This is a genomic window from Rhodoferax sp., assembly GCF_028714215.1.
GTDB lineage: Bacteria > Pseudomonadota > Gammaproteobacteria > Burkholderiales > Burkholderiaceae_C > Rhodoferax.
In genome coordinates, this window is the sequence record NZ_JAQTMS010000015.1 from 1 (window position 1) to 54,605 (window position 54,605).

Genomic DNA, 54,605 nt, shown 5'->3' on the forward strand with positions numbered 1-54,605 from the left:
ATTGCCACGTTTGCAAGGCTAAAGTTGCTGCTACTGAATCGGGGCGCGCGGAACTTTTTACCAGCGATGAAGAGTCTGAGCAGCCTTATGGAACACGAGTATTTGTTGGTAACTGCCCAAGCTGCGGCACCATTCTTGTTGGCGAATCAGATCAAGTCGATTTCGAGGGCATCGACGCATACGAGGATCGCTGGAGTGACATCGTCCGCGTATACCCAAAGCCTTCAAAGTCATTTTCGAGCTGGCGTATTCCTCGCGTTGTTACCGACTCCCTAAATGAAGCAGATCGTTCTCTTCAGGCTGGTGCCAATATTGCCGCATGCGTCATGCTTGGCCGTGCCTTGGAAGCGCTATGCCGCGACATTCTTGACCCCACACCTACCAAGCCGGATGCGGCGCCCGCGAAGCCAAAGAAGAAGCTAATGCTTGGCGAAGGCATAAAGAAGTTGCGCGATGCGAAAATCATCGACGACCGCCTTTATGATTGGAGCCAACAACTCCAAGCGTTTCGGAATCTCGCCGCACATCCCGAGGACATCAGCATTTCACGAGAAGATGCGGGAGACCTGCAAACTTTCGTAAATGCAATTGTTGAGTACGTCTACGACCTTGCAGACCGCTATGAAGAATTCAAGACTCGCGCAGAAATTCGGGCTAGACGAAAAAAGTCCTAACACTACGTATATGGACTCCCCCACAAGTGCAAGAAACTGACCGATAGTTTGGCTGTTGGGGAAGCGCCTGCAGTCGTATATCCGGCATCTATTGTGGACTCTGGTGTGGTCCGTGCCGACATGGAATCTGCGTCACCGATAGCTGTCCGGTCAGAACTGGCTGATCAGTTCGCGCAAGATCTCCGACCCATCCCGGTCGCGCACCGCCGGCGCCGCCTGTTCGGCAAAGCTCAGTGCGACGACAAGGGGCATCCAGCCCGTCATAACCTCCGAATTGAGCAGGGTCAGCGAGGGGTGGCTTTCCAGCACCAGCCGTTCGATGGACTCACACGAGGGGTTCGCGCAGTGCAGCGGCGGCGAACTCACGAGGTATTCGCGACAGGATAGAGGTCGATCCGGGTGGATCGAACAGGCATCGTCTTCAAGAAACGGGCAGTCAACCCCGGCCCGGAAATAGTCCATGCCGAGCGCAGTGACGCTGCCGTCGCCCGGTTGGGTATGACGCTCGATCAGGCCGTCGGTCCCCAGCGCGGCCAGCGCGTCCGCGAAACGCTGGCGCACCTGGGTCTGGCGCGGTTCGGGCATGGCCGAAACCAGATCGCTCAAGGCGCGAGCCTCTGGCGCCGAAATCGGCACCAACTGACGGCAACAGGCCCCGCAGCCGGCGCGGCACGACACGCTCTTGCCGTGGGCCTCCAGCCGTCGGCTCGCCCGCTCCGCCATCAGGCTGCTAAGCCCCTGGACGATGGGCAGCAGCGCTTGGACGCTGATCTGGCCTGATGGGATCGTCAGTTCCAGGTGCACCGGTTCTCCGCTGAGCACGAGGACGACCTTGCCTGTGACCAGGTCCTCCCGTTCCGGATCGCCGGCGGCAAGCCGGATGACATCTTCCATCTCTGGACTCTACTTGAGGCGACGTGCGCGCCTTGTGATAGGCGGCGTTCGCTGGGGCGATTACTTGGCGCCGGGCTTGGCTGGCAGGACGCAGACTTTTTGCGAGGCACCCCAGGAAAAGGACTGGACCTCAATCTTGCCACCGGCAGTCTTGCAGCCATCTGCGTTTGCCACAGTTCCGACCTTTTGGCCGTTCTTGACCAGTTCATACTTGAAAACGTAGTCTGTCTTGGCCTGAGGAGAGTTGTCTTGCATCTTGATCTTGGCCCGCGCGGCGGTGTCTTCAACCTTAATATCATTGGTTGGAGCCGCGTGTGCGGCAACTACCATCACGCCCAGGTCGAAGGCAATTGCGCCGGCAGCAATCAGTACGGATTTCTTCATGTTGTCTCGCTCCTTGTAACGGATGGACTTTTCAACCGCATGGAGTCACTATTGCCGCTTGGTCAGTCATCGACAAGAGTACAAACCCTTGCCTTGGTACGACACGCAGATTGACCGGCGCACCACCACAACGCGCTGTTCAGGAGAATGCTTTGCGGTGCGCCGCACGCAGAGCTACCCCGCGACGCACTGAATCGCTGTTTCGCCCTGTCACCAGTTGACGCACTGAATCGGTATCCAAGGCCGGCGCCGGTGCAGGCCTGGGGGCGGTCAGTTCGGAAATCTCTGTAGCCGCTTTTGTCTCTTGCCGTCATTGATGGGAATTGCCGCGTTACCCGTGGCTGACCTGAATCGGAATCACTGGTGGATCAGGCCAGCAGCGGCAGGCACAGCGAGGTTTCGCTGGCGTAGCTGCAGTGCGCGCATTGGAAGCGTGCCGTGAAGCGCTCGCACTTGACGCTCTGCTCGCGCCGGTGCGTCAGCGCCAGCGGACCTTCGCAATCCGGGCAGGCGCGCAGCATCGCGATGCTCACTTCCATGCCCCGCATGATCGCGCTGTCACGGGTGGACATATTTGTCGTTGGCCAGCGCTTCTTCACGTAGCAAATGTAATTTGATGTACACTTATTTATACATTCATGACGAGGCCTATCAATTGGCGAGGAAGCTCCCTCAAGGACCTCCAAGCGTTCCCCGATGACGCAAAGCACAGAGCTGGGTATCAACTGCGCAAGGTCCAGCAGGGGGAGCAGCCTGACGAGTTCAAGCCGATGCCGGAAATCGGGGGCGGCGTGAACGAAGTCATCGTGGATACGGCTGATGGATGGTTTCGAGTGATGTATGTCGCGAAGTTCGAGGAGGCCCTGTACGTGTTGCATTCTTTTCAGAAGAAGACCAACAAGACATCGCAGGGCGACAAGGACATTGCCAAGCGCCGGTATGGCGCGGTGTTGATTGAAAGGAAGACCAAATGAAAACCGTGCACCTAGACGATGACCAGAAGAGTGGTCATATCACACCTGCCGACGGTAACGTGTTTGCCGATTTGGGTTTTTCACCGAAGCAAGCAAAGGTAATGTTGAAGCAAGCCGATGCGCGCATTGCCAAGTCGCAGAAATTGAAGAAGGATGCGGCAATTGCCATTGCCCAATGGATGCAATCCGAAAAACTCACCCAGGTCGCCGCGTCCGAGATTCTCGATGTCTCACGCCCGCGTGTCTCGGACCTGGTCAACGCAAAGCTCAACCGCTTTTCGTTGGATACGCTCGTCACGATGCTCTTACGTACGGGAAAAACGGTGGAGTTAGTCGTTCGCTGAAGTCGTCGACTGCTGCCCGTTTTGGAACGAGCCAATTCATGGAACTGTCGGACTCGACGCGCCGGATCAGGCCAGCAGCGGCAGGCACAGCGAGGTTTCACTGGCGTAGCTGTAGCGCCATCGACCTTAACCGGTCATGCGCCGCCCTCTATGTTCTGGACCGGGCGTGGCTTTGTGGCGCGTATTTTTGGCGCGTATTTTGACAAATCGCGCCAATAAAGCTAATCTATTGGCGTGAATAAGCCAGTTACGCGCCAATAAGAGGTAAAGCATGCCAAAAAAACTTCCTGACGACCTGAGCGTAAGAATAGAGGCCGAGATTGCCCGGCACCCGGATGGAGCCGGCACCGACGAGCTTCACGTCGCGCTGGCCGACATCGTCAGTCGCCGCACCTTGCAGCGCCGCGTGGCCTCGCTTGTCGAGCAGCGGCGAATTTGCGCCGAAGGCGATGGACGCGCGATCAAGTACCGGCTTGCACCGATCATTGGCACTGCAAATATCGTCCTTGAGCCTTTGACCATGCAGGCTAGCGCCGAGGTCTACGTCCCCACCTCGCCGCAAGGCGATGACATCAAGACCTACGTCCGTCAACCCATCCAGGGCCGCAAGCCAGTGGGCTATGACCGTGCACTGCTGGAGACGTATCGCCCCAACGAAACCTACTACCTGCCGCCGGAAATTCGCCAACACCTGCACAACATTGGCCGCTCCCCCGCTGGCGAGCGGCCGGCGGGTACCTATGCCCGGGATATTCTGGGGCGGCTGCTGATCGACCTGTCCTGGGCATCGAGCCGGCTCGAAGGCAACACCTACACCCGACTCGACACGCAGAACCTGATCGAATTGGGTCAGGCGGCCGCAGGCAAGGATCGCCGCGATGCGCAAATGATCCTAAACCACAAAGCTGCCATCGAGTTGTTGGTCGACCAGGCCGAGGACATCGGTTTCAACACCTTCACCTTCTTCAACCTGCACGCGCTGTTGTCGGAAAACCTGCTGGTCGATCCGGGCGAGAGCGGGCGGCTGCGCCGCCGCATCGTCGAGGTCAGCGGCACGGTGTTTCACCCGCTGGGCATTCCGCAGCAAATCGATGCTTATTTCCACATGACTATGGACAAGGCTACCGCAATCGGTGATCCGTTCGAGCAGGCCTTTTTCATCATGGTCCACATCCCTTATCTGCAACCGTTCGTGGACGTGAACAAGCGCGTATCGCGGCTGGGCGCCAACATCCCGCTGATCCAACACAATCTGTGCCCGCTATCCTTCATCGACGTTCCCGAGCAGGCCTATGTGGAAGGAACCCTTGGCGTCTATGAGCTCAAGCAGGTCGATCTGCTGCGCGACGTGTTCGTGTGGGCCTACGAGCGATCCTGCCAGCGCTACATGGCCATCCGCGAAACCGTGGCCGAGCCCGATCCCGTGCGTCTGCGTTACCGCGAGGCGCTGATCACTGTGATCAGCGAGATCGTGCGTGGCCTGAAATCTCCTGGTGCAGATGCAGTGCGCACCGTGGCGGCACCACTGGTGCCGCGAGAGGATCTGGAGCCAATCACCGAACTGGCTCTCATCGATCTGCGCAATCTGCATGAAGGCAACGTCAGCCGTTACCGCCTGCGCTTGTCCGAGTACCGTGCGTGGCAGCCCATGCAACAGGGTGGAACCTGACTCGACGCGCTGGATCAGGCCAGCAGCGGCAGGCACAGCGAGGTTTCGCTGGCGTAGCTGCAGTGAGCGCATTGGAAGCGGGCGGTGAACCGCTCGCACTTGATGCCTTGTTGGCGCCGGTGCGTCAGCGCCAGCGGACCTTCGCAATCCGGGCAGGCGCGCAACATCGCAATGCTCACTTCCATGCCCCGCGCGATGGCACCGTCGCGGGTGCGGAAGTCTTCATCCAGCACGATCGTGTGGCACTCGAAAGAGGCGATGCCCCAGCTTTCAAGCTGCTCCAGAAGATTGTCGAAAAACGCAATGGTCCGGGGCGCCTGCGCCAGGGCGAGTTTCTTTCCTGATGCGGTCAACATCGAGCGCGGGGCCACCCGGGCGTAGGTCAGTTCCCGGCTCAGCGTCTGGACCAGCGCATCGACCAGGCCGCGTCCGCGCAGGGCGGCCTTGGTAAAGAAGGCGCTCACGCCCAGAGCCCCCAGCTTTTCGAGCCGGTCCGCGTCCTGCACGATGCGGCTCGGGCCTATGCACGGGCGGTGCTCGTCGTAAAGCGCGCGCAGCGACTCAAGCACGGACTCGATCGCTGTGCGTTCCAGGCCCACCTCGGTGAGCATCTTCTGGGCCAGCAGCGCCGCATGCTCTTCTTCCGGTATGCGGTCCTGATGGTAGGCGCCCTCATGAAACTTGCCTGCATCGTGGTACAGCGCCACCAGCGTGGGCAGGAACGAATCGACCCCTTCCATTGCGGCGATCTTGTGGGCGATGGCGGCCGTGCGCAGTGTGTGTTCCAGCAGGAATTGCGACGCCGCCTGACCGGCCTGCTGGTTGTAGCGCGCCTCGGCCTCAACCAGCATCTTTTCGATGCTGGCGTGCAGCCCGGGAAAGCGTGCTTCCAGCCCCTTTCGGACGTCGTTCATGATCGGTTCCCGGTCCGGATCTTTCGAAAGCAGTCTCGCAGTTCCGTCACGAAAAGTTGGGGCTGCTCGAGGGCCGCAAAATGCCCGCCTTTGTCGGTCTCGTTCCAGTGCACGATATCGGCCAAGTGGCGCTGCGCCCAACGCCGCGACGGACGGGAAAATTCTTTCGGATAAATGGTCACACCGACCGGAAGGGCCAATGGTTGCGTCCTGAAGAAAGCCAGGCTCTCCCAATAGAGTCGCGCCGATGAGGCGGCGGTGGCCGGCAGCCAATAGAGCATGATGTTGTCCAGCATGGCATCGCGGCTCAGGGCGCTCTCGGGCTCGCCGCGGTTGTCGGTCCAGGCATAAAACTTCTCGTAGATCCAGGCGGCCTGTCCGGCCGGTGAGTCGGTCAGGCCATAGCCCAGCGTCTGCGGCCGCGTGCGCTGCTGCTTGGCGTAGCCCGAGTCGCTGCTTCGATAGAACTTCATCGCCGCAACCGATGCCTGCTCGGCCTCGCTGAGTTCTGCCAGATCGGTCTTGTCCGGATAGATCAGCGGCATGTTGAGATGCACGCCGGCGCATTCAGGCGGCGCCAGCATGCCGATGGCGGTGGTCACCGCGGCGCCCCAATCGCCGCCCTGGGCAAAGTAGCGCTGGTAGCCCAGGCGCTTCATCAAGCTGATCCAGGCGGCGGCGATTCGTTCGACGCCCCAGCCGGTGCCGGTGGGCTTGTCCGAAAAACCGAAACCGGGCAGCGACGGAATCACCAGGTGGAAGGCATCGGCGCCGTCGCCGCCATGGGCGGCCGGGTCCGTCAGCGGACCGATCACGTCGAGAAACTCGACCACCGACCCGGGCCAGCCGTGCGTGAGGAGAAGCGGCAGGGCATTGGGCTCACGCGAGCGGATGTGCAGAAAATGGATGCGCAAGCCGTCGATGTTGGTGCGGTACTGGCCCAGCGCGTTGAGGCGTGCCTCGCAGCGTCGCCAGTCGTAGTCGCGCGCCCAATACTCGCACAGCGCCTTGATCCGCTCCAGCGGCACGCCCTGGCTCCAGTCGGCTACGGTTTCGCGCTCCGGCCAGCGCGTGTTGAGCAGCCGTGACCTAAGGTCGGACAGCGCCTCGTCGGAAACGGCCAGTTTGAATAGGTCGACCGATACGCTCGCCGGCGCGCTGATGGGTGTTTGCAAATTGTTCTCCGCGACTGATTTGTGAGTTGTACCCGAATCCCGACCCGGTCTTTGGCCTTATTGAAAAAAAGGTTTTTGAGCAATACTGGTAATCGGGTACTATTATGCAATAATGGCTCGCAGGCGCAAATCGATCCAGTAGCAAGACACCAACCGGGGAGCACCCATGATGTTATCCACTTCACCTGTCCAGCAAATCCTGGAGCGTTGCCAAACGCTGTTTGACGACCTTCATTTCAGCGCCGTCAAGGACTGGAAAGCGGCCCAGCCCGGGCGCAAAGCCATTGGCTACATGCCGGTCTACGTGCCGCGCGAACTGATTCACGCCGCCGGCATGCTGCCGGTGGGCATTCTGGGCGGCGGCGACCAGTTGGAAGTGATCCAGGGCGACGCTTATTACCAAAGCTATATCTGCCGCATCCCGCGCTCCACCATCGAGATGGGGCTGACCGGTCGGCTCGACTGTCTGGACGGCATGCTGTTCCCAAGCATCTGCGACGTCATCCGCAACCTCTCGGGCATGTGGCAAATCCTGTTCAAGGACAAGTACGTGCGCTACATCGACGTGCCGCAAAACTACGAAGATGAAATCGGCGGCAAGTTCTACATCGAAGAGATGCAGATACTGCGCGAAGACCTGGCCCGGCTGGCCGGCAAGCCCATCACGGACGAAGCGCTGAACGCCTCGATCGCCGTCTACAACCAGAACCGCGCCGCCCTGCGCGAGCTGTATGCCTACCGCGCCGCCAAACCCTGGCAGGCACCGACCTCCGAGGTCTACCTGGTGCAACGCGCCGGCATGATCCTGCCGCCCGAGGAGCATACGCAACTGGTGCGCGACTACATCGCCGCCACCGACACCGTGGCACGCCCGAAGCGCGACAACGCCCGCGTGGTCATCAACGGCACCTTCTGCGAGCAGCCGCCGCTGGCCCTGATCAAGTCGATCGAGATGGCCGGCTGCTACGTGGTGGACGACGACTTCATGCTGGTGGGCCGCTGGCTGCTGGACCATGTGCCCACCGATGGCAATCCCCTGCAGGAGCTGTCCAAAGCCTTTTTGCACCGCTCGGCCACCACCGCGGCCAAGTACGACACCACGCGCGAACAAAAAGGCGTGTACCTGATGAAGCAGGTCAAGACCATGGGCGCCGAGGGTGTGATTTTTGCGGCACCCTCGTTCTGCGACCCGGCCCTGCTGGAGCGCCCCATGCTGCAGGACGTGCTGACGCAACACAAGATTCCGCACACCGCTTTCAAGTACGCCGAGAACACCGGCCAGATGGCGCCGATCCGGGAACAGGCCGGCACTTTTGCCGATTCAATCAAGCTTTGGAATGCATCATGAACACCCCCATTGCCATGCCCACCTCCGTCAAGAAGCCGCAAAACGTCCAGAAAGAGGACGCCATGTGGCTGCAAAAAGAGCTGATCAACAAGAACTACATGGAGCTGGCGACAGCCCGCGCCAACAACCGCAAGGTGTCGGCCACTTTTGTGCCGGGCAACCTCAACGAGTTGCTGATGTGCTTCGACTTTGCCCGCAGCCTGCCGGAAACCAATGCGCTGCAAAACGGCATGCGCAAGAAGTCCGGCAAGATGATCATGGACGCCGAGCGCGACGGCCAGTCGGAAGACGTCTGCACTTACGTCAAGGCCGATCTCGGTTCGATGATGGGCGGCGAGATCGGCCCCACCGGCGACCCGCTGCCCCGGCCCGACGTGCTCTTGTTGTCCTACACCGGCTGCTTCACCTTCATGAAGTGGTTCGAGCTGATACGCCACAAGTACGGCTGCGAAACGGTGATGCTGCACGTGCCCTACCAGGGCGAGGGCAAGATCGCCCCCAACATGCGCGACTACGTGGTCAAGCAGCTCAAGGAAACGGTGATTCCGACGCTGGAGCGCATCTCCGGCGTCAAGTTCGACATCGACCGCCTGCGCCAGTACATGCGCGAATCGGCCAAGGCCGAGGAAGACCTGGTGGCGGTGCTGCAGTCGGCCAAGAACCGCCCGTCGCCGATCGACGGCTACTTCGGCGCGGTCTATTACATAGGCCCGATCTTCACCGCTTTTCGCGGCACGCCCGAAGCCACCCAGTACTACCAGGTGCTGCGCAGCGAGATCGAGGAGCGCGTGCGCTTGGGGCTTGGACCGGTGACGCCCGAGGGCGCCATGGGCGAGGAGAAATACCGCCTGATCGTCGAGGGGCCGCCCAACTGGACCAGCTTTCGCGACTTCTGGAAGATGTTCTACGACGAGGGTGCGGTGGTGGTCTCCAGCACCTATGCCAAGGTCGGCGGCCTCTACGACTTCGGCTTCCGGCACGACCCGGACCATCCGCTGGAGTCGCTGGCCGAGTACTGCCTGGGTTGCTACACCAACCTGAACCTGCCCAGCCGCATCGACATGATCTGCAAGTACATCGACGAGTACCAGGCCGACGGCTTGCTGATCAACTCGATCAAGAGCTGCAACAGTTTCTCGGCCGGCCAGTTGCTGATTCTGCGGGAAGTCGAGCGGCGCACCGGCAAGCCAGCCGCCTTCATCGAGACCGACCTGGTGGACCCGCGCTACTTCTCCGCCGCCAACGTGAAGAACCGGCTGGAGAGCTATTTCCAGATGGTCAAGGCCAAGCGCGTCGGAGCCGCGGCCGCCGCCGTCGCCGCTGCCGGCATGGCCGGTGCGTCGGCCGGCAAGATCATCCCCATCACGGCCTACTGAAGCGGAGGACAGCCATGCGTTGCTTTATCGGTATCGACCTCGGATCCACCACCACCAAGGCGGTGGTGATCGACGAGCACCAGAACATCCTGGGGCGCGGCATCACCAACTCGCGCTCCAACTACGACACTGCCGCCACCATCGCCAAGCAGGAGGCGATGGTCAACGGCCGCTTCTTCCTGTTCCGCCAGGCGCTGGGCACCACCCATGCGCTGAACGGCGCGCTGGACGGGTTTCTGGGCCAGCTGGAGCGCGATTTCAGGCTTGAACAGTACCTGGAACAACTGGGGGACTTGGAGCAAACCTGCCATCGCAGCCTGGCCAGCGCCAGGTTTGGTGACAATTCCAAGGCCGTCGGCGAGGCCTTGACCGAGGTCTTCCGGCGCCTGCAGAGCGAAGCCGCCGAGCTGTTCAAGCCCGGTGCCAAGCGCAAGTCCGATTTCTTCCGCGACATCGCCGGCAGCCAGTACCTGGCGATCGGCGAGGCGGTGGCCAAGGAAGCCGGCACACGCTACGACTTTCTGCTCAATGTGTTCGACCGCTCCATCATCGAGGTCGAGAACCGGGTCTATGCCGACTCGATCCGGCGCCACCTGCTGGCGGCGTTGGAGCGCACCTTTGTCGCCATGCCTGAAACAGCCGCCCGGCGCACGCAAGTGGAGGCGCCGATCAAGGGCATTCTGGACACCGAGATGGAGGAGACCTACATCGTGGGCACCGGCTACGGCCGGGCCCGGCTGCCGTTTTCCAAGGAGCACATCCGCTCCGAAATTCTGTGCCACGGCCTCGGTGCGCATGTCATGTACCCGGGCACGGCGACGGTGCTGGACATCGGCGGCCAGGACACGAAAGCGATCCAGGTCGATCCGGCCGGCATCGTCGAGAGCTTCCAGATGAACGACCGCTGCGCCGCCGGCTGCGGGCGCTACCTCGGCTACATCGCCGACGAGATGAACATGGGCCTGCACGAGCTTGGCCCCCTGGCCATGAAGTCGACCAAGACGATACGCATCAACTCCACCTGCACCGTGTTTGCCGGCGCCGAGCTGCGCGACCGCCTCTCGCTGGGCGACAAGCGCGAGGACATCATGGCCGGGCTGCACCGCGCCATCATCCTGCGCGCCATGTCGATCCTGGCGCGCTCCGGCGGCATTCGCGACCAGTTCACCTTTACCGGCGGCGTGGCCAAGAACGAGGCGGCGGTGAAATCGCTGCGCGACCTGATTTATGAGAACTACGGCAAGCTGACCATCAACATCGACCCGGACTCGATCTACACCGGCGCGCTGGGCGGTGCCACCTTTGCCTGGCGCGCCGTGGTGGACGATGGGAAAGTAGTCGAGAACCGCCCAAATTGACTATTCATGCGCTTCTGAACATGACCAACACAGGGCTCTCGCTGTCATCCCGGGCTCGACCCGGGATCCATGGATTGCGGGTGCTGAAACCCCGGACCTGATCCGGGGCCGCAATTACAACGCTACATCTATCCACTAGCAACTGATCAAATGGAGAGTAAGTATGAGCATCACCACCATTGGCATAGACATCGGTTCCGGCGCCGTCAAGTCGGTGCTGTTTCGCTCTGACGAGGACGGCACGCAGCACTGGCTGTCCAAACGCTGCGAACGCATCCGCAGCCGCGATCCGATGCTGCTGGCGCAGCAAGGTTTTGAGGGCGTGATGGAGGAAGCCGGGCTGACGCGCGACGACATTGACTACATCGCCACCACCGGCGAAGGCGAGAACGTCAAGTTCGCCACCGGCCACTTCTACTCCATGACCACGCACGCCCGCGGCGGCGTCTTTCTGGACCCGACGGCGCGCGCCGTGGTCGACATCGGGGCCTTGAACGGCCGCGCCATCTACATCGACGAGCGCGGCAAGGTGCTGTCCTACAAGATGACCAGCCAGTGTGCTTCCGGCTCCGGGCAGTTTCTGGAAAACATCGCGCGCTACCTGGGTGTGGCGGTGGAAGAAATCGGCGCCCTCTCGCAAAGCTCCAAGGAGCCGGAGAAAGTCAGCTCCATCTGCGCCGTGCTGGCCGAGACCGACGTCATCAACATGGTGTCGCGCGGCATCGCCACGGCCGACATCCTGAAGGGCATTCACATGTCGATGGCCTCGCGCGTCGTCAAACTGCTCAAGATCACCGGCATCAAGACCGGCACCGCGCTGATCACCGGCGGTCTGGCGCTCGACAGCGGCCTGCTGGCCGCCATCCAGGAAGAAATGGTCACCGAGAAAGTGGCGGTGACGGCCCGGGCGCACGCCGATTCGATTTACGCTGGCGCTATCGGCGCGGCGCTGTGGGGCGCCTTCAGGCACAGTAAACTCGCTGAACTGGAGGCGCAGGTCGCGGCCTGATTCTCCCTACCCCCTACTGAACCCAAAGGAAACCAATATGGCCTTGATCATCACCGAAGACTGCACCGCCTGCGACGCTTGCCGCCCGGCCTGCCCCAACGAAGCCATCAGCGTTGGCGACCCGCTCTACGTCATCGATCCGCTGCGCTGCACCGAATGCGTGGGCGCCGAGGACGAACCGCAGTGCAAGCTGGTCTGCCCGGCCGACTGCATTTCCGTCAATCCGGATTTCGTCGAGACGCCCGAACAGTTGATGAAGAAGTACGAAGACCTGCACGCCTGACAGCCCCATCGAGTACCCAGCATGGCCGGCCCAAGCACCGAGTTCTGGCAACAACGCTTCGAGCAGAACGAGATCGGCTGGGACCGCGGCAGTCCCAGTCCTCAGCTATTGGCCTGGCTCGACAGCGGTGAACTGCAACCCTGTCGCATTGCGGTCCCGGGTTGCGGCAGCGGCTGGGAAGTCGCCGAGTTGGCCAGGCGCGGCTTTGCAGTCACCGGCATCGATTACACCGCCGCCGCGGTGGAGAAAACGCGGGCACTCCTGCAAGCACAGGCTCTCAAAGCGGAAGTCGTCCAGGCGGACGTCCTGAGCTACCGCCCGGCGCAGCCCTTTGATGGCATCTACGAGCAGACCTGCCTGTGTGCGATTCATCCTGACCACTGGTTTGAATATGCCGGACAGTTGCGTGACTGGCTCAAACCAGCGGGCACACTGTGGCTGCTGCTCATGCAGATGCTTCGACCGGCGGCCAGCGAGCAGGGCTTGATCGTGGGGCCGCCTTATCACTGCGACATCAACGCCATGCGGGCGCTGTTCCCTGAGCGTGTTTGGCTGTGGCCCAAACCACCTTACGCGAAAGTGCCCCATCCGAGCCTGGCCCACGAGTTGGCGCTGCGATTGAATCGCCGCTAAACGCGCCTTGTCAATTCAAGCTCTGAAGCACTGGCGCTGCGTTGGCCTGCTGTTTCTGGGAAGTGTCTGCCTGACTGTCCAGGCACTCGATGGCGTGCTGCGCGACGCCTCGACCGGTCGGCCGATCGCCCTCGCCACACTGGTTGCCGGCGACGTGCTGGCGCGCAGCGACGCGCAGGGCCGGTTCGACTTCGGCGCTGGCGTACACGCCACCCGCGTCTCGGCGCGTGCGCCGGGCTACGCGCGGCTGGAACGCGCGGTCCAGGGGGTTGAGCCACTGGCCCTCACGCTGACGCCGCTGCGGCCCAAGGCGATCTATCTGACGCCTTACGGCCTCGGCAGCGCCACGCTGCGTGGCGATGCCTTGAAACTGATAGACGACACCGAATTGAACGCACTGGTCATCGACATCAAGGGTGACCGGGGACTGGTGCCGTTTCGCAGTGCCTCCCTGGCCGCGGCCGGTTTGCCGCAGACCGCCGTCACGGTCAGCGACATGCCGGCGCTGATGAAGACCCTGCGCGCGCGCGACCTGTACCTGATCGCGCGCATCGTGGTATTCAAGGACGAGCCGCTGGCGGCGGCCCATCCGCAGTGGACCGTGCGTGACGCGCATGGCGCCCAGTGGAAGGATCGCGAGGGGTTGCCGTGGATAGACCCGTTCCGCCGCGAAGCCTGGGAGCGCAACCTGGCCCTGGCCGAGGAGGCCGCGCAGCTCGGCTTCGACGAGGTGCAGTTCGACTATCTGCGCTTTCCCGATGCCACCGGCCTGCAGTTCTGCGAGCCCGACACCGAGGAGCGGCGCATCGCCGCTATCAATGGTTTCCTCGACGCCGCGCAGCGCCGCCTGCTGCGCTACAACGTGTTCGTTGCCGCCGACGTCTTCGGCTACATCGCCTGGAACAGCAACGACACGCACATCGGGCAACAGCTCGAAGCGGTGGCACGGCACGTGGACTACCTGTCGCCGATGCTGTACCCGTCGGGCTTCACGTTCGGTATTCCGGGCCACCGCAACCCGGTCGCCGCGCCCTATGACATCGTCTACGACAGCCTGCAACGCGCGCAGCAGCGCACCGGTCTGCCGGGTGTGCGTTTCAGGCCCTGGCTGCAAGCCTTTCGCGACTATGCCTTCGACCGCAGGGCTTTCGGCGAGCGTGAAATCCGCCAGCAGATCGAAGCCGCCGAGGCCGCCGGCACCGACGGCTGGATGTTGTGGAATGCGCGCAACCGTTACGACGACGAGGGACTGCAGGCCGCGCCGCCGTCCAATGCAGCGCCCTGAAGACCGCCTACAGTGCCAGTCCGCGGCATTTCTTCGCCCGATTGCGGCAGCTGATGGCGCTTACTTCCTGGCGCGGATCCTGGCCAGTTCGCCCTGCGTTTCATTCCACAGATCCATGCCCACATCGGTACCGATGCCGGCGTACACCTTGGTCAGCTTGTCGCGCATGCGGGCCGATTCGGCCGGCGACAACTCGTTGATCTGCATGCCCTTGGCCTTCAGATCGCCCATCGCCTTGCCGGCTTCTTCCCGCGTGTCCTTGCGCTCGTAGTCGCGGCTCGCCTTGGCCGCATCCATCAGTATCTTCTGCTCGTCCTTGGACAACTGACTCCACCACTTTTTGCTGGCCAGCACGATCCACGGGCTGTAGACGTGGTTGGTGACGGTCATGTACTTTTGCACTTCGTAGAACTTGCTCGACAGGATGGTGTTGAACGGGTTTTCCTGGCCGTCCACGGTCTTGGTTTCCAGCGCGCTGAAGAGCTCGGAAAAGGCCATCGGAATGGCGTTGGCACCCAAGGTCTGGAAGCTGCTCAGGAACACATTGTTCTGCATCACCCGCAGCTTGATGCCCTGCAGGTCTTCCATCTTGGTGATGGCGCGCTTGCTGTTGGTCAGATTGCGAAAACCGTTTTCCCAGTACACCAGCCCGACCAGGCCCTTGTCCTGCAGCTTGTCCTTGATCTTGTCACCGATCGGACCGTCCAGCATGGCGTCCGCTTCTTTCGTGTTGGCAATCAGGAACGGCGTGTCCCAGATCGCCATTTCCTTGGTGATGCCCACCAGCGTCGCGGTGGAGCCGACCATCATTTCCTGGGCACCGCCGATCAGGGCTTGTTGCATCTGGACGTCCGGGCCCAGGGCTGCGGCGCCAATGGCGCGCACCTTCATCTTGCCGCCCGAGGCTTTTTCCACCTGCTCGGCAAACACCTTGGCGGCGCGGCCCTGGTTGCTTTGCTCGTTGAGGCCGTAGCCGAAGCGGATCAGGCGTGGTTTGATGTCCTGGGCCAAGGCCGAGAACGAAGCGCCCAGCAGCGCGGCAGTGGCGGCGGCAATGAGCGTACGACGAAGAATAGTCATGAAAATCTCCTGGGTTGGAAAGAAATGAACGGAAGAAAAAACGCGGGCTATCGCATCCACGCCACCGGCGCGGTGACGATCTGCGGGAACAACACAAAAAGAAACAGGATCAGCGTGTAGGTGAGGAGAAACGGGTTGACGCCCTTGATCACCTGGTGCATGGAGATTCGGCCCACCCCCGCCACCACATTGAGCACGGTGCCGACCGGTGGCGTGATCAGGCCGATGGCGCCGTTCAGGACGAACATCAGGCCGAAATAGACCGGGTCGATGCCGGCCTTGACGGCAATCGGCAGCATCACCGGGGCGAAGATCAGGATGGTGGGCGTCAGATCCAGCGCGGTGCCGATAACGATCAGCACGATCATCATCACCAACATCAGCAGGCGCGGGCTTTGCACCAGCGGCCCGAGCCAGGCGGTCAGCACGCTGGGCAGATCGGCCAGCGTGATCATGTAGCTCGCCACCTGGGCGCCGGCGCACAGAAACATCACGATGGCGGTGGTCTTGGCGGCACGCACCAGCACACCGTAAATTTCGACCATCTTCATTTCACGGTGCACGAACAGCGCCACCACCAGCGCGTAAAACGCCGCCACCACCGCCGCCTCGGTGGGCGTGAAGAGGCCGGTCTTCATGCCGCCAATGATGATCAAGGGCATCAGCATGGCCCAGAACGCCTTGAGCGTGGCGCGCAGCCGCTCCTTCATGGGCAGGGGTTCGCCTTGCGGCAATTGCATGTCGCGCAGCACCCATTTCCAGGCCACGATCAGCCCCACGCCCATGATCAGGCCCGGCACGATGCCGGAGATGAACAGCGCCGAGATCGAGGTATTGGTGGTCACGCCGTAAATCACGAACGGCATGCTGGGCGGAATGATGGGTGCAATGATGCCGCCCGACGCGATCAACCCGGCCGAGGTGTGCATGGGATAGCCCTGTCTGCGCATCATGGGCAGCAGGATGGTGGCCAGGGCCGCGGTATCCGCCAGCGCCGAGCCGCTCATGCTGGCCATCAGCACGGCGGCGCCAATGGCCACGTAGCCGAGTCCGCCCCGGATATGCCCGACCCAGGCCTGCGCCATGGCGATGATGCGGCTGCTGATGCCACCCGAGTTCATCAACTCGCCGGCCAGAATGAAGAACGGTACCGCCAGCAGGGGAAAGCTGTCGACGCCGGCCACCAGGTTTTGCGCCAGCAACTGGGTATCCCAAAACCCCAGCACCAGCGCCATGCCGGCGCCGGTAAGCACCAGTGCCAGACCCATGTTCATGCCGATGCCCATCAAGAGCAGCATGCCCACCGAAAAAACGATAAAGGCCAGACCTTCGTTACTCATCGCGCTTACTCCACTTCGGCGCCGTGACCGAGGTCCAGCGGTGTTTGTTTGATGAGTTCAAAAAATGCCATGACGCCGATCGCCACGGCGCACAGCAGGGCCGGCAGGGGCAGCAGCGCAACCGGGTAGTGCAGCACCACGGAGTTGCTGTCCAGGCCCACCAGCACCTGCTGCCAGGCACCCCAGCCGACCAGGGCGCAACCCAGCAGCACCAGCAGGCGGATCAGCGCAGCGGCCAGGGCCATGGCGCGCGGACGCTGCGCCAGCAAGCCGACCAGGCTGGTGAACGCCATGTGCTCTCCCAACGGGTAGGCGGCGGTGGCGCCGACGAACACCATCCAGACAAACAGCAGGCGCGACAATTCCTCGCTGGCCGCCACGCCGCTGCCGAAGCCGTAACGCAGCACCACATTGATGAAAACCGATACCGCCATGACGCCCAGACAGAGGGCCAGAATCAGGTTCGCGCTGCGTTGAAAGAGGGAACTGGCGGCGTTGCCAATGTGTGGGGTACTCATGGGGTCTCCTTGGCGCGTAGCCACGCGCTTACCTGGTGTTGAAGTTGCTCCGGCGGCGCCAAGGCGTCCAGTCGCAGCACGCCGGTCTCGCCGCTGGGGTTTTCCAGCGTTGCAAACTGGCTGTCGACCAAGCTGGATGAAAAGAAATGGCTGGGCGCGCGCGCCGACACCCGCGCTTGCGCCTCGGCGCGACTGATGTCCAGAAAGACGAAACGCAGGCCAGGTGCCGCCTGCCGAAGACGCTCCCGGTAGGTGCGCTTGAGCGCCGAGCAGGTCAGTACCACGCCCTCGGGCTGGGCTCGCAGCAGCTCGCTCAGAGTGGCCAGCCAGCCTTCGCGATCGGCGTCGGTCAGTGCAATGCCCTGGCGCATCTTGTCTCGGCTGGCGGGACTGTGGTGGTCGTCACCCTCAACCAGTTTCAGTCCGCTGGACCGGGCCACCAGGGTCGCAAGACTGGATTTGCCGCAACCGGCGACGCCCATGATGACGATGGAATGCATTGGTCTCAATTCAATTGGATAGCGCTATCCCAAGTATTTTAAAAAAATTAGTCATCAACAAGCTTGATCTTCATCAGCAATTTCGAACAACCGCCGATAAGGGAAATCCCGCTTTCCAATGACAACCGGATAGCGCTATCCTATGCTGAAATAGAAACCTGCAAATCGGTAGTTACCCTGATCCATGAAAACCCCTGCTCTCCGCCCCCGAGCCACCGGCCGCATCACGCTGGCCGATGTGGCGCGCTCCGCCGAGGTCAGTCCCATCACTGTTTCCCGCGCCCTGCGCGGGGAGCGTGGGGTGGACCGCGCCCTGGTCGATCGGGTGCAGGCGGCGGCGCACAAGCTGGGCTATGTCCCCAACCCGGCGGCCCGCGCGCTGGCTTCGGGGCACAGCACCCATGTGGCGGTGCTGATACCGATGCTCTCCAATGCGCTGTTCGTGGACTTGCTGGAAGCCATTCAGCGCACGCTGCGCAAAGCCGGCTACCAGACGCTGATCGGCGTCACCCATTACGACTTCAGCGAGGAGGAAACCCTGTTGCGCGAGCAGTTGCTGCATCGCCCGGCCGGCCTGCTGGTCACCGGCCTGGAGCGCAGCGACGCCACGCGCCAGCTGATAGCGCAAAGCGGCGTGCCCTGCGTGCACATGATGGACGCCTCGGGTATCCCGGGCCTCTACTGCGTGGGCTTTTCCCAGGCCGATGCGGGTGCCGAAATGACGCGGCACCTGCTGTCCCGGGGCCGCCGCAGGATCGCTTTTGCCGGCGCCCAGCTGGACCCCCGCACGCTGCAGCGGCTGGAAGGCTGGCGGCGTGCCCTGAGCGAAGCGGGACGCCATGACGCCACGCTGGAGTGGCTCAACCCGGCCCCCTCCTCGATCGCGCTGGGTGGGCGCATGTTCGAGCAGATCATGGGGCAGCAGCCGGCCATCGATGCCATATTTTTCTGCAACGACGACCTGGCGCAAGGCGCCTTGCTGGCGGCGCTGCGACTGGGCGTGCCGGTGCCTGAACGGATTGCGATTGCCGGCTTCAACGATTTGACCGGCAGCGACCAGATGCTGCCGCCACTGACCACCGTGCGCACGCCGCGCGCTGAAATTGGCGAAGCGGCGTCGCGCATGCTGCTGTCGCTGATGACCAGAAAAAGTGTGGCCACGCCCTGCGTCGACCTGGGCTACCAGATCGTGGTACGGGGCAGCACCTGAAGCCTTACGCGGAATAGACCGTTGATGCGGTGGCGCCGCCGCGCCCGGTCCAGTTGGTATGGAAATACATTCCACGCGGCTGGTCAACCCGCTCGTATTGGTGCGCGCCAAAATAGTCGCGCTGCGCCTGCAGCAGATTGGCCGGCAGCTTGGCGCTGCGGTAGCCATCGTAATAGGCCAGGGCCGAGGACATGGCCGGCGTCGGGATGCCATTCTTCAGCGCTTCGGCCAGCACATTGCGCAAGGACTGTTGCGCCAGGCCGATGGTCTCTCTGAAGAACGGATCGAGCAAGAGATTCACCAACTCCGGATTGGCATCGAAAGCTTCCCCTATCTTGCCGAGAAACACCGAACGGATGATGCAGCCGCCACGCCACATCAGCGCGATGCCACCGTAGTTGAGTTTCCAGCCGAACTCCTGCGCCGCCGCGCGCAGCAATTGATAGCCCTGCGTATAGGAAATGATCTTGGCCGCATACAAGGCCTTGCCGAGGTCATCGATGAAGGTTCTCCGGTCGCCGCCAAAGCGGGCCTGGGGGCCGGTCAAAACCGTGGCCGCCAGCACCCGCTCGTCCTTCATGGAGGACAGCACGCGGGCAAACACCGACTCGGTGATGAGGGTGAGCGGCGCCGCAACATCCAGCGCAGTGACCACCGTCCACTTGCCGGTTCCCTTCTGGCCCGCCTTATCCAGGATCTTGTCCAGCAAGGGCAGGCCGTCCTCGTCCTTGACGGCCAGAATGTCCCGGGTGATTTCAATCAGATAGCTTTTCAGTTCGCCCTCGCTCCAGACCTTGAACACCTGGTGCATCTCGGCAGCGCTCATGCCCAGCAGGTTTCGCATCACGTCATAGACTTCGCAAATCAGCTGCATGTCGCCGTACTCGATGCCGTTATGGACCATTTTGACGAAATGGCCGGAGCCCTCCGCCCCTATCCAGTCGCAGCAGGGGACGCCGCCATCGACCTTGGCGGCGATGGCTTGAAAGATCGGCCCGACGCTTTTCCAGGCGGCGACGGAACCACCGGGCATGATCGAAGGCCCCAGCAAGGCGCCCTCCTCGCCACCCGATACGCCGGCTCCCACATACAACAAGCCCTTGCCTTCCAGCATTCTGGTTCTTCGCGTGGTATCCGAGAAATGAGAATTCCCCCCGTCGATGATGATGTCGCCCCGCTCAAGAAGCGGCATCAACGTTTCAATGATCTCATCCACCGGCTTTCCGGCCGGGACCATCAGCATGATTTTTCTGGGGAGTGCCAGGGACGCTATCAATTCCGGCACCGACTGGCAGCCCAGAATTTTCTTGCCCTGCCCGCGGCCGGAAACAAAGCGCTCGACTTTTCCCGGTGACAGGTCGAACACTGAAACGCTGAAGCCCTTGTCTGCCATGTTGAGGGCCAGGTTTTCGCCCATCAGTCCGATACCGATGAGCCCTATTTGAGATGGCATTGTGATTTTTCCGATCGATCAAGTGATTCGTTTTGAACTGTCCACTTATTGTCTGTCAATCGGGTCTTCGCCACTCTGGCCCCGACTGCCGGCTATGAAGTGGATTGACCACAGACTCTGATGTTGGCATAGTTGCCAACATGCGAGCTCGGCAAGGGCGACCACTGCCACTTGGAGGGACATGAGTTGCCCTACACCTTTGTCAGCGTGGAGCAGTTGGTTGAAGACTTTATTGCCGCGGTCAGCGCCAGGAGATAGAAATGAAAAATCGTTACCTCACCATCACGATGCAGCCCGACTGGCGGGGTGCGTTACGCGCCGCGGGAAAAGCAGCCAAGGCCGATACCTACCAGGGCGAGGTGCTGAATTTTGAGAGTCCCGGCCACTTCTTCGGCCAACTTACCGAGAAGCGTTGGGAGATTGTCCGTGCCTGCCAGGGCAAGGGGGAACTCCCCGTACGGGAGCTGGCCCGCGTAGTGGGGCGTGATGTCAAGCGCGTGCATGATGACGTGGTGATGCTGGCTGAACTCGGCTTGCTGGAGCGCACCGAAAGTGGCGGCGTACTTTGCCCTTTCAGCTCCATGCACATCGACATGTACCTTAAGGCGGCTTGAGCGGGTATCCTAAATCTGTCACTGTCAAGCCAAGAACCACGGGACACAAAGTGGACTACATGACTGTCCAGCTTTGACCAGTCACCGAGCGTCTTTTACATACTTGTCGAACCAGCGCACCATCTCGTAAATCAGCTGCTCATTGGACTCCATGGCCGTGTACCAGTGCGGCTCGTGCGGCAGCATGACCAGGCGCGCGGTGCCGCCGTTGCCGCGGACCGCCTCATAGAGTTTGCTGGCTTGCAGCGGCGTGGTACCGGGATTGGCGTCATCGGCACCGTGGACGATCAGCAGTGGCGTCTTCAATTTGTCGGCGAAGAAGAAAGGCGAGACTTTCTGGTAGACCTCCGGCGCCTCCCACACCGACCGGCGTTCGCTCTGGAAGCCGAACGGTGTCAGGGTCTTGTTGTACGAGCCGCTGGTGGCCACGCCGGCCCGGAACAGATCCGAATGCGCCAGCAGATTGGCCGCCATCAACGCGCCATGGCTGTGGCCGGTCACCCCGATGCGCTTGGGATCCGCCACACCCAGACGCACCGCTTCGTCGACCGCCGCCTTGGCATCGGCGACCAGTTGCTCAAGGTACGTGTCGTAGGCCTTCTTCGGGTCGCCGACGATCGGGAAGGAGGCGCTGTCAATCAGGGCATAGCCGGCCAGCAACAACAGACGGTGCAGCCGCAAGCGCGTGAACGTGGCCTGCGATCCCGAGACCTGGCCCGCCTTGGACGCATCGGCATAGTCCAGCGGATAGGCGTACAGGATGGTGGGTACGCGCGTGCCCTGCTGGTAGCCGGGCGGGGTGTACAACGTGAACGACAAGTCCAGCCCGTCGGCGCGCTTGTATTTGACCAACTGCTTCTTGATGGCCCGCACCGCGGGCGTCGGATCTGGAATGCGGGTGATGGCGACGCGGGTCGAAGCGAAGGCCGCTTCCCCGGCCGCGGCCGCCACGGCGGGACCTAGCGTTCGCAGGAAAGCGTTGGGCGGATCGATCACCGACTGGTGCCAGGTGATGAAGCTGCGGGCGTCGGTTCCGGCGAAGGCAAGAAAGCGTTCATAGGCATCCTTGTCGCTGCGAAACAGGCGCTCGGATTTTTGCGTCTTCAGATCGAGGCGGTCCAGGAACGGCCGGTCTCCCTGCGCCGACGCGCCGGCTCCTGACAGGTAGATCGAATCGCCGTCCATGCGAACCACCCAGGAGCCGTTGGCGAGTTGCCGGTGCAGCGACCGGCCGGGGTTCAGATATTTCTCGTCGGTGGAAATATCCCACAGCAGGCGCGGCTGCTGCTGACTGTCGTCGACGTTGACAACGAAGGTCCGCTTCCAGTGCCGGTTATGGTCGTACTCCTGCAGCAGCGCAATGGCCGGCTGCTCGCTCCAGTCGAAACCGTCAAAGCGCTGCTCGGTCCGGGCAATCTCGACGGCAGGCGAACTGAAGGGCGCTTTCAGCATCAGCACCTTATCGCGCGCGGGCACCTTGACGTTCCAGTCACCGCCGTCCAGCGCCTCCGCCCACAGCAGCGTTGCCGGATCGGTGGCACGCCAGGCAAAATCGCGCGGGCCTAGCGGTACGCCATGAATCGGCACCCGATCGGCCAACGGAATTGACGCAATGGGGTGCGTGACGATTTTCGAGCGGTTGGCTGTGTCCCAGACTTCGATAGTGCGCGGGAAGCGTTCATAAGTGGTGACGTAGGAGTAAGGCTTGTGAATGGCCGTCACCAACAGATGGCGGCCGTCCGGCGCCGGGTCCAGTGACTCGTAATTGCCGGGTTTGCCCAATCGCGTGATGACCGAAGTGACGGCATCGACCAAGGCCGGTTGCGCGGCAGCGTAGTAGTCGAACAGATCCTCGTCATGCTGGTTGCCCAGCGTGTCCCGGTTCTCGTAGGTGCTGCTTTGCCCTTGTTGGCCGCCGGTCTCCTGGATGCTGGGGCCACCCGGCACCAGGGGCTCGGGCGGTGGCGCGCCCAGGCCATCGGGAACCAGTTTGACCAGCAGCGTGGCCTGGTCCGGCATCCATTGCAACTCGCCGTTGAACATGGGATTCAAGCGAACGCCTGGCACCTGGTGCACCGTGCCGGTCCTGGCCTCGCCAACCCACAATTCGACCGCTTGCGCGGCCACGTTGGCAAAAGCGAAGCGCTTGCCGTCGGCCGACCAGACCGGGGAATCCGGGCAGGCGCCGGCCGGCAGAGCGACCGGCGTTCGCGCCGCATCGGCAACCCGAACCAGCTCGAAGCCGGTGACGCAATGCTTGATTCCGTAGCCGCCCGGGGTATCGCGCTTGCCGTGATTGGCCGGCTCCACGCGCACCCCGGCGAGCCGCAGGAATGGCGCGGCCACGCGCGACATGGGCGGATAGTCCTGCCAGGAAACCAGAAGAATCGTGTCCAGGGTCGGACTGACATAGGGCGTTGGCGGCGACGGTGCGTGCATCACATCCAGAATGACCTTGGGCGGCTGGTCATAGCCTGCTGCGGATTTGATCGGCGGCGTGGCGGTGCTCGCAACTGGCGCAGACACGTTGGGCTGCGCCGCCAGATTGACGGGCGCAAACAGCGCGACCACTGCCGCGATGAGGGAACAAGTAAGGGTGGACTGGCGTATCACAGGCTTTGTCTCCGAAATAACCGTCGGGTCTTGCGGTCTGGGCGACAGCAAAGCAGTGATCCTACTGCATGCGCCGGCACCCGGCGTGCTGGCCGGTGGGCGGCCGCTCATGAAGACCGACAAGCCCAGTTGCACCGGGCACAGAAGCAGCACCGCAGCGAACTTTGGGGCAAATGGCTACCATGTACCAGCAGCAGGGTTGGCTGAGGCGGGACTTCTGCTTTTGCGTCCTATTTTGGGGAAACCGTGATGCCTGATTTGTTTGAAAACCCTATGGGTCTGATGGGTTTTGAGTTCGTTGAATTCGCCTCGCCCACGGCCGGTCTGCTGGAAGCTGTTTTTGAGCGCATGGGCTTCACTTTGGTGGCCAGGCACCGGTCCAAGGACGTGGTTCTATTTCGCCAGGGCGACATCAATTTCATCGTCAACCGTGAACCCAAAAGCGTGGCGGCTTACTTTGCCGCCGAGCACGGTCCGTGCGCCTGCGGCATGGCGTTTCGCGTCAAGGACGCGCACCTGGCCTACCAGCGCGCCATCGAGTTGGGCGCACAGCCGATCGAGATCAAGACCGGGCCGATGGAACTGCACCTGCCCGCCATCAAGGGCATTGGCGGTGCGCCGCTGTACTTGATCGATCGCTTTGAAGACGGTAAATCGATCTACGACATTGACTTCGACTTCCTCGACGGTGTGGATCGTCACCCGGCGGGCCACGGTCTGAAGTCGATCGATCATCTGACGCACAACGTGTACCGCGGTCGCATGGCGTTTTGGGGCGGCTTCTACGAGAAGCTGTTCAACTTCCGCGAAATTCGCTACTTCGACATTCAAGGTGAATACACCGGCCTGACCTCGCGCGCCATGACCGCGCCCGACGGCAAAATCCGCATCCCGTTGAACGAGGAATCGAAACAGGGCGGCGGACAGATTGAAGAATTCCTGCTGAAGTTCAACGGCGAGGGCATTCAACACATTGCCCTGATCTGCGATGACCTGATCGGCACGGTGGACCGGCTGGCGCGTGCCGGCGTGCCGCTGATGGCGGCGCCCAGCGCCAGTTATTACGAGATGCTGGACGGCCGCCTGCCTGGCCATGGTCAACCGGTGCCGGAGCTGCAAACGCGGGGCATCCTGCTGGATGGCAGTACCGAAGGCGGCAGGCCCCGTTTGTTGCTGCAGATCTTTTCGGAAGCGCAGTTGGGGCCGGTGTTCTTTGAGTTCATCCAACGCCAGGGCGACGAGGGCTTTGGCGAAGGCAATTTCAAGGCGCTGTTCGAATCGCTGGAACGCGATCAATTGCGCCGCGGCGTGATCGAACCCAAGGGCTTGCCGGACCCCTCTTCAGCGCTGTCCCCCACCCGAAACGGGATGCCGGAAGTCCAGAGTGACGGCCTGAAAATCGAGCGCATTCACCATGTCGCCTACCGCTGCAAAGACGCCAGGGAGACCGTGCTGTGGTACCAGCAGATGCTGAAGATGGACTTTGTCCTCGCCATTGCCGAGGACTTCGTGCCTTCCACCAAGGCGCCAGACCCCTACATGCACGTCTTTCTGGATGCAGGACAGGGCAACGTGCTGGCGTTCTTTGAACTGCCGACCCAGCCGCCCATGGGGCGCGACCCGAATACGCCAAGCTGGGTGCAGCACATCGCCTTCAAGGTCAGGGACCGCGCCACCTTGCTTGCGTTCCGGGCCCACTTGGAGGCTCAGGGCGTAGCGGTGCTGGGGGTGACCGACCATGGCGTGTTTCACTCGATTTACTTTTTCGATCCGAACGGTCACCGCCTGGAATTGGCCTGTCCGGACCCCGAAGAAGAGGCCATACTGAAAAAACTGGATGCGGTGAAATGGGACATGCTGGAAGAATGGTCCAGCAGCAAGCGCGCACCCAAGCACGCAGCATTTCTGCACCAACGCGAGTTCGGGCCATGAGCATCGAGCCGGACTCGACACATCCGACCACCCTGCGCAGCGCTTTGGGTGAGTGCCGTGGCAGCGCGCTGCCGGCGAGGATTTGATATGAAGAAACTGGATGCCCAAACGCTGGCGGAGCAACTCGCGCAACACCCCGACTGGCGTTTCGACGCCGCTCGCGGCGGCCTGATAACGCGCGAGTTTGTTTTTGCCGACTTCACCGAGGCCTTCGGCTTCATGAGCCAGGTCGCCTTGCTGGCGGAGAAACATGATCATCACCCCGAATGGTCCAACGTCTATAACCGTGTCGTCATCACGCTGACGACGCACGACGTCAAGGGTCTGTCCAGCAAGGACATGGCGCTGGCGCGCCTGATCGATCAGGTCTTTTCGCGCTGCCGGCCGGCCACGCCTGTTGCAACTTGCGAAGGTCGCGACGATGCCGCCGCCGGCTGAAACCGCCAGGCACGGGCTTGCGGCCGACCACTCGGCGCGGCCGGAGCGCGCCGACTGGACCATGGACCAGGGCTGGCAGCACTACACCGCCCAGCAACACGGCGTCTGGAAAACCCTTTTTGAGCGGCAAAGCCGCTTGCTGTTGGGACGCGCCTGCGATGCGTTCGTGCAAGGCATGGCCCAGTTACCGATAGACGCCAGTCAGATTCCCGATTTCCGGCGGCTGTCGGACCTTCTGCTGCCGCGCACCGGCTGGCAAATCGTGGCGGTGCCGGGGCTGCTGCCCGACGAGGTCTTTTTCGAACACCTGGCCCATCGCCGCTTCCCGGCCGGCAACTTCATCCGCCAGCCGCATCAACTCGATTACCTGGAAGAGCCCGATGTCTTTCACGACGTCTTCGGTCATGTGCCCCTGCTGATGAATCCCACCATGGCCGATTACATCCAGGCCTACGGTGTGGGGGGCTTGCGGGCGCAGAAACTGGGCGTGCTGGACAAACTGGCGCGCGTCTACTGGTACACGGTCGAGTTCGGCCTGATGCGGCAGAAGGACGGCCTGAAGATCTACGGTGCGGGTATTGCCTCGTCCGCCACGGAGAGCGTTTTTTCGCTCGACGACGCATCGCCGAACCGCCTGCGCTTCGACCTGGAACGGGTGATGCGCACCAGCTACCGCATTGATGATTTTCAGGAAACCTATTTTGTCATCGATGATCTGGCGCAACTGCTTGAGCTGGCCAGCATCGATTTCGCAACCCTCTACCAACGGGTACTGGGTCAACCGGACCTTGCGCCGGGCGCGGTGTTACCGTCCGACTGGGTGCTGTCGCGGGGATCGGGCGCTTACCACCGCGCCAAGCGAAACAGCTGCGTGGCACCGACATGATCAAGCTCTACGGCATTAGTAACCTACGGTGAAGCGGCTGCGGCTGTGGGCCGGGTGCTCCAGTTCGTCGAGCAGCGCCACGGCATAGTCCTGCACGGAGATGCGGCTGTCGCCCGCGGCAGTGGTGATCAACTGCTCGGTGCCGAGGCGGAACTGTCCAGTTCGCTGGCCTGGCTCGATGAAGAGGCTGGGGCTCAGCATGCTCCAATCCAGCGCCGTCTCGGCGCGCAGCAGGTGCAGTGCCTTGCGTGCGCCTTCCGCCGTTCCCTTGTAGGCCGCCGGGAATTCAGCTGTGTCTAGCAGTTGTACGCCTGGCGCCACTTCCAGAGAGCCGGCACCGCCGACCGCCAGCAGACGTGATACGCCCGCCTCTCGCGTCGCCTGGAGGATGGAGCGGAAGCCCTTCAGGTAGTAGTCCTCGACGTCTTTCTGGGCGTGGCCGCTGAACGCGGTGAGCACGACATCGTGGCTCCTGAGCTGTGCCGCCAGGGCAGCGGTGTCGAGCACGTCGGATTGCAGGGCCGTCAGCAAAGGATGGGCCGCCAGGCGTTCCGGGCGACCAACCAGGCCAGTCACGCGATGACCGCGGTTCAGTGCTTCGGCCAGCAAGGCTGAGCCGATGAAGCCGCTGGCGCCAATGAGTGCGATGTTCATGATGTGTTTTCTTTCAAGTAGATAAGGAGGGATGCCGGTCGTTGCCGACGACCTGAGGGGGCAACTTTCGCAGCTTTCTTTGTTCAGATAAAGAGCGAAAGTTAGAATTCATTGTTATGAATTTTTTGACAATTAGCGAGGTCGTGAAAGCATCCAGCCATGCGACATGAGACGGCGGTTGACCTGAATGCCGTGCTGGTGTTCGCCGCGGTGGCGCAGGCCGGCGGCTTCACCGCCGCAGCCGAGCGGCTGGGGCTATCCAAGGCCCGCGTCAGCCTGGAGGTCGGCCGGCTGGAGGCGCGTCTGGGCGTCGGTCTGTTGACACGCACCACGCGTCGCGTACTGGTGACCGAGGCCGGGCAGAAGCTGCTTGACGAGTGCGTGCCGCTGTTGCGCAACGCGCAGGAAACGCTGGCCGGCCTGGGCCAGCGGGACCTACTCCAAGGCACTCTGCGGATCGCCTGCACGGTCGAGCATGCGGTGCAATCGCTGGCCGGTACCGTGGCCAGGTTCGCTCGGCTGCACCCGCAACTGCAAATTGAACTTCGCTCAAGTGACATGGTTGTCAACCTGGTGGCCGAAGGGATAGACGTGGCCATCCGCATGGGCTGGCTGCGCGACTCGACCCTGCGTGCCACCCGCCTCGGTACGTTCGGCCAGTGGGTGGTGGCGTCGCCCGATTACCTGCGCCGCTCGGGGTTGCCGCAAGCACCCGAAGACTTGGCGCAGATGGACTGGGTCACGCTCACCTTGCTACCCACGCCGCTGACCTGGCATTTCACCGGAGCTCAGGGCGAACTGCGGACCGTGCGGACGGCCAGTCGCTTGCGCTGCGACTCGGCTGCCACGCTGCGCGCCTTGCTGCTCGAAGGCGCCGGCGTGTCGGTGATGGACCAACTCAGCACCGACGAACTGGTACGCCGCGGCGACCTGATCAGACTGCTGCCCGAATGGCGGCTGCCGGAAGGCGGCATCTACGCCGTATACGCACCCGGCCGGCACATACAGCCCAAGGTGCGGGCCTTCATCGACTTTTACGTGGCGCACTTGAATGCCAGCACAACACCTGAAGCGCGGTAGATGACTCGGTCAGGGCGCGCAGGGGCGCGCTCCAGGCTGCCAAGCGCTCGATAACTGAGGTCTGATTGACCAGCGATGCCTAGCGATTGACCTCGCTCTTGACCGCGTCGACCTCAGGGGCTGGCGCGGCGCCGACCCGGTAGAAAATCAGTTGCGCCACGCCCAGCGCGATCGGCAATAGAGCCCAGGTTGCCGCCTCGGGACCCTCGTTGACGAACAAGGCAACGCCCAACGCCAGTCCCAGCAACAGCAACGCCAGGCCCCGGTGCAGGCTGTTGACCTTGGCGCCACATTCGCGCCCGCGCCCATTCGTGAAGAACTCGGGTGGCAAAGGCGGCACTTCCATGCCGCGCTCGATGGCCAGCAAGCGCTCCTTGTGGTGCAGCTCGAACATGCGGGTCTTCTTTTCATGGTCGAGCCACAGCGCGAGCATGCCGATGCCGATGCCCATCACAATGGCGATGATGGGAATCATCAGGGGCATGATATGTTTTAGATCGTCCATGGGAAACTCCTGTTAGTGGATTGACGTGTGTTGATACCCGCCACGCCGTGTCAGGGTTTCATCGTTTTGAAAAAAAATAATCCACCCTTGTTGAAACCGATTCAAAACCAGCAGGTATCAACGCTAATGCCCAACGATCAAGCACTTTCCCGATTGCCTGCTTCCATGGGAGAGACGGACGCAGCCCAACGGGATGCGGACATCGTCGGCTTGCTGCACGATGGTCAAAACCACCTGGCTTTTGAATATCTGGTGCAACGCTACGACGCCAAGGTGTTCCATCTGTGCCTGGCGCTGCTGCGCGACACCCATACCGCCCAGGACCTCGCGCAGGACAGCCTGCTGCGCGTCTGGCGCTCGCTGTCGAGCTACAACGCCGGCACCGCAGCCCTGTCGACCTGGATCTACGCCATTGCCCGCAATCGCTGTCTCACCGAGCTGGCACGCCGCAAGCAGGCCGGCGCGCAGCGGGACGATGCCGTGACCTGGGACGCTATTGAGCAGTTGCCCGCGGCGGCGCCAGATCACGACGCGGCCGCGCTGGCGCTGCTGCGACACATGGTGGATTCCCTGCCCAAGGCCTATCAGACCTGCCTGAAGCTGTACTACTTCGAGGAGCATTCGGTCGACGAGGTCGCCAGCATGCTGGACTTGCCGCAGGGCACTGTCAAAACCCATTTGCACCGGGCTCGCCAGGCCCTGTACCAAGCGCTGCAGGCCAAGGGGCTTGCCAGCCCATCCCTATGGCTGTGAGGAGTAACACCATGCCCATGAATTCAATTCCAGTCGACGAGCCGGCACTGTCAGCGGAGCAAGAGCGCGTGCTGGATCGGGCGCTGCTACAGGCGCTGCGTGCACCGCCACTGCCCGACGGCTTTCGCTCCGGCTTGCTGAGCGCCGTGCGGCGGGACGCCGCATCCGGCCTGGAATCGCGCAAGCGCGCACTGGAGCTGGAATACACGCAAGCGCTGCAACGGCTGCAACGCGGCCACATTCGCCTGCAACGCGACACGCTGGCCTTGATCCTGGTGATTGCGTTTAGCGCCGGGGCTTGCGCCAACCTGGCCCTGCCCTGGCTACAACGTGTTCTGGGTATCGATCCGGCAGTGACCCTGTCGATGCTGGCCCTGGTGATTGGCCTGGCAGCAGGCGCCAGCGTCTGGCTCGATCGGTTCGCCCGACCGGGGTGGCTGTTCGGCGCGGATCAGTAGGTCTCCAGGTGCAGCCGCTCTTGCCTCTTGAACGCCAGCGCCACTGGGTCATGGCGCGCATCCTCGCCGGAAAAGGTGGTCGTTCATTGGATCGGGTCGCGCTCATTGCGGGCGAAGGAAAACGCTCTCTATCATTTTGACTCTCACCCACTCACCTGCAAAAGGAAGACTTGGACCGCAAGGCTTCTTGCTCGCATATATTCGTTAGCTATCCGCTAGCGCGAGTTCGCTCGCCGGCAGCTTGACCCACTTATCCTTAGCTCCAAGGAGGCACTGTTGTTCCAGACCATCAAATCACTGTCCCTGCAACGTTGGCCCTGGCTGCTGCTGGCAGCCGTTGCCCTGGCGCTCGACGGGACTGCACTGACACTGCAGCATGTCTTCAATGTGCCGCCCTGCAACGAATGCATCTACATCCGACTCGGCGTCCTGGGCGTGGGGGTCGCGGGCCTGCTCGGGGCGCTGGCGCCCAGGGTGCCCGCCTTTCGCCTGGCGGGGCTGGCGGTCTGGATGGGCGCTCTGGGCTGGAGTCTGTACCGGGCCAACCTCCTGCTCAACCTGGAGCGCGTGGTACGGGAAGGCGGCGCCACCGGCTGTGCCCGATTCAAGGGATTTCCGTCGTGGCTCGCCCTCGATGCATGGCTACCCGCAATGTTCGAGCCGCGGGCCATGTGCGGCGATGTGAGTTGGACGTTTCTCGGGCAATCGGTGACGTTCTGGATTTGGGTGGCTCTCTGGTGCCTGGCCTTGACGGCCGCGTTGGTGCTGGTCGCTCAGAAGATGACCGTCTTCCCTGCGCCAGCAGTTGACGACTCCCCGGGCTTTCGTCCGGAGCGTTAGCTTCGATCGGAGTGAGCGCGGACGTTGAGCGTCAACCGTCTGGAATTTTGAACGTCGGGTATCTGCGTTCAGCCGGTACTCGGAACCAAATGTGGGACCGTCCGCTGCTGGTCGATGGCCTCCAATCATCACTACGCCATTACCGAGCCAACAATACGTGCATAGGTGCAAAAGTTCACTTGCAAACGTTATCAATATTGGCCCTTCTGCGCACACAGTCGGCGCGATATAGTTGACCGATGCACATTGCAATACTCACATTTGACGGGTTCAATGAACTCGACTCGCTGGTCGCCCTTGGCATTCTGAATCGCATCAAGAAGCCTGGTTGGCGCGTTACCTTGTCCTGCCCCACCCCTACGGTCACATCAATGAATGGTGTTACCTTGCACGCGCAGTCCACGCTGGCTGATGCCTGCGAAGCGGATGCGGTGCTTTTCGGCAGCGGAATGAAAACCCGCGACATTGCCAGCGACCAGAGCGTCATGGGGCAGTTGAAACTCGACCCGTCACGACAGCTTATTGGTGCGCAATGCTCTGGCACTCTGATGCTGGCCAAGCTCGGTTACTTGAAGAGGATTCCCGCTTGCACTGACTTGCTGACGAAGCCGTGGGTAGAAGAAGCTGGAGTCGATGTGCTTAACCAGCCGTTCTACGCGGATGGCAATCTGGCTACCGCAGGTGGTTGCCTGTCGTCTCAGTATTTGGCGGCTTGGGTGATTGCGCGATTTGAAGGCCTGGAAGCCGCCAAATCAGCGATGCACTACGTTGCCCCGGTTGGCGAAAAGGAACTCTACGTCGAACGTGCGCTGGCGAATATCACCCCCTATCTGCTTGTGAAGCCTTGATATTTGAAGCGGGGTAAGTGGCCGCTGCAGGTTGACTCGATCCCATCAGGACATGGTCGCAATTTGACCGTCGCTTGCGCAGCGCGTGGTGCCTGTCGGGACGGTGCTCTAAGCAGCTAGACCCTGCAACACCGGACATTCCGATGTTACGTGCCGGAACCAGGTTTCGGGTTTGGCGCAGACCCCTGCATGAATGTTGCAACACCCTCCGGAATGGAGACCCAGGGCAGCTTCGACCGGACCCAGATATGTCTGTCGATTACGAACCAATCCGTTTCATCAAAGGTTCCTGCTGCAATGCTTCTCATCCCCGGTCGGACCTCCGCGGTATGGGCCACAGTCGTTCCGCAATTCGGGCAGAAGTTCATTCTCAACCAGCGCCCGCTTTCATCAGAACGATGCTCGCACTCTGCCAATTGCCCTTGAAGGAACTCCACAGAGTGTTCGTCGAAGGAAGCAATGGCAGCGAACGCGCTTGCCAGTCTTCGCTGACAGAACTTGCAATGGCACACAGTGCTGAAGGCGGGCTTTCCATAAACGCGGTAACGAACTGCGCCGCAAGCACAGCCTCCTGCGTGACTTTCAATCATTTTTGGCTCCAGTACTTGGAAGGGTGGGTGTCAGACGGATTATCGTGGCGGCTAATGCATGGCGAGTACCTTCCGACGGCGAGCCATGCGCTAAGCTCTAGACCAGCCGGAGTAGACAATTATCCCCATGCAGTCAACCATTGCGCTCACACTAGGTGCCCCCATTTCTACCCCGCGACTTGCGCTTGAACCCATGGGTGAGCGCCATGCCGACGCCTTCTTTGCACCGCTGCAGGAAGAGCCTCTGTACCAGTGGATTTCCATGAAGAAACCGCCAAGTCTGGAATGGCTGCGTGCGCGCTGGCGGGGCATTGAGAACAGGATGGCGCCCGATGGCCAGTTTGCGTGGCCCACCGGGCGGTACGGTGCAAGTCGGACGGCGTGTACATCGGCAGAGTCGATGCCGAAGTCAGCAGCACGCTGGAGGCTGTCAACTTTGGCTACTACTTCTTTCACCAGCATTGGGGGCAGGGCTATGCAACAGAGGCGGTTGCGGGGGCTACACAACACTTGATGGCCCAGGGAGTGCACCGCTTGGTAGCCACCGTAACGAAGGGCAACACCGCGTCGGCGCGGGTGCTGCAAAAGGCCGGCTATGAGTTCAACCGGCTATTGGTGGGCAATGACATGATTCGAGGCATTGCCGTTGACGACGAAGAGTACGTAAAGTTGGCCTCATGACGAGTTGACAGGCGCTTGCCGCTTGGAGCAGGCCTATTTGGCAACGCCACTTCCGCCCTCAATCAATCGGATATTCGCCCATCTCGCCCCGACTGCCAGCTGTGGCGCGGATCAGTAGGTCTCCAGATGCAGGCGCCCTTCCCTCTTGAGCGCCAGCGCCACTTGGTCATGGCGCGCATGGGCGCGCTCTAGGCTGCCAGCCGCTCGATTCGCGGACGCTTCATCTTGCCCGCCTGGTACAAGTCGTACTGCAACTGCAAGCCTGCCCACAACTCAGGGCTGGTCCCAAAGGCTTCAGCCAGGCGATAAGCCATGTCGGCGGAAACACCTGAAGAGCCAGTGACCACGCGCGACAGAGTGACGCGGTTGACGCCCAGCTTCACCGCGGCTTCTGTCACGGTGATGTCGCCCAAATACTCCCGGAGGACTTCGCCAGGGTGCGGCGGGTTGTGCATACGAGTCATATTGAACCTCAGTGGTAGTCCCGGTAATCAACAAGCACGGCATCCTCACCCTCAAAGGCGAACACCATGCGCCAGTTTCCATTGACAGTAAGCGCCCAATGGCCTTTCAGCTCACCCTTCAAGGGGTGCAGCGCCCAAGACGGCGCCGAAAGGTCTTCGGGCTTTACCGCTTGATCCAGAGCAGCCAACTGTAGGCGCAGCTTGGAAGCGTGCGCAGCCTGTATTCCTGACTTGCTGCCCGTTTCAAAAAAGCGTTGCAAACCTTTGTGACGGAAACTCTTGATCATTTGGGCAGATTGTAGTCCGTAGCGCATCAGGCTACAAGGAGTTTGATCAGGAGTGTGATCAGGGGCGCTTTTGGGGCTATCGCGGGAACAGGCATATGTAAGATATAGTCGAAAATCCGCAGGTACAAAACAGAACAGCCAGGAGGGACAGTCAGTGACAAAGCCCCAAAGTTCGCGAGCAAGAAGGAAGAAGCGAAATACAGATGCTTCGGGGCAAGCCCTGGGATATGCACTGCAGTACACCCGCCTCACCCACATGCTGCTCGAGGCTGCACCAGAGGCGTTCTGTAGCCTCGAGTGCCTTGATGACATTGCCGAGGAATCGCCTCGTGATGGGCTGCGCTTGGTGCAGAGTAAGAGCGCCCTCACGGCGAATCCTGTTGCAGACCGGGCCAAGTCCCTCTGGAAGACCTTCTCCAATTGGTTGGACTTGCTCTCGAGCGCAGATTATCAAACTGAACACACCATCTTCGAAATTTACGTGTCGCGGCCGGTCGACGGGCCAATAGTTCGAGCGTTCCACGACGCCACGACCATCGACGCGGCTTCTGCGGCAATTGCGGCCGCGCGTCTGGCGCTTTGGGGGCCAGCCCCGGATTTCGCTTTGCGTGAGAGCTTGTCGCCGGAAATTGCCACGTACGTCAACCGCGTGCTTGCTTTAGACGAGTCCAGAGTGAGTCTGATCATTCGCAATTTCAGACTGGTATGCGGAAGCGGGAGCCCAAGTGCCGACCTGGAAGATTTGATACGTACTCATCCGGTACGACCGTCCAAGGTGCGCGACATTGCTGACTACATTTGCGGGGTCGTAAAGCGACGAGTCGACGAACTGCTTGAAAAGGCATTGCCGGCGGTTATCAGTCGAGACGAAATTCACACCATTTACAGTTCTTTTTGTCGCAAGGTGGACAGCGATACGGTTCTCACCAGCTTTGCCAAGCATCCTACACGGGATGAGGCCATGCGCAACTTGCCAGAAATGTTTGTGCGCCAGCTGGATCTGATTGGCCTCGACTTCGAAGACAAGCTTGAAGCGATAAATGATTTCCTGATGGCTTGCGCCGATCGAACTGAGTGGGCAATTAGGGGGGACGTTGACGAGTCATCGTTTGACGACCTCAACGACAAGCTGAGGCGAACATGGAAGAACAGAAGAAGCACGTTGTCGATTCTGCATCAAGCGCTGCCTCTAGATCGGCAAGGAGAATTGCTTTATAGGAACTGTTTAGAAGAGAAGGCACCTCTACAGGCAAAAGACACTCCGGCCCATTTCATACCCGGATGCCTGCATCGATTGGCTGACGACTTGTTCATAGGCTGGCATCCGAGCTACGAATCCCTGCTAAAAGTCAAGAGGGCGGCATGACGTCACTAGCCAGAGAGGTTCAAAACGTTCAGAATCCGGCGCTTGGGGCAACCCTACTCTGGCGCTTTTGCTGCGGATTTGTCGACGCCAGTCCGACCTGCGAGTCACCTCAGTTGCCCATCGTTTTTCTCGTCCTCCCAGTTGTCCTTCATCGGGACACTGCGGAATTTGTAACTAGCACACAGAAGCGATCAGGCTTGCGCGCGTTCGCAACCAAGTTCGGTGACTCAAGGGTCTCCAAGCAAGACCTTCTTCTCCAGTTGCATGATCGAACGGCGCGATGGAAGGTACTTAGCCTGCACTCACTTGAACTCGCTGTGGCCGGCCAATTGCTGAGCGTCACAGATAGTGGAACAGTACTCCCGTTGTCAAGAACGAATGCTCGTGGAATGGCAGACGACGTCAGGCAGTTGATGGTTGATGCAGAGAAGCTTGGCCATTGGTGCGGGCAGTTGACCACGCATGAAATTGCGAATACGTTGAAGGTGAGGTTCTGATGTTCTTTCAGATAAAGGAAATCGTGCTGTGGCCCCGCGGAGCGGATAAACCGCCCCGGCGGGTGAAGTTCCAACTGGGTAAGGTCAACGTCATTAGTGGAGCTTCACGGACAGGAAAGTCTGCAGTAATCCCCATCATCGACTACTGCCTTGGTTCGGGTAGCTGCTCTATCCCTGTAAACACGATCCGAAAAAACTGTGAGTGGTTCGGCGTGGTGATTGCAACATCCCAGGGTGAGAAACTTCTTGCAAGGCGAGAGCCAGGCGCGCAGCGGAGCACCGAGGACATGTTCATCATGGAAGCGACTAGCATTGCCGAGCTCCCGCTCTCGGTAACAAAGAACACATCGGCAGATGCCATTCGCCGACTCCTTGATGAGCTTGCTGGTCTCACTAACCTCGACTTCTCTGGTGGTGATGAGTCGGCGACAGGTTTCGGTGGACGACCGTCCTTTCGAGACTTGGCCGCATTTACGTTCCAGCCTCAAAACGTCGTAGCAAACCCAGATGTCCTGTTCTTCAAGACCAACACGTACGAGCATCGAGAAAAGCTCAGGAAGATTTTCCCGTATGTTTTGGGTGCGGTTACGCCCTCGCTCATGGCGATGCAATTTGAACTACGGCGAACGCAACAGGAACTTCGTCGGAAGGAGCGAGAACTAAAGCAGGCTCGCGAGGTATCGGCTCAGTGGCTTGCAGATCTCAAAGCCAAGTTTAGCGAGGCACAGGAACTTGGCCTGACAACACGTACTGACGTCGAGCCTTCTCGCGACCAGATGATTGAGCTTCTGTCGGAGATCGTATCGCGCACCGACCTCACCTTGGCCGTCACTACCAACACGATAACCGACGCCATGCAAGAGCTCGGCTCCCTTGAGGGGGAAGAACGAACCGTGTCGCGTGAGCTAACGGTCCTTCGGCACCGTCTTGAGGAAATGAACCGTATGCGACGTGGCGCTGATGCCTACCAAGGGGCACTCATCGTTCAGCGCGATCGCCTCCAGCTTTCGAAATGGATCTCGTCACATGCTGGGCATGGCTCAGACTGCCCCGTGTGTGGAAGTCATACGGAGTCCTCCCAGAGAAAGCTGACTCACCTTGCGGAGCGTTTGAAGGAGGTAGAGGTTGAGGTCGGCGTTGACACCGAGGTTCCAGCAGCTTTCGAACGCGAGCTTCAAAGAGTTACCACTGAGGTTGACGTAACGTCAGAACGACTTAAGTCTGTTCAAATTAGAAGACGAGCACTCTCAAGCCGGTCCGATGAGGCGCGCTCACGGCAATATTCTGCTAAGAAGGCCGAGCGATTTGTGGGGAACCTTGAGGCGGCTCTTGATCTCCACCGTCGCCTCGGCAGTGATGCAGAACTGGTCGAAGAGGTTAGCCGTCTGACAGAGCTGGAGCTGGATCTACGCGCGAAGCTTCGAGGGCAGGACATTGACGCACGGAAGCGACGGGCTTTGCAAAACGTGAACACGAACGCTGCCCGTTTACTGCCACTACTTGACGCTGAAAGACCGGAGGACCCTGTGTCCCTGGAAGTGGATGACTTGACCGTAAAGGTCATTGGATTGGATCGTGCTGACTACTTGTCCGAAATTGGCAGTGGGTCAAATTGGTTGTCATATCATCTTGCTGTCCTGCTTGGGCTTCACCAGTTCTTTTTATCGCAGACGAAGAGCCCGATTCCCGCTTTTCTCGTGCTTGATCAGCCGAGTCAGGTTTACTTCCCAACAAAGGTTGTGGACAGGGATGGTGACCAAGTTGACGACGATCCGCAGCTAACACGGGACGAAGACGTCGAGGCGGTTCGAAAGGCATTCCAGGTGCTAGGGCAAGTCGTGAATGCAGCGCAAGGCAAGCTGCAAGTCCTCGTTCTGGATCATGCCTCGAAAGAGGTTTGGGGCGACGTCGAAGGCGTGGTGGGTGTCGAAGACTGGCGCGGTGGCACTAAGCTTGTCCCAATGGAGTGGATGCAATAGCGCTCTGGATGAGCTTCCTGATGGCCGGGTTATAGTAATCCCCACGTGAACACCTAGCTTCGGGACAGTGGTCTGAAGTCCAAGTAAATCGGGATTACTAGCTGCTGATAATGTAAAGGTCCGCTATCCGGGGTCGAGTCGAGAAACGCTACGACTCCAATCGGCTACTCGCAATCGCCCCTGCCCAGCGAATGACTGGTTTGGTGTGTGGGTTCACCTGATGGGGGCGTTTTCACCCTGTCATTCAGTAGCGGTAGCGCCAACGGCTCAGCTCAGTAGGTCTCCAGATGCAAACGCCCTTCCCTCTTGAGCGCGGCACCTACATCGTCCCAGGAAAGCCCGGCCTCCTGCGCCACGTCGCGCAGCGCCATCAGCACGCCCTGTTCCATGCTCTTGAGGCCGCAGACATAGAAGTAGCTGTTGCTGTCGCTCAGCAAGTTCGCCAGATCAGCGGCGCGTTCGCGCATCGCATCCTGCACATAGCGCTTGGGCTGCTCCGGTGTGCGCGAGAAGGCAAAGTTGATGTCTATGAAATCTTTCGGTAGGTTTTGCAGCGGGCCGAAGTAAGGCAGTTCTTCCTGGCTGCGGGCGCCGAAGAACAGCATCAATTTGCCGCCCTTGAATTTACCCGTCTGACGCAATCTGCGCCGCCACTCGGTCATGGCGCGCATGGGCGCGCTGCCGGTGCCGGTGCAGATCATCACGATGTGGGAGCCGGGGTGGTTGGGCATCAGAAAGCTGCTGCCGAACGGGCCTATCACCTGCACCTTGTCGCCCACCTGCAAGTCGCACAGGTAGTTGGAACAGACGCCGCGCACCGGCTGACCTTGATGGTCCGCCAGCACGCGCTTGACCGTCAGCGCCAGGTTGTTGTAGCCGGGCCGCTCGCCGTTGCGCGCACTGGCGATGGAGTACTGGCGTGCATGGTGCGACCGGCCGCTGGCGTCGCTGCCGGGGGGGATGATGCCGATCGACTGGCCCTCCAGCACCGGGAACGGCAGCGCGGCGAAGTCCAGCACGATATGGTGCGTGTCGTAGTCACGACCGACCTGGGTGGCGCGCACATTGCCCGCAACCGTCGCAGTGATAGCTTTTTCAGGCGCCTTGGGGCCATACAGATTGGTGTAGGCATGGGCCGCCGACCAGGGCGGCAGCGTCGCGCCGTAATGTGCGCCATCGAAGTCGGCGGCGTCAATGCTGGCAACGGCAACCGAGGGCGGCGCGACCGGCGCCAGTGCAGCCGGTACTGCTGCAACCGGGCCCGACACAGCAAGCTCCGGCGCCGTCAATTCCGCCGGCAACACGTCCCAACCGAGTTGCGCTTCCACGCTGTAGGCCTGAGCCCGCGACAGCGTGCGCCAGTTGTCGATGGCGCCGGTCGGACAGGGCGGGATGCAGGCCATGCAGGAGTCGCATTTGCTGACATCGACCACATAGTTGCGCGAGTCGTGCGTGATCGCGGCCACCGGGCAGGTGGCCTCGCAGGTATTGCAGCGAATGCAAATCTCCGGGTCGATCAAATGCTGCCGGATGGCGGCGCTTTCACTCATGGCGTTGGCGATCAGTTGAAGCGCACGTACTCGAAGTCGGCCGGCTGGCGGTTGATGCCCATCAGGGGCGGCGCAATCCAGTTGGCAAATTTGCCGGGCTCGACGACGCGCCCCATCAGGCTGCCGACAAAGGCGCGGTCGCTGGCGCTGGGCAGCCAGTGGTCGACCTGGCTGTTCCACTCGGCCTCGGACAGGACGCGGCCGTCCGGCGACACCTTGACGTTGGCCAGGGCGCCGATGTTGCGGTGGAACGCCTTGTGCGGCACTTTCAGCCGGAACGGGATGCCGGCTTTTTCGATCACCTTGTTCCAGCGCTCGACGCCGCCGACCGAGTCCTTGATGTAATCGTCACGCAGCACTTCATTCAACGCATTGAGCATGGCCACTTCTTTCTCGACCAGCGCGCCGCCCTGCATCGCCAGCACCTTGTAAGTGCCGCCCTTGAGGATGTGGTCGTCCAGCCGCTTGCCTTCCTCGAAGCGGCCTTTCAAGCCGCTGCTGTAGAAGGTGGCGGCGTTGCTCGATTCGTCGGAGCCGAACAGGTCAATGGTCACGCTGAAATGGAAATTCAGGTAGCGCTGGATGGTCGGCAGGTCGATCACGCCGGCCGCGCGCAGCTTGCCCACGTCGTCGGTCTTCATCTCGTTCATGGCCTGGCACGTGCGCTGGATGATGCGCGAAATACCGCTCTCGCCGACGAACATGTGGTGCGCCTCTTCCGTCAGCATGAACTTGGTGGTGCGCGCCAGCGGGTCGAAGCTGCTCTCGGCCAGGGCGCACAGTTGGAACTTGCCGTCGCGGTCGGTGAAGTAAGTGAACATGAAGAAGCTCAACCAGTCGGGTGTTTCTTCGTTGAAGGCTTGCAGAATGCGCGGGTTGTCCTGCTGGCCGCTGCGGCGTTGCAGCAAGGCCTCGCCTTCTTCCCGGCCGTCGCGGCCAAAGTACTTGTGCAGCAGGTAGACCATGGCCCACAGATGGCGCCCCTCTTCCACGTTGACCTGAAACAGGTTGCGCAAGTCGTACTGGCTGGGCGCCGTCAGGCCAAGATGGCGTTGCTGTTCGACCGAAGCCGGCTCGGTATCGCCTTGCGTGACGATGATGCGGCGCAGGTTGGCGCGGTGCTCGCCGGGCACGTCCTGCCAGGCCGCTTCGCCTTTATGGTCGCCAAAGTGAATCTTGCGATCCTGCTCGGCCGGATTCAGGAAGATGCCCCAGCGGTAGTCCGGCATCTTGACATGGCCGAACTGGGCCCAGCCCTGCGGGTCGACACTGACGGCGGTGCGCAGGTAGACCTCGAAGTTCTGCGAATCGTCGGGCCCCATGTCGCTCCACCAGCGCAGGTAATTGGGCTGCCACTGCTCCAGGGCTCGCTGCAAGGTGCGGTCTTCGCTGAGGTTGACGTTATTGGGAATCTTGTCGCTGTAGTTGATGGTGGACATGCTTGTCTCCTTGGTAAATTTCACACTCTGTTCCAGTCGAATGCCGCTTTTTCGCCTTTGCCATAGACCTTGAGCGCGCCTTTTTCACCGACCGCGTTGGGGCGCTGGAAGATCCAGTTCTGCCAGGCCGTCAAGCGCCCGAAGATGCGGGTGAACATGTTCTCCGGGCCATTGAAGCGCAGATTGGCCTCCAGGCCGGTCAGCGCATCGGGCGACATGCTGACACGCTCTTCGATGGCAATGCGCAGTTCGTCGGCCCAGTCGATGTCGTCGGGGCTGGAAGTCACCAGGCCCAGTTGGAGGGCAGCGTCGGCCGTCAGCGCCTGCCCGATGCTGGCACGCACCGCGTCCAGCGCTGGCTGCTCGTCATAGAAGCGCCGCTGCAAACGGCTCTGGCCGGTGACCATGGGGTAGAGCCCGAAATTGGCTTCGGTCAGCGCGATGCGAGGGGCTTGCGCCGGGTCGTCGGGCAAGGCCAGCTGGTAGCTGCGGTCGCAGGCCAGGGCCAGCTCCAGCAAGGTGCCAACAAAACAGGAACCCGGTTCAATCAGCGCAAACAGGCTGCGCGAAGAGACATCCAGCCGGCTCAGCGTGCGCCGCAGCAAGCCCAGGGTTTCGCGCACCAGCCAGTGGCTGCGGTGCGCCAGCAAGGTGGCGTCCAGCGCCAGCACGGCGTCAACGTCGCCCTCGGTCTTGAGCAGCCAGATGCCGATCTCAAGTTCGTTGGTACGCATTGACAGAATGGCGTCTTCGAGCTCGCGCGCCAGCGCCAGCGGGTACCAGTTGGCGCCGGCGGCCTCGATGGCGGCAATGCTGGTCGGCTGCGCGCCCATCGGTCCTTTGACGCTGAAAGTGGCGCTGCGTTTGGAGCGGTCGACCTCGACCGTCAGATGCGGGTAGCGCAAGGCATCGGCCTCGAAGCCGCGCTGCAAAGGTGTCAGGGCCACGCCCTTGGCGTCGCTGGGGCGATCACTTTTGGCGGCCAGTTCCAGGGCTCGCTGGCGCACCTGCTGGGCAAAGACGGCCGGTTTGGCGATGGCATCCACCAGCCGCCAGGCCAGTGCCTTTTCACCGCGCACGCCCTCGGCACTGGTGCAGAACAGATCCGCCAGGTCGTGGCGCACATGGCGCTTGTCGGTGACCCGGGTCAGGCCGCCGGTGCCGGGCAACACACCCAGCAAGGGTACTTCGGGCAGGCTCACCGCGCTGGAGCGGTCGTCCACCAGAATGATTTCGTCACAGGCCAGCGCCAGCTCGTAACCGCCACCGGCGCAGGCACCGTTGACGGCGGCCAGGAACTTCAGGCCGCTGTGGCTGGAGGAGTCTTCCAGGCCGTTGCGCGTCTCGTTGGTGAACTTGCAGAAGTTCACTTTCCAGGAATGGCTGCTGACGCCCAGCATGAAAATATTGGCGCCGGAGCAGAACACTTTCTCCCGGGCGCTGGTCAGCACCACGGTGCGCACCTCGGGGTGCTCGAAACGGATGCGGCCGATGGCGTCGTTGAGTTCAATGTCAACGCCCAGGTCGTAGCTGTTGAGCTTGAGCTTGTAGCCGGGACGCAGGCCGGCGTTTTCGTCAAACTCCGCCCGCAGCGTGGCGACCGGGCCATCAAACTCAAGTTTCCAGTGCTTGTACTGCGAAGGGTCGGTCTGGTAATCGACTGGGCTGGGTAGGCTCACGGCTTGTTCTCCTCAAAATTCACGCATAAAAGTGCATTTACCGTTCAAGTATATGCATAATAGTGCACATCATACAAAGAAAAACATTTCCATGCAGGGCAGGGGGAAATTCAGAACTTGTCGGGCAACTGAAGCAACTGCCGGACCATTTTGCGCAAGGCCTGGAAAGTGGGTTCCAGCGGCTGGGCGCTGGTGTCGAGTCTGAGTTGCGCCTTGGAGTAAAACGCAGCGCGGCCGGCCAGAATGCGCTTGAGATCCGCCATCGCCTCTTCGCTGGCCGCCATGGGGCGCAGATCGCCTTGCGCCAGCACGCGCTTCATGTGGTCCTCGGGGTCGGCTTGCAGCCAGACCGTGGAGCAGTGCGCCAGCAACTGGTTGAAGGTGCCGGCGTCCGACACCAGCCCGCCGGGGATGGCGACCACCGCCTCCGGGTAGATCTGGATCGCCTCTTCCAGCGCCCGGCGCTCGTAGCGCCGGTACGCGTTGATGCCGTACAGCGCCTGGATCTCAGAGACGCTGCAGCCGGCAAATTTTTCAATCTCGCGGCTCAGTTCGACAAACGGAAAACCCAGATCGTCGGCCAGCAGTTGGCCCAAGGTGGACTTGCCGGCGCCGCGCAAGCCGATCAAGGCGATGCGGCTGCTGGTGCCGGCATTGCCACCGCCGGTGCCCAGCAGTTCGCCGATCATGACGCGCACGCGCTGTAGCGTGGCTTCGTCGCGCTGCTCCAGCAACTCGCGGATCAGCAGCCATTCGGTCGACGAACTGGTCACGTCGCTGACCAGTTCCCCCAGCGCGCACTGCAAGGCGCCAGCCACTTGCAACAGCACCAAAATGGAGGCGTTGCCGACCCCGTACTCCAGGTTCGCCAGGTGCCGCTCGGAGACGCCGGCGGCCAGCGCCAGCGCCTTGCGCGTCATGCCGCGGCGCGCGCGCAGCGCCCGCACGCGCTCGCCCAGCGCCGCCAGGAAGGGGTTCTTACCGGCCAGCGCCACGGCCCCGGGCTGGCCCGAAGCAGTGTCAGGGTTAGTCAGAGGGTGCAAACCTGATAATGGCAATATAGTGCTTGACATAAGGCGAAACGGTACTTACGGTGCACACCTGCACAATAATTCATATCCGCCTATTGTGCAACGAAAGAAGACTTTGAGCAGCGGTGCAAATTTGACGTCAGCAGAAGCCACCGGGCAAGAGATTGAATTTGCCGACATCCGCTGGCGTGAGCGCAATGTGCGCATCGAATACCAGTGGCTGGCGCCGCAAAGAGTGAGTGCCCCCCTGCTGGTGTTCCTGCATGAGGGCCTGGGCTCGCTGGCCATGTGGCGGGATTTTCCGCGCCAGTTGTGCGATGCACTGGCTTGCCGCGGCCTGGTCTACTCCAGGCCCGGCTATGGTCGCTCGACACCGCGCGCAGCCGACGAGGTCTGGCAGCCCGACTTCATGCACCGCCAGGCTTACGAGGTGCTGCCCACCTTGTTCCAGGCACTGGGCATCAACACGCAAATGGAGCCGCCCTGGCTGCTGGGCCACAGCGACGGCGGCTCGATCGCCCTGCTGTACGCAGCCCGCTTCCCGCGGCAGGCGGCCGGCTGCGTGCTGCTGGCGCCGCACATCCTGGTGGAAGACGTGTCGGTGGCCAGCATCGCCCTGGCGCGCACCGCCTATCTGGAAACGGACCTGCGCTCGCGTCTGGCGAAATACCATGACGATCCCGATTCGGCCTTCTGGGGCTGGAATCGGATCTGGCTGGCACCCGAGTTTCGGGATTGGACGATAGAGAACCAGATCGGTGCCATCGGCTGCCCGCTGCTGGCGGTGCAGGGGCTGGACGACGAATACGGCACCTTGCGACAGATCCATCGCATTGCCGAGCGTGTGCCGCAAACCCAATTATTGGAGTTATCGGCCTGCGGGCACTCGCCGCACCGCGATCAAAGCGTTAGACTGATCGCCGCCGTTACAGAATTCTTTCACTACCATAAACGAGGAGACAAACCGTGAAGAAACTAGTCCGCATTTCCCTGATCGCTGCCTGTGCCATCGCCGCGCCGCTGAGCATGGCCCAGACCTCGGCAAAACTCAAGGTCGGCTTGATGCTGCCTTACACCGGCACCTATGCCTCGCTGGGCAATGCCATCGAAAATGGCTTCCGGCTTTACCTTGCCGAAAAAGGCGGCAAGCTCAGCGGTCGGGAAATCGAGTTCATCAAGGTCGATGACGAGTCCGATCCGTCGAAGGCCACCGACAACGTCAACAAGCTGATCAAGCGCGACAACGTCGACGTGCTGGTGGGGACTGTTCACTCCGGCGTCGCCATGGCCATGGCCAAGGTCGCCAAGGACACCGGCACCATCCTGATCGTGCCCAATGCCGGCGCCGACGTGGTGACCGGTGCCATGTGCGCGCCCAACATCTTCCGCAGTTCCTTCACCAACTGGCAACCGGGCTACGCCATGGGCGAGGTGGTGGCCAAGAAGGGACACAAAAAGGTAGTGACCATCACCTGGAAATATGCCGCCGGCGATGAGTCGGTGAATGGTTTCAAGGAGTCGTTCGAGAAGGCCGGCGGCAAAGTGGTCAAGGAGTTGACCCTGCCCTTCCCGAACGTCGAATTCCAGGCCTTGCTGACCGAGATTGCAGCCACCAAACCGGATGCCGTCTACACCTTCTTCTCTGGCGGCGGCGCCGTCAAGTTCGTGAAGGACTATGCGGCTGCCGGCCTGAAGAAAAGCATTCCCCTGTACGGCCCGGGCTTCCTGACCGATGGCACGCTGGAAGCCCAGGGTGCGGCGGCGGAAGGCTTGCTGACCACCCTGCACTATGCCGACAGTCTGGGCACGGCGCGCGACAACGCGTTCCGCCTGGCCTATGCCAAGACCTACAAGCTGCAGCCTGATGTGTTTGCGGTGCAGGGCTACGACGCGGCGCAGATGCTGGGCATCGGCCTGGCCGCCGTCAAGGGCGATATCAGCAAGCGGGCGGGCTTTGTCAGCGCCATCGAAAAAGCCAAGATCGACAGCCCGCGCGGCGCCTTCACGCTGTCCAAGTCGCACAACCCGGTGCAGGACATTTACCTGCGCCAGGTGGTGGGCAACGAGAACCGCTTTGTCAGTGTGATCAGCAAGGCACTGGCCGACCCGGCGCGCGGCTGCAAGATGTAAGGTAGGTACAACCAGTGCCACACCACCACTGGATTGCGGGTCAAGCCCGCAATGACAGCCGGGCCCGCAATGACAAAGTGCTTGTCATCCCGGACTCGATCCGGGATCCAGTGCTACGCCACTGCAATGACAGCCAGGGCGGGGCCGGTTCATGGAAAGTTCGGCGCGCCAATCCACTGCGTATATGGACCTGCTGTTCTTCCTGATCCAGTGCCTGAACGCCTTGCAGTACGGCCTCTTGCTGTTTCTGGTGGCCTCCGGGCTGACCCTGATCTTCGGCATCATGGGCGTCATCAACCTGGCACACGGCAGCTTCTACATGATCGGTGCCTACATGGCCTATGCGCTGGCACCGATCGTCGGCGGCACCTTGGGCGGCGGCTTTTTCGCCACCTTGCTGGTCGGGCTGGTGCTGGCCGTGCTGCTGGGTTACGTGCTGGAATGGGTGTTCTTCAGCTTCCTGTACCAGCGCGAGCATCTGCAGCAGGTGTTGATGACCTATGGCCTGATCCTGGTGTTCGAGGAGTTGCGCAGTTTGCTGGTCGGCGACGACGTGCACGGCGTGGCGCCGCCCGACATTCTGGCCGGCACGCTGCCGCTGGGCGAGATGATGACTTACCCGGTCTACCGGCTGTTCATCTCGGCGGTCTGCCTGCTGCTGGCGCTGGCCATGTACCTGGTGTTCACGCGCACCCGGCTCGGCATGATGATACGGGCCGGCAGCACCAATCGCGAGATGGTCCAGTCGCTGGGCATCGATATCAAATTCCTGTACCGGGTGGTGTTCGCGGCCGGCGTTGCCGTGGCGGTGTTCGCCGGCATGGTGGCGGCACCGGTGTCGTCGGTCTATCCGGGCATGGGCAACACCGTTCTGATCATCTGCTTTGTGGTGGTGGTGATCGGCGGCATTGGCTCGATCCGCGGCGCTCTGCTGGCGTCCCTGCTGATCGGCGTCGTCGACACTTTCGGCAAAGTGCTGCTGCCACAGGCCTCCGGCGTGCTGATCTACGTGCTGATGGCGCTGATTCTGCTGTGGCGGCCGGATGGCCTCTTCAAGGCCGGCTAAGCAGCGGATCAAGCCCATGAAGCAAGCCAAGATCATCTTCGTCCTGCTGGCTTTTGCGCTGTTGGCGCTGTTTCCGCTGATCGCCGGCAAATACGGCATCGACCTGGTCACCAAGATCATGATCTTCGCCGTCTTTGCGCTCAGTCTCGAATTGCTGGTGGGCGGCACCGGCTTGGTGTGCTTCGGCCAGGCCGCGTTCCTGGGCCTGGGCGCCTATGCGGCGGTGCGCCTGTCGCCGCAGGACGCCTCGCCTTCCGTGCTGTGGCTGCTGCCGGCCTGCGTGCTGGCGGCGGCCCTCTACGCGCTGCTGGTGGGCGCCCTGTCGCTGCGCACCAAAGGCGTCTACTTCATCATGGTGACGCTGGCCTTTTCCCAGATGGCCTATTACGTGGCGCACGACACGCCGCTGGGCGGCGGCACCGACGGCATTTACATGACCACCAAACCGGTGCTGGGCAGCTTGCTGGACCTGGACCGGCCGCTGACGCTGTACCTGTTCACACTGGCCTGCCTGGGCCTCGTGTTCGCCTTCCTGACGCTGCTGCTGCGCTCGCGCTTTGGCCGCGCGCTGGCCGGCATCCGGGTCAACGAGCAGCGCATGCGGGCCACCGGTTTCTCGACCTACTGGTACAAGCTGGCGGCCTTTGTCATCTCCGGCGGCATCGCCGGGCTGGCCGGCTTCCTGTTTGCCGTGAAGGACGGTTTTGTGAACCCGGAGCTGATCAGCTGGCACGTCTCCGGCAACGTGCTGATCATGATCATTCTGGGTGGTATCGGGCAGTTGCGCGGGGCCGTGCTGGGCGCTTTCGCGTTTGCCATGCTACAGGAGTTGTTCAAATCGGAAGTCATCTTTGGCGACTTCGCCAAGCATTGGCAACTGGGCCTGGGCCTGACCATCATCGCCAGCGTGGCGCTGCTGCCGCGCGGGCTGGTGGGCCTGCCGCAACAACTGGCCGAGCGGCTGCGGGCGCGCGCCAAGCCTGACTCTGCGACGGACAGCGGGGAGCCTGACGATGAGTGAGGCCAAGGTGCTGTTGCGCGCCAAAGAGATCACGCGCGTCTGGGGTGGCCTGATCGCGCTGAACCGGGTTTCGTTGCAGTTGGAGCGCCAGAGCGTGCACGCGGTGATCGGGCCCAACGGCGCCGGCAAGTCGACCCTGATCAACATCCTGTCGGGCGAGCTGGCACCCAGCAGCGGGCAGATCGAACTGCTGGGCCGGGACGTGACGGCCTGGTCGCAGCCCCGGCGCGCCCGCTTTGGCCTGGGTCGCAGCTACCAGCGCAACACCATCTACCCCAGCTTCAGCGTGCTGGAGAACTGCCGGCTGGCGGCGCAGATGCGCCAGCCCAAGCCGTGGGCCTTCTGGCAGGATGCCCAGCGCTGCCAAGTCAGCACCCGGGTGGCGCTGGAAGTAGCGCAACGCGCCGGTCTGGCCGAAGTGCTGGAACGCACCGCCGGGCTGCTGTCGCACGGCCAGAAGCGCCAACTGGAGGTCGCGATGTGCCTGGCCAGCGGCCCCGAGGTGCTGCTGCTCGACGAGCCCCTGGCCGGCATGGGCGCGGAGGAAACCGAACGCATGCTGAGCCTGCTGGCGGAGCTGAAAAAAGACCATGCCATCCTGCTGGTGGAACACGACATGGACGCTGTCTTTCGCATCGCCGACCGCATCACGGTGATGGTCAACGGCGCCGTCATCGCCTCCGGCTCGCCGGCTTTCGTGCGCAACAGTCCGGAAGTACGGCTGGCCTACCTGGGGGAGCTATCGGATGCGCAATGATCTGATCGTCGACGCTCACGGCGTTCACGCCTGGTACGGCTCCAGCCATGTGCTGCTGGGGGTCGACCTGCAAATTGCGCGCGGCCAGACGTTTGGCTTGCTGGGCCGCAACGGCATGGGCAAGAGCACGCTGATCCGCACCCTGCTGGGTCATGTGGCGCAGCGCGACGGCCAGATCCATCTGTTCGGGCAGGACGCCTCGCACTTGCAGCCGCACCAGGTGGCCCGCCTGGGGGTCGCTTACGTGCCCGAGGGGCGTGGCGTGTTTCCCAATCTCTCGGTGCGCGAAAACCTGGTGATGGCGGCACGGCGCGGCCGCGACGGGCGCATGGACTGGCCTTATGAGCGCGTGCTGGAGACTTTTCCCAGGCTGGGCGAGCGGGTGGCCCAATTGGGCGGGCAACTGTCCGGCGGCGAGCAGCAAATGCTGTCGATTGGCCGGGCCTTGATGACGCACCCGGAACTGATCGTGCTGGACGAGGCGACCGAAGGGCTGGCGCCGCTGATCGTGGCCGACATCTGGCGCGTCATCGGCGAGATTCGCGCCAGTGGCATCGCCACCTTGATCGTCGACCGCGACTACCGCAAGGTACTGGCGCGCTCCGACCAGGCCCTGGTGCTGCAGAAAGGCCGCGTGGTGCTGCACGGGGCGTCCGGCGAACTGGCCGGCAACCCGGCCTTGTCGGCTTACCTGGGGGTTTGACGGGCCAGCACGCAACTTTGGTTGTGTGGGCTTCACAAAGCTGGATAATCTGCACTTAAAAGTTCGGGTATCCGGATTTGATACTCCACCTTGTGACCCGCAAAGGGATGCCAGCAATGAAACCCTCCGAAGCTCTATCCGCCCACCGGGGCAGCATCCGCCGTATCGTCGAATCGCACCGGGCGTGCAACCCTCGGGTGTTCGGGTCCGTGGTTCACGGTGACGACACCGAAGACAGCGACCTCGACATTTTGATCGACCCTACGCCGGAGACCACACTCTTCGACATTGGGGCGATTCGCCATGAGTTGCTTCAACTCCTTGGCTTGCCGGTTGATGTGTTGACACCGAAAGCATTACCAGACAGATTTCGCGCCACGGTTCTGGCGGAAGCGATGCCCATATGAGCCGCGACAAGCAAAGGTTGTCCGATTACCTATGCCACATTGCGCAAGCCATTGAACGTATCGAGCGGTACACCGAAGACCTTGACGAGTTGGCGTTCTTGCAGAACGAAATGGCTCAGGACGCGGTGATTCGGAACTTTGAAATCATCGGCGAGGCCAGTCACAACATCGTGTCTCATTACCCCGAGTTCGCAGCGACCCATCCTGAATTACCCCTGGCGTTCGCCTATCAGATGCGCAACGCGGTAGCACATGGGTATTTCAAGGTGGACTTGGAAATCGTCTGGAAGACCGTTCAGAACGAACTCGCCGGACTGCACACGCAGGTGAAGCAAGTGCTTGGAGACTTGCCTCACAAGGACACCCCCCGTTTTTGACACCCCGCGACTGCCGCCGGCCACCGCGCCAGCCGCCTTGGTCGCTTGCAGCCGTCACGGCGTTGAAACGGGTACTCCGGCTTCCGTCAATGACTGAGAATCTTCGACAGAAACAACTGCGCGCGATCGGAACGCGGGCTGCCAAAGAACTCCTCCTTGGTCGCATCCTCGACGATCTCGCCCTGGTCCATGAAGATCACGCGATTGGCCACTTTTTTTGCGAAACCCATCTCGTGCGAGACCACCATCATGGTCATGCCTTCATGGGCCAGCTCGACCATCACGTCCAACACCTCATTGATCATTTCCGGGTCCAGCGCCGACGTCGGCTCGTCAAACAACATGGCGATCGGGTCCATGGAGAGGGCGCGCGCGATCGCCACACGCTGCTGCTGGCCGCCCGAGAGTTGGCCCGGAAATTTGTCCTTGTGTGCCAATAGGCCGACGCGGTCGAGCAGCTTGAGGCCGCGCTGCACCGCCTCGTCCTGGGGACGCTTGAGCACCATGACCTGCGCCAGCGCCAGGTTGTTGGTGATCGACAAATGCGGGAACAACTCGAAACTCTGGAACACCATGCCGATGCGCGCGCGCAGCTTGGGCAGGTCGGTTCCGCGGCCACCCACGTCGATGCCGTCAACCGTGATCTTGCCCTGCTGGAACGGCTCCAGTGCGTTGACGGTCTTGATCAGCGTCGACTTGCCGGAGCCCGAGGGGCCGCAAATCACCACCACCTCGCCCTTGTCGACCTGGGTACTGCAGTTCTTCAGCACCTGGAAGCTGCCGTACCACTTGCTGACGTTGCTGAGTTCTATCATGGCCATGGGGAAAACTTTCTTTTTTCTTAGCGTGCGATGGCGATACGGGTCTGCAAGCGCTTGACCCAGAAGGACAGGAACAGGCAGAGGGCAAAGTACACCACGGCCACAAAGAGATACATCTCGACCAGGCGGCCGTCGCGCTGGGCGACCTTGCTGGCCATGGTGACAAAGTCCGGCAGCGAGATGATGTAGACCAGCGAGACGTCCTGGAACAGGATGATGGTCTGCGTCAGCAGGACGGGCGTCATGTTGCGAAAGGCCTGCGGTAGCACCACCTGGCGCATGACTTGCCAGTAAGTCAAGCCCAAGGCATAGCCCGCATTGGCCTGTCCGCTGGCGATGCTCTGGATGCCGGCGCGCATGATCTCGCAGTAGTAGCAGGCCTCGAACAGGATGAAGGTCACCAGGGCCGACGTGAAAGCACCGACCTTGATCGGCGTTGGCGAGCCTATGATCCAGGCGCCGATGTAAGGCACCAGGAAATAGAACCAGAAAATGACCAGCACCAGCGGGATAGCGCGCAGTCCGTTGACGTAGACTGCCGCCATCCAGGCCATGGGCTTGACCGAAGACAGCCGCATCATGGCCAGCAGCGTGCCCAGCACAATGCCGCCGGCCATGGCCATCACGGTAACCTCCAGCGTGAAGGCCAGGCCCTGAAAAATCAGCACCTGCCAGGTGCGCGCGATGACGTCGAAGTCGAAGTTCTGGAACATGGCTTAGCTCGATCTTCCGCCGATATAGCCGGGCACCGCGACCCAGCGCTCAAGACCGCGCATCGCCAACACGACGATGCCGTTGACGACCAGGTAAATCAGGGTGGCGGCGCTAAAGGCTTCGAAGATCTGGAAGCTGAACTCCTGCATCGAGCGCGTGCTGGCAGTCAGCTCCATCAGGCCTATGGTCAAAGCCACCGCCGTGTTCTTGAGGATGTTGAGAAATTCGCTGGTCAGGGGCGGCAGCACGATGCGCACGGCCATCGGCAGCAGCACATGGCGGTACGTCTGTGGCAGCGTCATGCCGAGTGCGGTGCTGGCGGCCATCTGCCCGCGCGGCAGCGACCCGATGCCGGCGCGCACCAGTTCGGCGACACGCGCCGACGTGAAAAAGGCCAAGGCCACGACCGCCGTCCAGAAGCTTGAGTTGGGCAATTGCTTGAGCCAACTGCCCAGGGACGTTGGCAACAGTTCCGGCACCACAAAAAACCACAGGAACATCTGCACCAGCAAAGGGATGTTGCGGAACAGTTCGACATAGGCATTGCCCAAGCGCACCGCCCAGACCAAGGGCGTGGTGCGCACGGTGCCGATGACCAGCCCCAGGGCGAGTGCAATCACCCAGGCCGTGAAGCCGGTGGCCAGCGTCCAGCGCAGGCCATTGAACAAGGTCTGCAAATAGGTGCCGCTGGCATCCGGCGACAGTTCCCAGAAGATGCCCCAGTTCCAGTGGTAGTTCATGCGTGCTTCGCGCCCTGCGCCTGCCTTACTTGTAAGCCGCCGGATCGGGTGAGTCGATCGGGTTGACCGTCAGGTTCTTGAACACGGGGTTCATCGGCATGTTCAGGTTGATGCCCTTGGGGGGGATCGGGCTGGTAAACCACTTGGCGTAGATCTTGTTGATCTCGCCGCTCTTGTAGATGTTGACCATGGCCGCGTCAACCACCTTCTTGAAGGCCGGATCGTCCTTGCGCAGCATGATGCCGTAGGGCTCGGGCAGTGACATTGCCTCCGCCGAGATCTGCCATTGGCCTGGGTTGGCGCTGCTGGCCGCCAGACTGGCCAGCAGGATGTCGTCCATCACGAAAGCCACGGCACGGCCGGTCTCGACCATCAGGAAAGCCTCGGCATGGTCCTTGGCGGCCAGGATGTTGATGCCCAGGTTTTTCGCCCCGTTGAGTTCGGTGAGCTGCTTGATGTTGGTGGTGCCCGAGGTGGAGACCACTGTCTTGCCCTTCAGATCGGCCAGGGCGTTGAGCTTGTCGGCCTTCTTGGCGATGAAGCGGTTGGCGGTAAGAAAGTGGGTGATGGTGTAGCTGACCTGTTTCTGGCGCTCGGCGTTGTTGGTGGTGGAGCCGCATTCGAGGTCGATCGTGCCGTTGGCCAGCAGCGGAATCCGGGTGGCGGATGTCACCGGCTGATAGACGACCTTCAGGTTGGGCAGCTTCAGTTCGACTTTGACGGCATCGACGATACGGGCGCACAAGTCCATGGCATAGCCGATCGGTTGCTGCTTGTCATCGAGGTACGAGAACGGAATCGAGGCGTCCCGATTGCCCACCGTGATGGTGCCAGCGGCGCGCACTTTTTCCAGGGTGCCTTGCGCCAGTGCGCCGCAGGCGATGCCGGCCAGCAACAATGTGCCTATAAGTTTTCGCGTGAGTTTCATACGATCTCCTTCTTGGTTAAACGATGTGCCGATCTGTTTTGCCCAGACCCAGCGCGCGATGCAAACAGGTGCAATGTTACTGCGGGAAAGGGCAGGCGCTCAGCGAAGGTTGCCGGTATGACCCAATGAATAGCGGCCCGGCTGCGGCCAGACCGTCAAACCGTGCGGTTCCTGCCCGACTTTGATTTGCGCCACTTTTCCGCTGCCGGTATCGAAACGATAAACCACATCGTCGAAGCGGCCGGCCAGCCACAGTGTCTTGCCGTCGGCGCTGACATTGCCCATGTCGGGGCTGCCGCCGCCCGGGACCAGCCACTGGGCCAGCACTTTGTTGCTCGCAAAGTCGATCACCGTGACGCCGCCGGCGCCGTGTCTGGCGCCATGAATACGGTGCGTGCCCCGGTTCGCGACGTAAAGCAGCTTGCCGTCCCGACTGGGATAGAGACCGTGCGCGCCAACGCCGGTGGCAATGAAGTCGACTTCCTTCAGGGCCTCGCCATCCACCACGTGGACGCCATCGGCCTCCATGTCGGCAACATAGAAACGTTTTCCATCCGGCGCGATGCGAATGTCCTGCGGCATTCCCTTGGAAGCAGTGCAAATTTCGCTCAGGCTGGGATCGAACGGCTGATTGGCCGATTCCTTGAACCGGGTGCGTGGCATGGCCAGCTTCAGCTCACCCACAACACGCCGATTGACGAGGTCAATCTTGGTCACGCTACCGTTGAATTCGCAGGTGAAAAGTGCGTACCTGCCATCGATTGAAAAATCGGCGTGGTTGATGCCGCCGCAGTTGGGTGTAGCAATGGAGTACTGCAGCTTCATGCTTTGCGGATCCCGGAAATCGAGCCGCTTGCGTGCTTCCGCCACGACGATGGCCGATTGGCCATCCGGTGTGAAATACATGTTGTAGGGGTCGTCGACGGGGATCGATCTGCCAGCCTTGCCGGTCAGCGGGTCTATCGGTGTCAGGCTGCCGATCAGGCGACGCTCGGCGTTGTTGGCAACCCACAAGGTTTTCAGATCCCAGGATGGAACGATGTGCTGGGGCGCGACCCCGACCTTGAAACGGTCCAGCACCTTGGACGTCGCCGGGTCTATGACATAGACATCGTTGGACCGCAGATTCGGAACATAGACCCGTTCAAGGTGGTTTTTGACCGCTGCGCTCATATGCCCCGCACCGGTTTCGCTGTAGAGATTCCTGCCGTCGACGACCGGCGGCATGCCCTCCACCGTGGCGATAGAGGCCGCCGCCGGCTCTGGCGCAGGCGCCGCGCCGTGAACCAGCGTGCTGCCAAAAACGATCACTGTCGCGGCCATGGCCAAACCGGCA

At 61.5% G+C, this 54,605-nt stretch carries 59 protein-coding genes and 1 pseudogene; 34 read left to right on the top strand and 26 right to left on the bottom strand.

Annotated features, from left to right (window positions below):
* A partial coding sequence (locus PHS32_RS09010) for a DUF4145 domain-containing protein (RefSeq protein ID WP_301078595.1) occupies positions 1 to 674 on the top strand: 674 nt, incomplete at its 5' end.
* Positions 675 to 824: 150 nt separating this feature from the next.
* Here PHS32_RS09010 and PHS32_RS09015 read toward each other — a convergent pair.
* From PHS32_RS09015 to PHS32_RS09025, 3 genes are all read right to left on the bottom strand, one after another.
* Positions 825 to 1,568 (bottom strand): YkgJ family cysteine cluster protein, encoded by a 744-nt coding sequence (locus tag PHS32_RS09015; RefSeq protein WP_301078596.1) that lies wholly within the window; start codon positions 1,566 to 1,568, stop codon positions 825 to 827.
* A 60-nt stretch (positions 1,569 to 1,628) separates the two neighbouring features.
* Positions 1,629 to 1,952, bottom strand: a complete 324-nt coding sequence (locus tag PHS32_RS09020) for a hypothetical protein (protein WP_301078597.1) — start codon at positions 1,950 to 1,952, stop codon at positions 1,629 to 1,631.
* A gap of 368 nt (positions 1,953 to 2,320) precedes the next feature.
* On the bottom strand, positions 2,321 to 2,524 hold the full coding sequence (locus PHS32_RS09025; protein WP_301078598.1) for a hypothetical protein: 204 nt from the start codon (positions 2,522 to 2,524) through the stop codon (positions 2,321 to 2,323).
* A gap of 66 nt (positions 2,525 to 2,590) precedes the next feature.
* Between PHS32_RS09025 and PHS32_RS09030 the strand changes: the two genes are divergently transcribed.
* The 3 genes from PHS32_RS09030 (at position 2,591) to PHS32_RS09040 (ending at position 4,939) form a co-directional block, all read left to right on the top strand.
* Positions 2,591 to 2,926: a type II toxin-antitoxin system RelE/ParE family toxin gene (locus tag PHS32_RS09030; protein WP_301078599.1), complete on the top strand. Its 336-nt coding sequence runs from the start codon at positions 2,591 to 2,593 to the stop codon at positions 2,924 to 2,926.
* Positions 2,923 to 3,270: a helix-turn-helix transcriptional regulator gene (locus PHS32_RS09035; protein ID WP_301078600.1), complete on the top strand. Its 348-nt coding sequence runs from the start codon at positions 2,923 to 2,925 to the stop codon at positions 3,268 to 3,270. The genes PHS32_RS09030 and PHS32_RS09035 overlap by 4 nt, the downstream gene beginning before the upstream one ends.
* Before the next feature lie 271 nt (positions 3,271 to 3,541).
* Positions 3,542 to 4,939, top strand: coding sequence for a Fic family protein (locus PHS32_RS09040; protein WP_301078601.1), 1,398 nt, complete (start codon positions 3,542 to 3,544; stop codon positions 4,937 to 4,939).
* Between the two features lie 14 nt (positions 4,940 to 4,953).
* Here the strand turns inward: PHS32_RS09040 and PHS32_RS09045 are convergent, their stop codons facing one another.
* Together PHS32_RS09045 and PHS32_RS09050 are read right to left on the bottom strand one after the other, a co-directional pair.
* On the bottom strand, positions 4,954 to 5,853 hold the full coding sequence (locus PHS32_RS09045) for an HD domain-containing protein (protein ID WP_301078602.1): 900 nt from the start codon (positions 5,851 to 5,853) through the stop codon (positions 4,954 to 4,956).
* A complete protein-coding gene (locus tag PHS32_RS09050; protein ID WP_301078603.1) occupies positions 5,850 to 7,028 on the bottom strand; it encodes an epoxide hydrolase family protein in 1,179 nt (392 codons plus the stop codon). The genes PHS32_RS09045 and PHS32_RS09050 overlap by 4 nt, the downstream gene beginning before the upstream one ends.
* A 166-nt stretch (positions 7,029 to 7,194) precedes the next feature.
* Here PHS32_RS09050 and bcrC point away from each other — a divergent pair, with 166 nt between their 5' ends.
* From bcrC to PHS32_RS09085, 7 genes are all read left to right on the top strand, one after another.
* Positions 7,195 to 8,376 carry a benzoyl-CoA reductase subunit C gene (gene bcrC / locus PHS32_RS09055; RefSeq protein WP_301078604.1) on the top strand — a complete coding sequence of 394 codons (1,182 nt, stop codon included), beginning with the start codon at positions 7,195 to 7,197 and terminating at the stop codon, positions 8,374 to 8,376.
* Entirely contained in the window at positions 8,373 to 9,752 is a 1,380-nt protein-coding gene (gene bcrB, locus PHS32_RS09060) for a benzoyl-CoA reductase subunit B (protein ID WP_301078605.1), read from the top strand. Before bcrC ends, bcrB begins: the two co-directional genes overlap by 4 nt.
* Positions 9,753 to 9,766: 14 nt before the next feature.
* A complete protein-coding gene (bcrA, locus tag PHS32_RS09065; protein ID WP_301078606.1) occupies positions 9,767 to 11,110 on the top strand; it encodes a benzoyl-CoA reductase subunit A in 1,344 nt (447 codons plus the stop codon).
* A 163-nt stretch (positions 11,111 to 11,273) separates the two neighbouring features.
* A complete protein-coding gene (gene bcrD, locus PHS32_RS09070; protein WP_301078607.1) occupies positions 11,274 to 12,119 on the top strand; it encodes a benzoyl-CoA reductase subunit D in 846 nt (281 codons plus the stop codon).
* Between the two features lie 37 nt (positions 12,120 to 12,156).
* Positions 12,157 to 12,402, top strand: a complete 246-nt coding sequence (locus PHS32_RS09075; RefSeq protein ID WP_301078608.1) for a YfhL family 4Fe-4S dicluster ferredoxin — start codon at positions 12,157 to 12,159, stop codon at positions 12,400 to 12,402.
* 21 nt (positions 12,403 to 12,423) lie between these two features.
* On the top strand, positions 12,424 to 13,035 hold the full coding sequence (locus PHS32_RS09080; protein ID WP_301078609.1) for a methyltransferase domain-containing protein: 612 nt from the start codon (positions 12,424 to 12,426) through the stop codon (positions 13,033 to 13,035).
* Between the two features lie 7 nt (positions 13,036 to 13,042).
* Complete coding sequence (locus PHS32_RS09085) at positions 13,043 to 14,320, top strand: putative glycoside hydrolase (protein ID WP_301078610.1); 1,278 nt, start codon at positions 13,043 to 13,045, stop codon at positions 14,318 to 14,320.
* A gap of 60 nt (positions 14,321 to 14,380) precedes the next feature.
* Here PHS32_RS09085 and PHS32_RS09090 read toward each other — a convergent pair whose 3' ends face one another.
* From PHS32_RS09090 to PHS32_RS09105, 4 genes are read right to left on the bottom strand one after another with little or no spacing between them, the layout of a single operon-like run.
* Positions 14,381 to 15,400, bottom strand: coding sequence for a TRAP transporter substrate-binding protein (locus PHS32_RS09090; protein ID WP_301078611.1), 1,020 nt, complete (start codon positions 15,398 to 15,400; stop codon positions 14,381 to 14,383).
* Positions 15,401 to 15,447: 47 nt separating this feature from the next.
* Positions 15,448 to 16,740 (bottom strand): TRAP transporter large permease subunit, encoded by a 1,293-nt coding sequence (locus PHS32_RS09095; protein WP_301078612.1) that lies wholly within the window; start codon positions 16,738 to 16,740, stop codon positions 15,448 to 15,450.
* A 5-nt stretch (positions 16,741 to 16,745) separates the two neighbouring features.
* On the bottom strand, positions 16,746 to 17,258 hold the full coding sequence (locus tag PHS32_RS09100; RefSeq protein WP_301078613.1) for a TRAP transporter small permease subunit: 513 nt from the start codon (positions 17,256 to 17,258) through the stop codon (positions 16,746 to 16,748).
* The gene (locus tag PHS32_RS09105; RefSeq protein ID WP_301078678.1) at positions 17,255 to 17,740 is read right to left on the bottom strand and encodes a gluconokinase; all 486 of its coding nucleotides are present in this window, start codon (positions 17,738 to 17,740) and stop codon (positions 17,255 to 17,257) included. The genes PHS32_RS09100 and PHS32_RS09105 overlap by 4 nt, the downstream gene beginning before the upstream one ends.
* Positions 17,741 to 17,942: 202 nt before the next feature.
* Between PHS32_RS09105 and PHS32_RS09110 the strand changes: the two genes are divergently transcribed.
* Entirely contained in the window at positions 17,943 to 18,968 is a 1,026-nt protein-coding gene (locus PHS32_RS09110; protein WP_301078614.1) for a LacI family DNA-binding transcriptional regulator, read from the top strand.
* A gap of 4 nt (positions 18,969 to 18,972) precedes the next feature.
* Here PHS32_RS09110 and gnd read toward each other — a convergent pair whose 3' ends face one another.
* The gene (gene gnd, locus PHS32_RS09115; protein ID WP_301078615.1) at positions 18,973 to 20,421 is read right to left on the bottom strand and encodes a decarboxylating NADP(+)-dependent phosphogluconate dehydrogenase; all 1,449 of its coding nucleotides are present in this window, start codon (positions 20,419 to 20,421) and stop codon (positions 18,973 to 18,975) included.
* 260 nt (positions 20,422 to 20,681) lie between these two features.
* Between gnd and PHS32_RS09120 the strand changes: the two genes are divergently transcribed.
* Positions 20,682 to 21,035, top strand: coding sequence for a hypothetical protein (locus tag PHS32_RS09120; protein ID WP_301078616.1), 354 nt, complete (start codon positions 20,682 to 20,684; stop codon positions 21,033 to 21,035).
* An 81-nt stretch (positions 21,036 to 21,116) separates the two neighbouring features.
* Here the strand turns inward: PHS32_RS09120 and PHS32_RS09125 are convergent, their stop codons facing one another.
* Positions 21,117 to 23,801: a prolyl oligopeptidase family serine peptidase gene (locus PHS32_RS09125; RefSeq protein WP_301078617.1), complete on the bottom strand. Its 2,685-nt coding sequence runs from the start codon at positions 23,799 to 23,801 to the stop codon at positions 21,117 to 21,119.
* A 96-nt stretch (positions 23,802 to 23,897) separates the two neighbouring features.
* Here PHS32_RS09125 and hppD point away from each other — a divergent pair.
* From hppD to phhA, 4 genes and pseudogenes are all read left to right on the top strand, one after another.
* Positions 23,898 to 24,965, top strand: a pseudogene (gene hppD / locus PHS32_RS09130) (4-hydroxyphenylpyruvate dioxygenase); the annotation flags it as partial.
* Between the two features lie 51 nt (positions 24,966 to 25,016).
* The gene (locus PHS32_RS09135) at positions 25,017 to 25,580 is read left to right on the top strand and encodes a VOC family protein (protein WP_301078679.1); all 564 of its coding nucleotides are present in this window, start codon (positions 25,017 to 25,019) and stop codon (positions 25,578 to 25,580) included.
* Between the two features lie 87 nt (positions 25,581 to 25,667).
* On the top strand, positions 25,668 to 26,018 hold the full coding sequence (locus PHS32_RS09140; protein ID WP_301078618.1) for a 4a-hydroxytetrahydrobiopterin dehydratase: 351 nt from the start codon (positions 25,668 to 25,670) through the stop codon (positions 26,016 to 26,018).
* Positions 26,002 to 26,904 carry a phenylalanine 4-monooxygenase gene (gene phhA / locus PHS32_RS09145; protein ID WP_301078619.1) on the top strand — a complete coding sequence of 301 codons (903 nt, stop codon included), beginning with the start codon at positions 26,002 to 26,004 and terminating at the stop codon, positions 26,902 to 26,904. Before PHS32_RS09140 ends, phhA begins: the two co-directional genes overlap by 17 nt.
* Before the next feature lie 15 nt (positions 26,905 to 26,919).
* Here the strand turns inward: phhA and PHS32_RS09150 are convergent, their stop codons facing one another.
* Positions 26,920 to 27,558, bottom strand: coding sequence for an NAD(P)-dependent oxidoreductase (locus tag PHS32_RS09150; protein WP_301078620.1), 639 nt, complete (start codon positions 27,556 to 27,558; stop codon positions 26,920 to 26,922).
* A gap of 159 nt (positions 27,559 to 27,717) precedes the next feature.
* On the opposite strand from PHS32_RS09150, the gene PHS32_RS09155 reads away from it, so the two are divergent.
* Complete coding sequence (locus tag PHS32_RS09155) at positions 27,718 to 28,638, top strand: LysR family transcriptional regulator (protein ID WP_301078621.1); 921 nt, start codon at positions 27,718 to 27,720, stop codon at positions 28,636 to 28,638.
* Between the two features lie 79 nt (positions 28,639 to 28,717).
* Here the strand turns inward: PHS32_RS09155 and PHS32_RS09160 are convergent, their stop codons facing one another.
* Entirely contained in the window at positions 28,718 to 29,143 is a 426-nt protein-coding gene (locus tag PHS32_RS09160; protein WP_301078622.1) for a DUF6249 domain-containing protein, read from the bottom strand.
* 126 nt (positions 29,144 to 29,269) lie between these two features.
* Between PHS32_RS09160 and PHS32_RS09165 the strand changes: the two genes are divergently transcribed.
* The 4 genes from PHS32_RS09165 (at position 29,270) to PHS32_RS09180 (ending at position 32,042) form a co-directional block, all read left to right on the top strand.
* Entirely contained in the window at positions 29,270 to 29,896 is a 627-nt protein-coding gene (locus PHS32_RS09165; protein WP_301078624.1) for an RNA polymerase sigma factor, read from the top strand.
* Positions 29,897 to 29,913: 17 nt separating this feature from the next.
* Positions 29,914 to 30,354: a hypothetical protein gene (locus tag PHS32_RS09170; protein ID WP_301078625.1), complete on the top strand. Its 441-nt coding sequence runs from the start codon at positions 29,914 to 29,916 to the stop codon at positions 30,352 to 30,354.
* A gap of 276 nt (positions 30,355 to 30,630) precedes the next feature.
* Positions 30,631 to 31,194 (top strand): disulfide bond formation protein B, encoded by a 564-nt coding sequence (locus PHS32_RS09175; RefSeq protein WP_301078626.1) that lies wholly within the window; start codon positions 30,631 to 30,633, stop codon positions 31,192 to 31,194.
* Between the two features lie 239 nt (positions 31,195 to 31,433).
* Complete coding sequence (locus PHS32_RS09180; protein WP_301078627.1) at positions 31,434 to 32,042, top strand: DJ-1/PfpI family protein; 609 nt, start codon at positions 31,434 to 31,436, stop codon at positions 32,040 to 32,042.
* 146 nt (positions 32,043 to 32,188) lie between these two features.
* Here the strand turns inward: PHS32_RS09180 and PHS32_RS24220 are convergent, their stop codons facing one another.
* Both PHS32_RS24220 and PHS32_RS09185 read right to left on the bottom strand, forming a co-directional pair.
* Positions 32,189 to 32,503 (bottom strand): GFA family protein, encoded by a 315-nt coding sequence (locus PHS32_RS24220; RefSeq protein WP_366143470.1) that lies wholly within the window; start codon positions 32,501 to 32,503, stop codon positions 32,189 to 32,191.
* Positions 32,413 to 32,628, bottom strand: coding sequence for a hypothetical protein (locus tag PHS32_RS09185; RefSeq protein WP_301078628.1), 216 nt, complete (start codon positions 32,626 to 32,628; stop codon positions 32,413 to 32,415). The genes PHS32_RS24220 and PHS32_RS09185 overlap by 91 nt, the downstream gene beginning before the upstream one ends.
* 349 nt (positions 32,629 to 32,977) lie before the next feature.
* Between PHS32_RS09185 and PHS32_RS09190 the strand changes: the two genes are divergently transcribed.
* Positions 32,978 to 33,313, top strand: a complete 336-nt coding sequence (locus PHS32_RS09190; protein ID WP_366143469.1) for a GNAT family N-acetyltransferase — start codon at positions 32,978 to 32,980, stop codon at positions 33,311 to 33,313.
* A 188-nt stretch (positions 33,314 to 33,501) separates the two neighbouring features.
* On the opposite strand, the gene PHS32_RS09195 is transcribed toward PHS32_RS09190, so the two are convergent.
* Both PHS32_RS09195 and PHS32_RS09200 read right to left on the bottom strand, forming a co-directional pair.
* On the bottom strand, positions 33,502 to 33,777 hold the full coding sequence (locus tag PHS32_RS09195) for a HigA family addiction module antitoxin (RefSeq protein WP_301078629.1): 276 nt from the start codon (positions 33,775 to 33,777) through the stop codon (positions 33,502 to 33,504).
* A gap of 8 nt (positions 33,778 to 33,785) precedes the next feature.
* Entirely contained in the window at positions 33,786 to 34,064 is a 279-nt protein-coding gene (locus PHS32_RS09200; RefSeq protein WP_301078630.1) for a type II toxin-antitoxin system RelE/ParE family toxin, read from the bottom strand.
* A 154-nt stretch (positions 34,065 to 34,218) separates the two neighbouring features.
* Between PHS32_RS09200 and PHS32_RS09205 the strand changes: the two genes are divergently transcribed.
* From PHS32_RS09205 to PHS32_RS09215, 3 genes are read left to right on the top strand one after another with little or no spacing between them, the layout of a single operon-like run.
* A complete protein-coding gene (locus tag PHS32_RS09205; protein WP_301078631.1) occupies positions 34,219 to 35,430 on the top strand; it encodes an ABC-three component system protein in 1,212 nt (403 codons plus the stop codon).
* Complete coding sequence (locus PHS32_RS09210) at positions 35,427 to 35,927, top strand: three component ABC system middle component (protein ID WP_301078632.1); 501 nt, start codon at positions 35,427 to 35,429, stop codon at positions 35,925 to 35,927. Before PHS32_RS09205 ends, PHS32_RS09210 begins: the two co-directional genes overlap by 4 nt.
* Complete coding sequence (locus PHS32_RS09215; RefSeq protein WP_301078633.1) at positions 35,927 to 37,906, top strand: DUF3732 domain-containing protein; 1,980 nt, start codon at positions 35,927 to 35,929, stop codon at positions 37,904 to 37,906. Before PHS32_RS09210 ends, PHS32_RS09215 begins: the two co-directional genes overlap by 1 nt.
* Before the next feature lie 272 nt (positions 37,907 to 38,178).
* Here PHS32_RS09215 and boxA read toward each other — a convergent pair whose 3' ends face one another.
* The 4 genes from boxA to PHS32_RS09235 form a co-directional block, all read right to left on the bottom strand.
* Positions 38,179 to 39,456 carry a benzoyl-CoA 2,3-epoxidase subunit BoxA gene (boxA, locus tag PHS32_RS09220; RefSeq protein ID WP_301078635.1) on the bottom strand — a complete coding sequence of 426 codons (1,278 nt, stop codon included), beginning with the start codon at positions 39,454 to 39,456 and terminating at the stop codon, positions 38,179 to 38,181.
* 11 nt (positions 39,457 to 39,467) lie between these two features.
* Entirely contained in the window at positions 39,468 to 40,895 is a 1,428-nt protein-coding gene (gene boxB, locus PHS32_RS09225; protein ID WP_301078636.1) for a benzoyl-CoA 2,3-epoxidase subunit BoxB, read from the bottom strand.
* 20 nt (positions 40,896 to 40,915) lie between these two features.
* On the bottom strand, positions 40,916 to 42,574 hold the full coding sequence (gene boxC, locus PHS32_RS09230; protein WP_301078637.1) for a 2,3-epoxybenzoyl-CoA dihydrolase: 1,659 nt from the start codon (positions 42,572 to 42,574) through the stop codon (positions 40,916 to 40,918).
* Positions 42,575 to 42,684: 110 nt separating this feature from the next.
* On the bottom strand, positions 42,685 to 43,647 hold the full coding sequence (locus PHS32_RS09235; protein WP_301078639.1) for a helix-turn-helix transcriptional regulator: 963 nt from the start codon (positions 43,645 to 43,647) through the stop codon (positions 42,685 to 42,687).
* A 91-nt stretch (positions 43,648 to 43,738) separates the two neighbouring features.
* Between PHS32_RS09235 and PHS32_RS09240 the strand changes: the two genes are divergently transcribed.
* The 8 genes from PHS32_RS09240 to PHS32_RS09275 all read left to right on the top strand — a co-directional run bounded on the left by PHS32_RS09240 (position 43,739) and on the right by PHS32_RS09275 (position 50,066).
* A complete protein-coding gene (locus PHS32_RS09240; RefSeq protein WP_301078640.1) occupies positions 43,739 to 44,575 on the top strand; it encodes an alpha/beta hydrolase in 837 nt (278 codons plus the stop codon).
* A 56-nt stretch (positions 44,576 to 44,631) separates the two neighbouring features.
* Positions 44,632 to 45,735, top strand: a complete 1,104-nt coding sequence (locus tag PHS32_RS09245; RefSeq protein ID WP_301078680.1) for an ABC transporter substrate-binding protein — start codon at positions 44,632 to 44,634, stop codon at positions 45,733 to 45,735.
* Positions 45,736 to 45,919: 184 nt separating this feature from the next.
* The gene (locus tag PHS32_RS09250) at positions 45,920 to 46,801 is read left to right on the top strand and encodes a branched-chain amino acid ABC transporter permease (RefSeq protein WP_301078681.1); all 882 of its coding nucleotides are present in this window, start codon (positions 45,920 to 45,922) and stop codon (positions 46,799 to 46,801) included.
* A 16-nt stretch (positions 46,802 to 46,817) separates the two neighbouring features.
* Entirely contained in the window at positions 46,818 to 47,822 is a 1,005-nt protein-coding gene (locus PHS32_RS09255; RefSeq protein WP_301078641.1) for a branched-chain amino acid ABC transporter permease, read from the top strand.
* Positions 47,815 to 48,579 carry an ABC transporter ATP-binding protein gene (locus PHS32_RS09260; protein ID WP_301078642.1) on the top strand — a complete coding sequence of 255 codons (765 nt, stop codon included), beginning with the start codon at positions 47,815 to 47,817 and terminating at the stop codon, positions 48,577 to 48,579. The genes PHS32_RS09255 and PHS32_RS09260 overlap by 8 nt, the downstream gene beginning before the upstream one ends.
* The gene (locus PHS32_RS09265) at positions 48,569 to 49,282 is read left to right on the top strand and encodes an ABC transporter ATP-binding protein (protein WP_301078643.1); all 714 of its coding nucleotides are present in this window, start codon (positions 48,569 to 48,571) and stop codon (positions 49,280 to 49,282) included. The genes PHS32_RS09260 and PHS32_RS09265 overlap by 11 nt, the downstream gene beginning before the upstream one ends.
* A 116-nt stretch (positions 49,283 to 49,398) precedes the next feature.
* A complete protein-coding gene (locus PHS32_RS09270; protein WP_301078644.1) occupies positions 49,399 to 49,689 on the top strand; it encodes a nucleotidyltransferase family protein in 291 nt (96 codons plus the stop codon).
* Positions 49,686 to 50,066: a DUF86 domain-containing protein gene (locus tag PHS32_RS09275; protein ID WP_301078645.1), complete on the top strand. Its 381-nt coding sequence runs from the start codon at positions 49,686 to 49,688 to the stop codon at positions 50,064 to 50,066. The genes PHS32_RS09270 and PHS32_RS09275 overlap by 4 nt, the downstream gene beginning before the upstream one ends.
* An 86-nt stretch (positions 50,067 to 50,152) precedes the next feature.
* Here the strand turns inward: PHS32_RS09275 and PHS32_RS09280 are convergent, their stop codons facing one another.
* From PHS32_RS09280 to PHS32_RS09300, 5 genes are all read right to left on the bottom strand, one after another.
* A complete protein-coding gene (locus PHS32_RS09280; RefSeq protein WP_301078682.1) occupies positions 50,153 to 50,881 on the bottom strand; it encodes an amino acid ABC transporter ATP-binding protein in 729 nt (242 codons plus the stop codon).
* A 26-nt stretch (positions 50,882 to 50,907) separates the two neighbouring features.
* A complete protein-coding gene (locus tag PHS32_RS09285; RefSeq protein ID WP_301078646.1) occupies positions 50,908 to 51,600 on the bottom strand; it encodes an ABC transporter permease subunit in 693 nt (230 codons plus the stop codon).
* A gap of 3 nt (positions 51,601 to 51,603) precedes the next feature.
* On the bottom strand, positions 51,604 to 52,341 hold the full coding sequence (locus PHS32_RS09290; RefSeq protein WP_301078647.1) for an amino acid ABC transporter permease: 738 nt from the start codon (positions 52,339 to 52,341) through the stop codon (positions 51,604 to 51,606).
* Between the two features lie 25 nt (positions 52,342 to 52,366).
* Positions 52,367 to 53,269, bottom strand: a complete 903-nt coding sequence (locus PHS32_RS09295; RefSeq protein ID WP_301078648.1) for an amino acid ABC transporter substrate-binding protein — start codon at positions 53,267 to 53,269, stop codon at positions 52,367 to 52,369.
* 99 nt (positions 53,270 to 53,368) lie between these two features.
* Positions 53,369 to 54,496, bottom strand: coding sequence for a YncE family protein (locus PHS32_RS09300; protein ID WP_301078683.1), 1,128 nt, complete (start codon positions 54,494 to 54,496; stop codon positions 53,369 to 53,371).
* Between the last annotated feature and the right edge of the window lie 109 nt (positions 54,497 to 54,605).

What these genes read in the sequence shown, in the direction of transcription:
- PHS32_RS09030 (WP_301078599.1), top strand. Translation starts at nt 2,591, where the DNA reads ATGACGAGGCCTATCAATTGGCGAGGAAGCTCCCTCAAGGACCTCCAA.
- PHS32_RS09180 (WP_301078627.1), top strand. Translation starts at nt 31,434, where the DNA reads ATGCACATTGCAATACTCACATTTGACGGGTTCAATGAACTCGACTCG.
- boxB (WP_301078636.1), bottom strand. Translation starts at nt 40,895, where the DNA reads ATGTCCACCATCAACTACAGCGACAAGATTCCCAATAACGTCAACCTC.
- PHS32_RS09155 (WP_301078621.1), top strand. Translation starts at nt 27,718, where the DNA reads ATGCGACATGAGACGGCGGTTGACCTGAATGCCGTGCTGGTGTTCGCC.
- PHS32_RS09195 (WP_301078629.1), bottom strand. Translation starts at nt 33,777, where the DNA reads ATGACTCGTATGCACAACCCGCCGCACCCTGGCGAAGTCCTCCGGGAG.
- bcrB (WP_301078605.1), top strand. Translation starts at nt 8,373, where the DNA reads ATGAACACCCCCATTGCCATGCCCACCTCCGTCAAGAAGCCGCAAAAC.
- phhA (WP_301078619.1), top strand. Translation starts at nt 26,002, where the DNA reads ATGCCGCCGCCGGCTGAAACCGCCAGGCACGGGCTTGCGGCCGACCAC.
- PHS32_RS09260 (WP_301078642.1), top strand. Translation starts at nt 47,815, where the DNA reads ATGAGTGAGGCCAAGGTGCTGTTGCGCGCCAAAGAGATCACGCGCGTC.
- PHS32_RS09035 (WP_301078600.1), top strand. Translation starts at nt 2,923, where the DNA reads ATGAAAACCGTGCACCTAGACGATGACCAGAAGAGTGGTCATATCACA.
- PHS32_RS09095 (WP_301078612.1), bottom strand. Translation starts at nt 16,740, where the DNA reads ATGAGTAACGAAGGTCTGGCCTTTATCGTTTTTTCGGTGGGCATGCTG.
- PHS32_RS09080 (WP_301078609.1), top strand. Translation starts at nt 12,424, where the DNA reads ATGGCCGGCCCAAGCACCGAGTTCTGGCAACAACGCTTCGAGCAGAAC.
- PHS32_RS09150 (WP_301078620.1), bottom strand. Translation starts at nt 27,558, where the DNA reads ATGAACATCGCACTCATTGGCGCCAGCGGCTTCATCGGCTCAGCCTTG.
- PHS32_RS09300 (WP_301078683.1), bottom strand. Translation starts at nt 54,496, where the DNA reads ATGCCGCCGGTCGTCGACGGCAGGAATCTCTACAGCGAAACCGGTGCG.
- PHS32_RS09295 (WP_301078648.1), bottom strand. Translation starts at nt 53,269, where the DNA reads ATGAAACTCACGCGAAAACTTATAGGCACATTGTTGCTGGCCGGCATC.
- PHS32_RS09015 (WP_301078596.1), bottom strand. Translation starts at nt 1,568, where the DNA reads ATGGAAGATGTCATCCGGCTTGCCGCCGGCGATCCGGAACGGGAGGAC.
- PHS32_RS09215 (WP_301078633.1), top strand. Translation starts at nt 35,927, where the DNA reads ATGTTCTTTCAGATAAAGGAAATCGTGCTGTGGCCCCGCGGAGCGGAT.
- PHS32_RS09025 (WP_301078598.1), bottom strand. Translation starts at nt 2,524, where the DNA reads ATGTCCACCCGTGACAGCGCGATCATGCGGGGCATGGAAGTGAGCATC.
- PHS32_RS09170 (WP_301078625.1), top strand. Translation starts at nt 29,914, where the DNA reads ATGAATTCAATTCCAGTCGACGAGCCGGCACTGTCAGCGGAGCAAGAG.
- boxA (WP_301078635.1), bottom strand. Translation starts at nt 39,456, where the DNA reads ATGAGTGAAAGCGCCGCCATCCGGCAGCATTTGATCGACCCGGAGATT.
- PHS32_RS09290 (WP_301078647.1), bottom strand. Translation starts at nt 52,341, where the DNA reads ATGAACTACCACTGGAACTGGGGCATCTTCTGGGAACTGTCGCCGGAT.
- bcrC (WP_301078604.1), top strand. Translation starts at nt 7,195, where the DNA reads ATGATGTTATCCACTTCACCTGTCCAGCAAATCCTGGAGCGTTGCCAA.
- PHS32_RS09105 (WP_301078678.1), bottom strand. Translation starts at nt 17,740, where the DNA reads ATGGGCGTCGCCGGTTGCGGCAAATCCAGTCTTGCGACCCTGGTGGCC.
- PHS32_RS09100 (WP_301078613.1), bottom strand. Translation starts at nt 17,258, where the DNA reads ATGAGTACCCCACACATTGGCAACGCCGCCAGTTCCCTCTTTCAACGC.
- PHS32_RS09235 (WP_301078639.1), bottom strand. Translation starts at nt 43,647, where the DNA reads ATGTCAAGCACTATATTGCCATTATCAGGTTTGCACCCTCTGACTAAC.
- bcrA (WP_301078606.1), top strand. Translation starts at nt 9,767, where the DNA reads ATGCGTTGCTTTATCGGTATCGACCTCGGATCCACCACCACCAAGGCG.
- PHS32_RS09045 (WP_301078602.1), bottom strand. Translation starts at nt 5,853, where the DNA reads ATGAACGACGTCCGAAAGGGGCTGGAAGCACGCTTTCCCGGGCTGCAC.
- PHS32_RS09255 (WP_301078641.1), top strand. Translation starts at nt 46,818, where the DNA reads ATGAAGCAAGCCAAGATCATCTTCGTCCTGCTGGCTTTTGCGCTGTTG.
- PHS32_RS09040 (WP_301078601.1), top strand. Translation starts at nt 3,542, where the DNA reads ATGCCAAAAAAACTTCCTGACGACCTGAGCGTAAGAATAGAGGCCGAG.
- PHS32_RS09280 (WP_301078682.1), bottom strand. Translation starts at nt 50,881, where the DNA reads ATGATAGAACTCAGCAACGTCAGCAAGTGGTACGGCAGCTTCCAGGTG.
- PHS32_RS09075 (WP_301078608.1), top strand. Translation starts at nt 12,157, where the DNA reads ATGGCCTTGATCATCACCGAAGACTGCACCGCCTGCGACGCTTGCCGC.
- PHS32_RS09165 (WP_301078624.1), top strand. Translation starts at nt 29,270, where the DNA reads ATGCCCAACGATCAAGCACTTTCCCGATTGCCTGCTTCCATGGGAGAG.
- PHS32_RS09200 (WP_301078630.1), bottom strand. Translation starts at nt 34,064, where the DNA reads ATGATCAAGAGTTTCCGTCACAAAGGTTTGCAACGCTTTTTTGAAACG.
- PHS32_RS09110 (WP_301078614.1), top strand. Translation starts at nt 17,943, where the DNA reads ATGAAAACCCCTGCTCTCCGCCCCCGAGCCACCGGCCGCATCACGCTG.
- PHS32_RS09120 (WP_301078616.1), top strand. Translation starts at nt 20,682, where the DNA reads ATGAAAAATCGTTACCTCACCATCACGATGCAGCCCGACTGGCGGGGT.
- PHS32_RS09160 (WP_301078622.1), bottom strand. Translation starts at nt 29,143, where the DNA reads ATGGACGATCTAAAACATATCATGCCCCTGATGATTCCCATCATCGCC.
- PHS32_RS09245 (WP_301078680.1), top strand. Translation starts at nt 44,632, where the DNA reads ATGGCCCAGACCTCGGCAAAACTCAAGGTCGGCTTGATGCTGCCTTAC.
- PHS32_RS09140 (WP_301078618.1), top strand. Translation starts at nt 25,668, where the DNA reads ATGAAGAAACTGGATGCCCAAACGCTGGCGGAGCAACTCGCGCAACAC.
- PHS32_RS09265 (WP_301078643.1), top strand. Translation starts at nt 48,569, where the DNA reads ATGCGCAATGATCTGATCGTCGACGCTCACGGCGTTCACGCCTGGTAC.
- gnd (WP_301078615.1), bottom strand. Translation starts at nt 20,421, where the DNA reads ATGCCATCTCAAATAGGGCTCATCGGTATCGGACTGATGGGCGAAAAC.
- PHS32_RS09275 (WP_301078645.1), top strand. Translation starts at nt 49,686, where the DNA reads ATGAGCCGCGACAAGCAAAGGTTGTCCGATTACCTATGCCACATTGCG.
- PHS32_RS09250 (WP_301078681.1), top strand. Translation starts at nt 45,920, where the DNA reads ATGGACCTGCTGTTCTTCCTGATCCAGTGCCTGAACGCCTTGCAGTAC.
- PHS32_RS09020 (WP_301078597.1), bottom strand. Translation starts at nt 1,952, where the DNA reads ATGAAGAAATCCGTACTGATTGCTGCCGGCGCAATTGCCTTCGACCTG.
- PHS32_RS09210 (WP_301078632.1), top strand. Translation starts at nt 35,427, where the DNA reads ATGACGTCACTAGCCAGAGAGGTTCAAAACGTTCAGAATCCGGCGCTT.
- PHS32_RS09135 (WP_301078679.1), top strand. Translation starts at nt 25,017, where the DNA reads ATGCCGGAAGTCCAGAGTGACGGCCTGAAAATCGAGCGCATTCACCAT.
- PHS32_RS09090 (WP_301078611.1), bottom strand. Translation starts at nt 15,400, where the DNA reads ATGACTATTCTTCGTCGTACGCTCATTGCCGCCGCCACTGCCGCGCTG.
- PHS32_RS09270 (WP_301078644.1), top strand. Translation starts at nt 49,399, where the DNA reads ATGAAACCCTCCGAAGCTCTATCCGCCCACCGGGGCAGCATCCGCCGT.
- PHS32_RS09285 (WP_301078646.1), bottom strand. Translation starts at nt 51,600, where the DNA reads ATGTTCCAGAACTTCGACTTCGACGTCATCGCGCGCACCTGGCAGGTG.
- bcrD (WP_301078607.1), top strand. Translation starts at nt 11,274, where the DNA reads ATGAGCATCACCACCATTGGCATAGACATCGGTTCCGGCGCCGTCAAG.